Below are 57,671 nucleotides of genomic sequence, written 5' to 3' on the forward strand. Positions count from 1 at the left end.
GCTCAGCAATCTCAAATGACTATGTGATTTCTCGCATGGTCACTTGTGATGCTGATAATCTTTTTGACTATCAGTCCGTACTCACAAGCACCCACACGAATTGCTTGATTCAATTTGTTAAAGAGCGTTTGGTTAAGAGCTTTTCGTCTCAACCGAGGCGCGCATTCTACGCTTTCCTCAGAGCCTGTCAAGCGTTTATTTTGAAGTTTTTTGCGAGAAACTCGTTTAGCTTCAAACACTTGGCTCGCTGCGATCTCTCGTAGCGGGAGGCGAATCATACAGCACTTGGAAGCGCTGTCAACCACCATTTTCAACCGCTTTCGATCATTCGATCGTAGCCCTTTCAGCTTTTGCCTTCACTACTTAACTCATTGAATCTCAAGGAGTTTTTCGTTCCGATGTCGCTGGAAGTGGGGCGCATTATAAGGGGATTCGAGAGGGCGTCAACCTTTAATTTCAAGAAAGTGAAATATAAGGGGAAAAGACCGTATCGGGGCTGCCAAGTGTTCGCCACGACAGTTTCAGCGCCTGTGAGATCGAGCGCCGCCCGCGCGGCGCTTCGCGGGTAAACCCGCTCCTACGTTTGTTTCGGGCCAATTATGCCTGTGGGATTCGCGCGCGAACGCTTTGGTGCCTGTCTCAATATCGCGTCGAACAAACAAGGCGGTCGCGCGCGCCAGGCACAGGAGAGACTGGCCCGAAACAAACGTAGGAGCGGGTTTACCCGCGAAGCGCCGCGCGGGCGGCGCTCGGTCTCATAGGCGGTGAATGTCTCAAGCCGGACGCGGGCGGCGCTCGATCTCACAGGCGCTGCAGGGGTTATGGCAGACACATCTCACCGCCAAAACCACCTCAAGACATACCCACCACACCTCCCCCTACAACAGCAAAAACCAACCCCCAAAAACAAAGCGGGGAGGCCTGACGGCCTCCCCGCTTTGTTTACCCTCCCTTAAAGGCTAGGGAATGCAAACTGCGACGCTTCATGACTGGCCCGCTGAGGCCAACGCTGGGTAATTGCCTTGCGACGGGTATAGAAGCGCACACCATCCGGGCCATAGGCATGCAGATCACCAAACAGCGAACGCTTCCAGCCACCAAAGCTGTGGTAGGCCACCGGCACCGGCAGCGGTACGTTCACACCCACCATACCCACTTCGATCTCGTCGCAGAACAGACGGGCCGCTTCACCGTCACGCGTAAAGATGCAGGTGCCGTTGCCATACTCGTGATCGTTGATCAGCTGCATGGCCTGCTCCAGGCTATTCACACGGACCACGCACAGCACCGGGCCAAAGATCTCCTCTTTATAGATGCGCATCTCCGGGGTCACCTTGTCGAACAGGGTGCCACCCACAAAGTAGCCATCTTCATTACCCGCCACTCGGAAACCACGGCCATCCACCACCAGCTTGGCGCCAGCAGCAACACCGTCATCGATGTAACCCACGACCTTGTCACGCGCTGCCGCAGTCACCAGCGGGCCCATGTCCAGGCCGCACGAGGTGCCGGCACCAATCTTCAGCGCCTTGATCTGTGGCTCCAGCTTGGCAATCAGGGCATCGGCCACTTGGTCGCCTACGCACACGGCGACCGAAATGGCCATGCAACGCTCGCCACACGAACCGTAAGCCGCGCCCATCAGTGCACTGACGGCGTTGTCCAGGTCGGCATCCGGCATCAGCACCGCGTGGTTCTTCGCGCCCCCCAGGGCTTGTACACGCTTGCCACGCTTGGTGCCTTCGGCATAGATGTACTCGGCGATCGGGGTCGAGCCCACGAAGCTCAGTGCTTTGACTTCCGGCGCTTCGATCAGCGCATCCACCGCTTCCTTGTCACCGTGCACGACGTTCAGGATGCCCTTCGGCAGGCCGGCTTCCAGCAGCAACTGGGCAATGTACAGGGTCGAGCTCGGGTCACGCTCGGAAGGCTTGAGGATGAATGCGTTGCCGCAGGCGATGGCCAGCGGGTACATCCACAGCGGCACCATGGCCGGGAAGTTGAATGGGGTGATACCGGCAACCACGCCCAGCGGCTGGAAGTCGGACCAGGCGTCGATGTTCGGACCGACGTTGCGGCTGTACTCACCCTTCAGCACTTCAGGGGCTGCACACGCGAACTCGACGTTCTCGATACCACGCTTCAGTTCACCGGCGGCGTCTTCCAGGGTCTTGCCGTGCTCTTCGCTGATCATCTGCGAAATCTTGGCTTCGTTCTGCTCCAGCAGTTGCTTGAAGCGGAACATCACCTGGGCGCGCTTGGCCGGAGGGGTGTTGCGCCAGGCCGGGAAGGCTGCCTTGGCCGAGTCGATCGCTTCCTGCACGGTTGCGCGGCTGGCCAGTTCGACCTTGCGAACGGCCTGGCCAGTGGACGGGTTGAAGACATCGGCGGTGCGCTCACCCTTGGTAACCAGTTCGCCGTGAATCAGGTGCTGAACAATGCTCATGCAAAACTCCAGATAAACAAAGGAGAGCCAGGCGCGCGCTGCGGGCATGCGCCTGGCATCAAAATCGGAAAGATCAGTCGATCAGGTTCAGGGTTTCGCCTACAGCATCGAACAGGCGGTCCAGTTCCTGCGGCTTGGTATTGAAGGTTGGGCCGAACTGCAGGGTGTCGCCACCAAAGCGTACATAGAAGCCGGCTTTCCACAGCTTCATGGCCGCTTCGTATGGGCGAACAATGGCATCACCGTCACGGGCGGCGATCTGGATGGCGCCGGCCAGGCCGTAGTTACGGATATCGACGATATTCTTGGTGCCCTTCACGCCGTGCAACAGCTTCTCGAAATGCGGCGCCAGTTCAGCCGCGGACTGCACCAGGTTTTCCTTCTGCAGCAGGTCCAGCGCGGCGAGACCGGCGGCACAGGCTACCGGGTGCGCCGAATAGGTGTAGCCGTGTGGGAATTCCACGGCGTATTCCGGGGTCGGCTGATTCATGAAGGTCTGGTAGATCTCGCTGCTGGCAATCACTGCGCCCATCGGGATGGCGCCGTTGGTCACCTGCTTGGCGATGCACATCAGGTCCGGGGTAACGCCGAAGGCTTCCGAGCCGGTCATCGCGCCCATGCGGCCGAAGCCTGTGATCACTTCGTCGAAGATCAGCAGAATGTTGTGCTGGGTGCAGATTTCACGCAGACGCTTCAGGTAACCCTTCGGCGGCGGCAGCACACCGGCCGAACCGGCCAGCGGCTCGACGATGACTGCTGCGATGTTGGAGGCATCGTGCAGCTCGATCAGCTTGAGCATTTCGTCAGCTAGCGCGATACCGCCCTCTTCCGGCATGCCTTTGGAGAAGGCGTTCACTGGCAACACGGTGTGAGGCAGGTGGTCGACGTCCAGCAGCTGACCAAACATCTTGCGGTTACCGTTGACGCCACCCAGGCTGGTACCGGCGATGTTCACACCATGGTAACCACGGGCACGGCCGATGATCTTGGTCTTGGTTGCCTGGCCTTTCAGGCGCCAGTAGGCACGCACCATCTTCAGCGCGGTATCGGCGCACTCGGAACCGGAGTTGGTATAGAAGACGTGATTCAGATTGCCCGGCACCAGCTCGGCGATCTTTTCCGCCAGCTGGAACGACAGCGGGTGGCCGAACTGGAACGCTGGGGAGTAGTCCAGCGTGCTCAGTTGGCGGGTCACCGCGTCAGCGATTTCCTTGCGAGTGTGCCCTGCGCCGCAGGTCCACAGGCCAGACAGGGCGTCGAAGATCTTGCGCCCGTGGTCATCGACCAGGTAGTTGCCTTCGGCCGCCACGATCAGGCGTGGGTCGCGCTGGAAGTTGCGGTTGGCGGTATAGGGCATCCAGTGGGCGTCCAGCTTGAGCTGGCTGGCGATACCCGCGGGGGCGGTTTCGGGCATGTTCATCGGCGGTTCCTCGGAAGACGATTAGGCAACGATGGATGTTGTTGCAGCTAAGTTGGCACGGCGATAGAGTCTGAAAAAGCCTACATTTCTAACCTTCAGGCAGGCCGAGACTAAACTGATGAGCCGAAGACCCGATCCACTCGCCCAAGTCAGCGATTTCGACATCCGCCTGCTGAAGATCTATCGCAGCGTCGTCGAGTGCGGAGGCTTCTCGGCTGCCGAAAACGTACTGGGCATTGGTCGCTCGGCCATCAGCCAGCAGATGAACGACCTCGAACAACGCCTCGGCCTGCGCCTGTGTCAGCGCGGCCGCGCCGGTTTCTCGCTGACGGAGGAAGGCCGCGAGGTCTACCATTCAGCCCTGCAACTGCTCAGCGCGCTGGAAAGCTTCCGCACCGAGGTCAATGGCCTGCACCAGCATTTGCGCGGCGAGCTGAACATCGGCCTGACCGACAACCTGGTGACCCTGCCGCACATGCGTATCACCCATGCCCTGGCGGAACTCAAGGACCGCGGCCCTGATGTACGCATCCAGATCCGTATGATCGCCCCCAGCCAGGTCGAGCACGGCGTGCTCGACGGCAGCCTGCACGTTGGCGTCGTCCCACAGACCAGCCCGCTATCGGGGCTTGAGTACCAACCGTTGTATAGCGAACGCTCGCTGCTGTACTGCGCAGTCGGCCACCCGCTGTTCTACGCCGACGACCAGCAGATAGACGACGAACGCCTCAACAGCCAGGAAGCCATCACCCCCACCTTCCGCCTGCCGGCCGACATCCAGGCGCACTACCAGGCGCTGAATTGCACAGCCAGTGCTTCTGACCGCGAGGGCATGGCGTTTCTCATCCTCACCGGGCGTTATATTGGCTATCTGCCCGACCACTACGCCATGTTCTGGGTACAGCAAGGCCGTTTGCGTGCGCTCAAGCCCAAGGAGCGCTTTTATGACCTGAGCCTGAGCTGGGTTACCCGCAAAGGCCGGCGCCCCAACCTGGTGTTGGAAAGCTTCCTCGAAAGCCTGGCTGCGACACGTTGATGCCAGTCTGTGCCGCAAACGCTTGTCACTTCGGCACAGGCAGGTAATCTTGTCCCACAGCCGCAGCCACTGCCCCGTACGGAATCGTCCATGACCCTAGAAGTCCCTGCGCATCGCCTCTCCGCCTCGGGCAAGCCCGCGGGCCGTATCCGCCAGAAGAACGAACAGGCCATTATCCAGGCCGCCGAAGATGAGTTCGCCCGCCATGGTTTCAAGGGCACCAGCATGAACACCATCGCCCTCAAGGCGGGGTTGCCCAAGGCTAACCTGCATTACTACTTCACCAACAAGCTGGGCCTGTACATCGCCGTGCTCAGCAACATCATCGAGTTGTGGGACAGCACCTTCAACGCCTTGAGCGTCGATGACGACCCCGGTGAAGCCCTGAGCCAGTACATCCGCACCAAAATGGAGTTCTCCCGGCGCAACCCGCAAGCTTCGCGCATTTTCGCCATGGAAGTGATCAGCGGTGGCACCTGCCTGACCGAATACTTCAGTGCCGATTACCGCGAATGGTTCCGCGGCCGTGCTGCGGTATTCCAGGCTTGGATCGAAGCAGGCAAAATGGACCCGGTCGACCCGGTACACCTGATCTTCCTGCTCTGGGGCAGCACCCAGCACTATGCCGACTTCGCCACCCAGATTTGCCAGGTGACTGGCCGCAGCCGCCTGACCAAGCAGGACATGGAAGACGCGAGCAACAACCTTATCCACATCATTTTGAAGGGCTGCGGCATCACGCCGGCTGCCTGACCGTCTTTTATGCCTTCTACCCTGCTCGACCTCTGCGAATACCGCGAGGAAATCCGCAAAAGCCGCTTCATCACCCTCGCCGGGCCGATCAGCAGCGCCGCCGAAGCGATGAGTTTCATCGAACGCCACAGCGACCTGGCCGCTACCCACAACTGCTGGGCCTGGAAACTCGGCGCGCAGTACCGCAGCAGTGACGACGGCGAACCCGGCGGCACTGCAGGGCGGCCGATACTGGCGGCCATTGAAGCGCAGGACTGCGACCAAGTGGTGGTGCTGGTGATCCGTTGGTACGGCGGCATCCAGCTGGGTACCGGCGGCCTGGCCAGGGCCTATGGCGGCGGCGCCAACAAGTGCCTGCAACAGGCGCCCAAGCGCCTACTGGTGCAGCGCAGCCACTTCAGCTGCAGTTGCAGTTTCAGCGAACTGGCGCTGGTGAAGTTGCGCCTGGCCGAGGTTGACGGCCTGGTCCTGGATGAACAGTTCACCGCCAATGGTGTGGACCTGGTGGTTGCCCTCGGTGACGCCCACCTGGCGCCATTGCAACAGCAACTGGCGGACCTGAGCCGCGGGCGTATTTTGCTCGAAGCACGCTGAACATTGCCCACAACAACTGTGGGCCTGCCTGTGGATAAGCTTGGGGCACTCTCTTGCAGGCTAGTGATTTCGAGGCCCCCAGAGCTTTGATCATATTTTGATCACTATTTGATGACAGTCGTAAACTGCTGAATGTGCGCGACTTATCCCCAGCGAACCGCCCATCCAAGCCGCACCCCGCTTGCTCACCTTGCACACAATAACTGTGGACCAGCTTGTGGATAACCCGTGCGCCAACAGGCGAAGCGCCCGGCCCCGCAAGGCCCAGACAAAACTGACCATTTTTTAACCAGACGCAAACCAGGCACGCGTATTCGCCGTGACGTATGCTCAATTCCTTTCTCCTACACCGATAAAGGAATGTTCCTATGGCCAATTCAAGAACTGCCCTCATCATCGGCGCCTCGCGCGGGCTTGGCCTGGGCTTGGTACAACGCCTGCACGAAGACGGTTGGCACATCACTGCCACCGTCCGTAACCCGCAGCAGCCCGGCGCCCTGGCGAACGTGCCCGGCGTGCATATCGAGCAGCTGGAAATGAACGACACCGTTCAGCTCGACAGCCTGAAGCAACGCCTGCAAGGCCAGGTGTTCGACCTGATATTCGTCAACGCCGGAGTCATGGGCCCCCTGCCGCAAGACCTGGAGGGAGTCCACAACAGCGACATTGGCGATCTGTTCATGACCAACGCTGTGGCGCCGATACGCGTGGCTCGCCGCCTGGTGGGTCAAATACGCGAAGGCAGTGGTGTGCTGGCTTTCATGAGCTCGATCCTGGGAAGCGTCACCATCCCAGACGGTGGCGAAATCTGCCTGTACAAGGCCAGCAAGGCGGCACTGAACTCGATGATCAACAGCTTCTTCGTTGAGCAGCAGCGCCCGGACCTGTGCGTGCTGGCCATGCACCCGGGCTGGGTGAAAACTGACATGGGTGGCGAAAACGCCGAAATCGATGTGCTCACCAGCACCCGCGGCATGATCGAACAGATCAAGGCCCAAAGCGGCAAGGGCGGCCTGCGTTTCATCAACTACAAGGGCGAACCCTTGGTCTGGTGATTCACCAGGTCGCAGCCCGGCTGGGCGCATTGCCCAGCCAGCCCCTGTAGAATGGCCGCAACCGTACCTGATTGAGATGACCACTATGTATGACTGGTTGAACGCCCTGCCCAAGGCCGAACTGCACCTGCACCTGGAAGGCTCACTGGAGCCAGAGTTGCTGTTCGCCCTGGCCGAGCGCAACAAGATCGCCTTGCCCTGGGCCGATGTGGAGACCTTGCGCGGTGCCTATGCCTTCAACAACCTGCAGGAGTTCCTCGACCTGTATTACCAGGGCGCGGATGTGCTGCGCACCGAGCAGGACTTCTACGACCTGACCTGGGCCTACCTGCAACGCTGCAAGGCCCAGAACGTGATCCACACCGAACCCTTCTTCGACCCGCAGACCCACACCGACCGCGGCATTGCTTTCGAAGTGGTGCTCAATGGCATCAGCCAGGCGCTCAAGGATGGCCGCGAACAACTGGGCATCAGCAGCGGCCTGATCCTCAGCTTCCTGCGCCACCTCAGCGAGGATGAAGCGCACAAGACCCTCGATCAGGCCTTGCCGTTCCGCGATGCGTTCATTGCCGTAGGCCTGGACAGCTCGGAGATGGGCCACCCGCCCAGCAAGTTCCAGCGGGTGTTCGACCGCGCCCGTAGCGAAGGCTTCGTCGCCGTTGCCCATGCTGGCGAAGAAGGCCCGCCCGAGTACATCTGGGAAGCCCTCGACCTGCTGAAGATCAAACGTATCGACCATGGCGTGCGCGCCATCGAGGACGAGCGCCTGATGCAGCGCATCATCGACGAGCAGATCCCGCTCACGGTGTGCCCGCTCTCCAACACCAAGCTCTGCGTGTTCGACCACATGAGCCAGCACAACATCCTCGACATGCTCGAGCGTGGTGTGAAAGTCACGGTCAACTCGGACGACCCGGCCTACTTCGGTGGCTACGTCACGGAGAACTTCCACGCTCTGCATACCCACTTGGGCATGACCGAAGACCAGGCTCGTCGCCTGGCGCAGAACAGCCTGGACGCACGGTTGGTTTGAGTAGCATGACGACGTTGCGCTCAACCGACCTGCAACGTCGCCACGCGGGCTATGCGATTGATCTGCTGGATACCCAGCGCCGAAATATGCAGTGCCCGCGAGTCCTCTATCTCGCGCATCCAGCCAGATTGCAGGAACAACCTGAACAAGGCCTGACCCAGTACGCCCCCCAGATGCGGGCCTTGGTCATTCCATTCGGTGCAGCGGCAGATCACGCAACCTCGTTGCTGGTGGGGCGCCAGGGCATCGATGTACACCCCGACCAAGGCCAACTGCGCCCGCCCCTCGTCACTGACCCTCAAGTGCCGTCCGCTGCCTTCCAACCAGCCAGCCACCACCATGCGATGGTACAGCTCACTGGCCAACTCCCCACCCAGGTGATCGCCACAACGGCGCGCCCGGCGCATCGACAGCGGCAGCGACGATACCGGCGCTTCGGCACGCTCTCCCCTGGCGCTTTCCAGCTGTACGCTGGCCAAGGCCTCTACCGCCGCTCCGACCTGCGGGGTAGCCAGGCAGAAGTAACGTTTGCGGCCCCTGGCTTCATGCCTGAGCAAACCGGCCGACGACAGCAGCGAAAGGTGCGCGCAGGCTGACGATGAAGTCAGGCCAGTCATTATCGCGAGCTCATTGGCCAACCGCGGTGTGCCATCGATCAATGCCCACAACATGGCACTGCGCTTGGGGTCGGCCATCAGGCTGGCGATCTGGCTGATACTGCTGGCTGCGTTCATGTCCTTGTAACTCCCTGCAAGTTCACTGTGGGGATGCGATGGCCAACCCTGCCAGGGAAGCGCCTCTCGCTGGCACTGGCCTGGCTCGCCAGTATAAGCCGCAGAAAACGCCGGTTCAGACGGCCAGGTGCCATCGTACTCATGACGAAAAACCACTGGGTATGCCTACCCATGGCAAGCAGCGAGGCGGCTTCGAAAACGCCCCGGCACCCAGTCAATCAAGGCACCGGTACGCCCACACAAACGCGCTGAAACATCTTGATGAAAACAAACTTGCAGCCATATCAGATGTGGCCCACAGCAACCTTCCACAAATAGTGCGAAACAAAGCGAAGGTTCTGCGGGTTTGCAGGCATTGCGCCCAAAGTAGGAGACACCGCCAGGAAAATGCACACACTTACCGTCAGTCAGGACGCTGAAGCCGTGTCATGGCAGGCTGGCGGGCCAGCGCTACACTTGAGCGGCTCCCCTTCCTGGAGGTATGCAGCGATGAAAATTATCGTAAGTGCGTCGAGCCGAAACCCCGCCTGCCCTTGGCAAGTCCAGCTCGATCAGCATGTGGTCAGTTTCCGCAGCGAGGCTGAGGCGCGTGCCTTCGTCGCCACGCTGGAAACCCGGCTGCAGGCACCTCACCCGCTCATGCGGGAGCCTTGGCCTGCAAACGCCGGGTCAACAGCGCAACACTGACCACCAGCGCCCCGCACAGGCTGATCACGATTGCCATGGGCACCGCACTGCCATCATGCAGCAGCCCGACCAGCGCCGCAGCACCCGCAGCTACGCTGAACTGCACACAGCCCATCAGTGCCGAGGCGCTGCCGGCACGCGCGCCCTGTCCACTCATGGCGCAGGCCGAAGCATTGGGAATGATGCAACCAAGGCTGGCGATACAGATGAACAGCGGCACCAGTAGCGGCCACAGTTGCGCAGGGCGCAACGCCGCCACGCCCAGCAGCACCAGGCCCGCAACCAGATACAGCCACACCGCACGGCCCAGCAGGAAGGCCGGCCCGCGTTTGGCCAGCAGGCGGGCGTTCACCTGCGCCACCAGAATAAAACCTGCGGCGTTGGTGCCGAACAGCCAGCCGTAGTGCTCAGCGGGCACGCCATACAGTTTGATGAACACGAAAGGTGAACCGGCGATATAGGCAAACATGCCGGCAATGGCGATACCGCCGGTCAGGGCATGGCCAAGGAAAACCCGGTCAGCCAGCAGCCGCAGGTACTGGCGCAAGGCGCCAGACAGCGGTTGCCGGGGTATATGCTCGGGCAGGCTTTCCGGCAGGCCCAGGCTTACCGCCAGCAGGCAGCCGGCACTGAACAGGCTCAGCGCAAGGAAGATCGACTGCCAACCGGCCAGGTTCACCAGCACCCCACCCAGCATCGGTGCCAGGATCGGCGCCAAGCCCATGACCAGCATCAGTTGCGAAAACACTTTGGCTGAAGCTACCGGGTCGCACTTGTCGCTGACGATGGCCCGCGAAAGCACCATGCCGGCACAACCACCCAGTGCCTGGATGAAACGCGCCACCACCAAGGTATCGAGGTTGGGGGCGTAGGCACAGGCCAGTGATGCCAAGGTGAACAGCGTAACGCCGAACATCAGCGGTTTGCGTCGGCCAAAGCGGTCGGCAACCGGCCCATAGGCCAACTGCCCGATAGACAGGCCCAGGAAGTAGGCGGCCAACGTGGCCTGGACGTGTTTTTCATCGGTGGCGAACGCTTGCGCCATGGCCGGGAAGGCTGGCAGGTAAAAGTCGATCGCCAAGGGCCCGAACGCACTGAGTGCGCCCAGGATGAGCACCATTCGCAGGTTCATCAGGAATCCATAGCAGGCTAAGCAAGTGACTGATTCTACCTGCTGTGGACCCTGTCAATGTGAAAACATTTGCAACACTGTTACCCCCGGTGGGAGCAATCAGGTCTTCAGGCGATTTCGGCCTGATACCCCTCATCGCGAATCGCAGTGAGAATCTGCTCCTGCGCCAACTCGCTCTGCACACGCACCTGTTTGCCTGCCAGATCAACTTCCACCCTGGCTGCCGCATCCTGCTCCTGCACCGCGCGGGTCACGGCTTTCACGCAATGGCCGCAGGTCATGCCTTGTACATTGAACACTTGCATGGGGGTTACCTCCTTCAGGTTTTTCACAAGTTTCAAGCTTGCCATCAGGGCAAGGTCAAGCCCTGCCTGCAACGCCCGGGGTGGAAATCCGCGTCCGCGTCGGCCAAGCTGCGCCTTTGACGATCAGGCAAGCAGGAGATTTTTCATGTTCAGGGCAGCATTGGGCGTCGTCGGGCTCTTGGGCGCGCTGGCTGTGGTGCCACCGGCATTCGCCGAGGGCAACTCGGCCTACAGCGTACTGATCATTTCCCGGGAGCGCCTGGAAGTGGCCACCAGTTGCGAAATCGGCGTGTACCTAAACGACCAGCTTTCCGGGCGCGTTTTCCAGGAGCAGTCCACCTCGTTCAACCTGCCGCCTGGCCCGGTGGATGTGCGCCTGCGCCTGCTGCCTGGGCAAATGCCGGGTTGCGCCGCAGGTATAGAGGACCAGCGCAGCGCGCGTTTGAATCTGCAGGCGGGCCAGATCAACAAATACCGCATCGCCATGGGGCAATATGGGCTGGAGTTGAAACGAGCCGACCTGGGCTATTGACCTTGCCTGCGTGGCAAGGTTGATGCTGGAGGCCTGTCCAAGGAGGAGAGCCATGCCCGCATCCACCACATACGACCTGCCGATCTCCGGCATGACCTGCGCCAGCTGTGCTGGCCGGGTCGAGCACGCCCTGCGCAAGGTCACCGGCGCTGAACAGGTCAGCGTAAACCTCACCACTGAAAAAGCCCGGGTTGTAGCCCCGCCTGCCAGCCTGCCAGCCTTGGTCGAAGCCGTGCGCGAGGCCGGTTACGGGGTACCAACCCGCACCCTCGAACTGCAGATAGGCGGCATGACCTGCGCCAGTTGTGTCGGCCGAGTAGAGCGCGCCCTGGGCAAATTGGCCGGGGTCGAGCGGGTCAGCGTCAACTTGGCCAGCGAACGCGCGCACCTCGAAGTGCTTGCGGCCCTTGATGACAACCTGCTGATCGACGCTGTGCAAAAGGCAGGCTACAGCGCCAGCCTGCCGCAATCGACCAAGGACGACCAAAGCGCTGTCCAGCGCCGCCTGCGCAACGAGCGCCTGGCAGTCGGTGCAGCCTTGCTGTTGGCCCTGCCGCTGGTATTACCCATGCTGGTACAACCGTTCGGCTTGCACTGGATGCTACCCGCCTGGGCGCAGTTCCTGCTGGCCACACCCGTGCAGTTCATTCTCGGTGCCCGCTTCTACATTGCAGCCTGGAAGGCCGTGCGCGCCGGCGCCGGCAACATGGACCTGCTGGTGGCCCTGGGCACCAGCGCTGGCTATGGTCTGAGCCTGTACCAATGGGCCCAGGCTCCCGCCGGTATGGCCCCGCACCTGTACTTCGAAGCCTCAGCCGTGGTGATTGCCCTGGTATTGCTGGGCAAGTACCTGGAAAGCCGCGCCAAACGCCAGACCGCCAGTGCCATACGAGCCCTCGAAGCCCTGCGCCCGGAACGCGCCCTGCGCGTGGTCGACGGTGTGGAAGAGGACGTGGCCATTGCCCACTTGCGCTTGGGCGACCTGGTACTGGTCAAGCCCGGCGAACGCTTCCCAGTCGACGGCGTGGTCGAAGACGGCAGCAGCCATGCCGATGAGGCCCTGATCAGCGGCGAGAGCTTGCCAGTGCCCAAGCAGCCCGGCGACAGCGTCACCGGTGGCGCCATCAATGGTGAAGGCCGGCTGCTGGTGCGTACCCAGGCGCTGGGCACCGAGACCGTGCTGGCGCGCATCATCCGCCTGGTGGAAGACGCCCAGGCCGCCAAAGCACCGATCCAGAAGCTGGTCGACCGTGTCAGCCAGGTGTTCGTCCCGGCCGTGCTGGTACTGGCCCTGATCACCTTGATCGGCTGGTGGCTGGCAGGGGTACCGCTGGAAACCGCGCTGATCAACGCCGTCGCCGTGCTGGTCATCGCCTGCCCCTGCGCCCTCGGCCTGGCCACACCCGCCGCGATCATGGCCGGCACCGGGGTCGCCGCCCGCCACGGTATTCTGATCAAGGATGCCGAAGCTCTGGAGCGTGCCCATGCGGTCAACCGCGTAGTGTTCGACAAAACCGGTACCCTCACCTCCGGCAGCCCGCGGGTGGTTCACAGTCAGGCGCTGGACGGCAACAGTGCCGACCTTCACCGCCTGGCCGGCGCCCTGCAGCGCGGGAGTGAACACCCGCTGGCCAAGGCGGTACTGGTGGCCTGTGCAGAGCAAGGGCTGGACGTGCCAACCGTTGCCGACAGCCAGTCACTGACCGGGCGCGGCATTGCCGGGCGCGTTGAAGGCCGTGAACTGGCGCTGGGCAACCGCCGACTGCTTGACGAAAGCGGTCTGCAGCCCGGCGATTTGGCTGCCCAGGCCCAGGCCTGGGAAGCGGAAGGGCGCACACTGTCGTGGCTGATCGAGCGCGGCGCGCAACCGAGAGTGGTGGGCCTGTTCGCCTTTGGTGACAGCCTCAAGCCTGGCGCCGCGCAGGCCATCGAAACCCTGCACGCCCAACACATCAGCAGCCACCTGCTGACCGGTGACAACCGTGGCAGCGCCAAAGTGGTTGCCGAGGCACTGGGCATCGACGATGTGCACGCCGAAGTGCTACCGGCCGACAAGGCCGCGACCGTGGCCGCGCTCAAGCAGGATGGGGTGGTCGCCATGGTTGGCGATGGCATCAACGATGCACCGGCGTTGGCCGCGGCCGACATCGGCATTGCCATGGGTGGCGGTACCGACGTGGCCATGCAGGCCGCCGGCATCACCCTGATGCGTGGCGACCCGCGCCTGGTGCCCGCCGCGCTGGAAATCAGCCGCAAGACCTACGCGAAGATCCGCCAGAACCTGTTCTGGGCCTTCATCTACAACCTGATCGGCATTCCGCTCGCCGCGCTGGGTTACCTCAACCCGGTACTGGCAGGTGCCGCCATGGCCCTGTCCAGTGTCAGCGTCGTCAGCAATGCCCTGTGGCTTAAAACGTGGAAACCCACCAGCAGCACCCAGGAGGTACCATGAATATCGGCCAGGCCGCCCGCCGCAGCGGGCTCAGCACCAAGATGATCCGTTACTACGAGTCCATCGGCCTGCTCAAACCCGCCACTCGCAGCGACAGCGGCTACCGCCTGTACCAGGCGCAAGACTTGCACAACCTGGCCTTCATCAAACGCTCCCGCGACCTGGGCTTTTCCCTCGAAGAGGTCGGCAAGTTGCTGACCTTGTGGCAGGACCGCCAACGTGCCAGCGCCGATGTGAAGGCGCTGGCCATGCACCACATCGATGAACTGAACCGGCGCATCGAGGAGCTGGTGAGCTTGCGCGACACCCTCGGCGAGCTGGTTTCGCACTGCCAGGGTGACGACCGCCCGGACTGCCCGATCCTCAAAGACCTGGCCAATGGCGCTGCGGGCAGCTGCTGTCACTGAGCTGCCACGCGCCTTTGGCATGCCATAAATGTCCAAACACGACCGAATAGTCACCAACCACGACTTTATCCAATAAATACGGGCGTTTTGGCTTCATAAAACCCGGATGCTGCCGATGCAGTTGCTACCTGCCTCGTGTGTCGAAAACAAAAATTCCGGGAGCGTCGATGAGCATCAAACAGAAACTGACCTGGGCATTCGCGGTCATCGCCGGCTTGCCCATCGTTCTCGTGGCCACCCTGGTGGTCATCAACCTGCGCGGCGAAGCCCGCGACGGATTCCTCGACAGCAGCAGCCGGGAAATCCGCCAGGTCAGCAACGCGATGAACATCTTCTTCCAGGGGATCAACCAAAACGTCGAGTACATGGCTTCCCAGCCAATGGTTGCCGCCACGGGCAGCGAGCTGAACAAGTACATGAGCGCAACCCCGTCCTACGAACTGGGCGAGCAGGCCAGCAAAATTCTCGACTTCATGACTCGCCTGGCCAACTCACACCCCGCCTACGCCTACCTGTCCTACGGGGTGAATGACGGCGGCTACACTGGCTGGCCGGCCGGCCAGAAGTTTGTCAATTATGACCCTCGCACGCGCCCCTGGTACCAACTTGCCATGGCCAACCCTGGCAAGACGATGCGTACCGGCGCCTACTACTGGGCCGCCGACGATGCGGTGCTGGTCAGCACCGTGCGCACCGTGGCCAACCAGCTGGGCAACCCCGGCGGCGTGGTCAACATCGACGTGTCGCTCAAGGGCCTGACCGAAATCGTCAAGCAGATCAAACTGGGCGAAAGCGGCTACCTGATGCTGGTGGAAAGCAACGGCAACGTGATGGTCGACCCGCGCGACGCCGCCCACAACTTCAAGCAGCTGGGAAGCTTTGGCGACGGTTACGCCAAGCTGGCCAAAGCCGGCAAAGGCCTGGTCGAGGTCGAGCTCAATGGCGTGCACTACATGGCCAACGTCTACCCCGACCAGCAGCTGGGCTGGACCTTCATCGGCCTGATCGAACAAAGCGAAGTGATGCAGACCACCACCCGGCTCACCTGGCTGATCGGTGTCATCGCTGTGGTGTTGGCCTCGCTGTTCGCGGTGGTCGGTGCGGCCTTCGCCAAACTGATCGTGCGCCCGATCAACAGCGTCACCAACGGCCTGGAGGACATTGCCCAAGGTGAGGGTGACCTGACCCGCAACCTGGAAATCCGCGGCCGCGACGAAACCGCGCAACTGGCCAGCTGGTTCAACCAGTTCCTCGGTGCCATTCGCAGCCTGATCCAGCACATCGGTGCTGCCGCCAGCAAGATCCTCAGCACCTCCAGCAGCTCGACCCGCGTCTCCAGCGACATGGCCGAGGCGGCCGGCCGCCAGCGCGAAGCCGTGGATATGGTTTCCACTGCATTCCACGAAATGGTCGCCACCGCCAATGAAGTGGCACGGTCCTGCAGCCAGGCGGCGCAGTCGGCCGACAACGGCCAGCAGCAGGCCCGCGAAGGGCAGCAACAGATCGATGCAGCGGTACACAGCGTTGATCGCCTGAGCCAGGAGATCGAGCAATCGGCCCAGTCGATCCAGCAACTGGAGCGTGACAGCAACGCCATTCAGTCGATCCTCGGCACGATCCGTTCGATTGCCGAACAAACCAACCTGCTGGCCCTGAACGCCGCCATCGAAGCGGCCCGTGCCGGTGAACAGGGCCGCGGCTTTGCCGTGGTGGCCGACGAAGTACGGGCGCTGGCCAAGCGTACTGCCGACTCCACCGCTGAAATCGACGGTTTGCTGGGCAACCTGGCCAGCCGTACCGCCGAAGTGGCCGAGCAGATGCACGCCAGCCTGGAAGTGTCGCAGCAGTCGGTGAGCCGCATTGGTCTGGCCCGCGACAGCTTCGGGCAGATCCGTGAGTCGGTGGATGTGATCCGCGACATGAACACCCAGATCGCCACGGCAGCCGAAGAACAGCATCAGGTGGCTGAGGACATCAACCGGCACATCAGCCAGATTCACGGGGATGCGCAGTTGGTGGCCGAGCTGGCCCAGGCGGCGCGCCAGGACTCCGAGAGCCTGGCCGGGCTGTCCAATGAGCTGGATACGCTGGTGCGCAGGTTCCGCACCTGACGTATGGCCTGTGCCGGCCCTTTCGCGGATAACCCCGCGAAAGGGCCGGCTCAGGCAACCGAAAATCAGAGCTTCAATTCCCCCGGTGTCGCGCCAAACAGCTGCTTGAACGCCGCAATGTAGGCCGACGTGGAGTCATACCCACACCCCAGCGCCGCCTCAGTCACATTCTCCCCCGCCTCCAACAACGCCAGCGAAGACAACAGCCGCATGCGCTGGCGCCAATTACGAAAGCTCAAGCCGGTCTCCCGTTGAAACAGCCGCATCAGTGTCTTCTCCGAACACCCCAGCTCCCGCGCCCATTGCTGCAAGGTCTGCGGCTGGTCTGGTGCAGCGATCAAGCCATTGCACAGCGCCAGCAAACCAGGGTGGCGGGGCAACGGCAGCGAAAAACCGACTTCCGGCAAGGTGCGCAACTGATCGAGCAGCACTGCCACCAGACGCGATTCGGCGCTGTCGTCCTCTGGGTAATCTGCCGGGAACAGGCAGAACTGCTTGATCAGCTCGCGCGCCAGCGGCGTGACTTCCAGCACTCGGCATTGTTCCGGCGCCCATGGGCAGGCATCACGGCGCACATACAGGCTGCGCATCTCGGCTTGCATCGAGGTGACCACTTCATGCTCGGCATCGGCAGGGATCCACACCCCCCACTGCGGTGGGGCGAAGTAACTGCCGTCGCGTGTGTACACGCCGAGTACACCGCTGATGGCGTAGGAGAACTGCACCCAGTCGTGCTGGTGGCGGGTAGTCCACGAACCGGCGCCAAGGCTTTCGGCACGGGCGTAGAGCGGTCTGGGCAGGTGTTCCAGCGCGGGGATAGCGCGGGGGTGTCCGATGATCGGCATGGTATTTTCTTGTAGTTCTGACCAGACAAGCCTAACAGCTGGATCATGATCGAGGCACTCACCGCCTCTGCAGTTACCCTGGAGGTGCTTCAGCGCTCGACGATAACGGTCACCCCCTGCCCGCCTGCCGCACAGATCGAAATCAGCCCGCGCCCCTTACCCGCCGTCGCCAGCAGCTTGGCCAGGTGGGCCAATATCCGCCCACCGGTTGCCGCAAACGGGTGCCCGGCCGCCAGCGAACTGCCCTTGACATTGAGTTTGCTGCGGTCGATCGCGCCCAGCGGCGCCTCCAGGCCCAACTGCTCACGGCAGTAATCGGCATCTTCCCAGGCCTTGAGCGTGCACAGCACCTGGGCAGCAAAGGCTTCGTGGATTTCGTAGTAGTCAAAGTCCTGCAGCGTCAGGCCATTGCGTGCCAGCAAGCGTGGCACGGCATACACCGGCGCCATCAACAACCCTTCGCGCCCCGTGACAAAATCCACCGCAGCAGTTTCGCCATCGACCAGATAGGCAAGCACCTGCAACCCCTGCTGCTGCGCCCACGCTTCGCTGCCCAACAGCACCAGCGAAGCACCATCGGTCAACGGCGTGGAATTACCCGCCGTCAACGTGCCCTGCCCGCTGCGGTCAAAGGCTGGTTTGAGCCTGGCCAACTGCTCAAGGCTCAGGTCGGGGCGCAGGTTGTTGTCCCGCGCCAGCGAAAGAAACGGCGTCAACAGGTCGTCCTGCCAACCCTCGGCATAGGCAGCGGCCAGCTTCTGGTGGCTAAGCAGCGCCAATTCGTCCTGCTCGGCGCGGCCAACGCGCCAGGTGTGGGCCATGCGCTCGCAATGCTCGCCCATCGACAACCCCGTACGCGGCTCGCTATTGCGTGGCAGCTCGGGTTTCAGGTGATGAGGCCGCAGCTTGAGGAAGGGCTTTAACCGTTCGCCAAGGCTTTTGCCACGGTTGGCCTGCAGCAATATATGGCGCAAGCCTTCGTTGACGGCGATCGGCGCATCGGAGGTGCTATCGACACCGCCTGCAATACCGCAGTCGATCTGCCCCAGGGCAATCTTGTTAGCCACCAGCAGCGCAGCCTCCAGCCCGGTACCGCAGGCCTGCTGGATGTCATAGGCCGGGGTCTGCGGTGACAGGCGCGAACCCAACACGCACTCGCGGGTCAGGTTCATGTCGCGCGAGTGCTTGAGCACGGCACCGGCCACCACCTCGCCCAACCGCAGCCCGTGCAGGCGATAGCGTTCGATCAAGCCTTCAAGCGCGGCCGTGAGCATCGCCTGGTTGCTGGCCGTGGCGTAGGCGCCATTGGAGCGGGCGAAAGGGATCCGGTTGCCGCCCAGGATCGCGACCCGGCGAGTTGAACGCATGCGCGTGTTCCTCCTGAAACAATTTGTTCGGTACAGCCTAGGTGTTTTTACCGCATTCGAACGACCCTGCCGCAAAGTTGGTCCACACTTTCAAGCTTGCCTTTCGGGAGACCCCTCATGAGCGATCGCTACCTCGGTTTTGCCAACTCCAATCTCGGCCGCCGCCTCGTGGATGCCCTTGGCCTGCCACGCCCGGCGCCACTGGAGCGCTGGCAGGCTGGCCGCCTGCGGCCGGTGGAAGGTGCCCTGGTACTGGGTGGCGGGCCACTGGCGAAGCAGGTCGAAGCCATCGCCCCGCGCCTCACTGACGAGGTATACAGCTTCAATGCCGACAACCTGCAGGCTGAAGCCTGGGTGGCCGGACTGGGGCCGAAAATCAAGGCCGTGGTATTCGATGCCAGTCACTTGTCCGACAGCGATGCACTGAAGCAGTTGCGTGAATTTTTCCAGCCGCTGCTACGCAGTCTGGCCCCATGCGCCCATGTCCTGGTGCTGGGCCGTGCACCGGAAGGCCTCGACGACCCACTGGCCAGCGTTGCACAGCGTGCCCTTGAGGGCTTCAGCCGCTCACTGGCCAAGGAACTGCGCAACGGCGCCACTGCCCAGCTGTTGTATGTCACCCCCGGTGCCGAAGATCAGCTGGAAGGCGCCCTGCGCTTCTTCCTCTCGCCGAAGAGTGCCTTCATCTCTGGCCAGGTACTGCGCCTGCAAGCCTGCACCAGCCAGGTGGAGGACTGGACCCGCCCACTCGGCGGCCGCCGTGCGCTGGTCACGGGGGCTGCGCGCGGTATCGGCGCCGCCATTGCGGAAACCTTGGCACGGGACGGCGCCGATGTACTGCTGCTGGATGTACCGCAGGCCAGTCAGGACCTCGACGCCCTCGCTGCACGCCTCGGCGGCAAGGCACTGCCACTGGATATATGCGCTAGCGATGCGGCAACGCAACTGCTCGCGGCCCTGCCCGACGGCATCGATATCGTGGTGCACAACGCCGGTATCACCCGCGACAAGACACTGGCCAACATGACGCCGGAATACTGGGACGCCGTGCTGGCCGTGAACCTCAAGGCACCGCAAGTGCTCACCCAGGCGTTGTATGACAACGGCGCGCTGGGGGAAAACGCGCGCATCACCCTGCTGGCCTCGGTCAGCGGCATTGCCGGCAACCGCGGGCAGGCCAACTATGCCGCGAGCAAGGCCGGGCTGATCGGCCTGGCCCAGGCCTGGGCGCCACGGCTCGCCGAGCGCGGTGGCAGCATCAACGCCATCGCCCCCGGTTTCATCGAAACCCACATGACTGCAGCCATGCCCATGGGCCTGCGCGAGGCGGGCCGGCGCTTGAGTTCGCTGGGCCAGGGTGGGCGCCCGCAGGATGTCGCCGAAGCCATTGCGTGGCTCAGCCAGCCAGGCTCCGGGTCGGTCAACGGCCAGGTACTGCGGGTGTGCGGCCAGGCACTGATGGGGGCTTGAACATGAGCCGACAATGGCACGACCTGCACAACCCGGCCGCCCGCGCCAGCCTGTACCTGCGCGCAGCCAGCAAACGCTCCATCAGCGGCGACCGGCTGCCGGACGATGGCCTGCGCTGTTTCATTCGGGTTCAGCCGGGCAACCTGGGGGCGTATCGAAGGCTTTGCCACTTTCCCGATGATGGCCGCCTGCCGGGGACTTATCCACATGTGATGGCGTTTGCCCTGCAATTGCAGTTGATGACTGCCGATGATTTCCCCTTCCCGCTGCTTGGCCTGGTACACCTGCACAACCGCATCGAAGTGCTGCGCCCCCTGGGTGCTGTCGAAGGGCTGCGTTTTGCGGTGTACGCGCACAACCTGCAGCGCCATGCCAAAGGTGGCACCTTCGACCTGGTCACCGAGGCTGAAGATGGCATCGGCGTGCTCTGGCGCGAGACCAGCCGCATGTTGGTGCGTGGCTTGGCCCTGGAAGGCGAGGCAAGTGAGCCCGCCGACACGGCGCCTGATTCATTGCCCGAGGCCACCCGCTGGTATGCCGACAGTGATATCGGCCGGCGTTATGCCAAGGTGTGCGGGGATTACAACCCTATCCACCTCAGTGCTGTCAGTGCGCGGTTGTTCGGCTTTCCAACGGCCATTGCCCATGGCATGTGGACCAAGGCCATGGCCTTGGCCGCGCTGCGCGGGCACTTGCCGCACAGTGGCTTTGCCTTTGAGGTGGACTTCCGCAAGCCGGTCAGGTTGCCTTCAGAGGTGGTGCTCAGTGCCAGTGAAGCGGGCCCTTCGGGCCAACTGCGCCTGGACGGGCACGGGGACGTGCTGCATATGGTCGGCCGTTGGGAGTGCCTTTAGGGCCGGGCCTTTCCTGGCGGTATACGCTTGCTTTGCATCGGGCCTGGGCAGAAGCTATGCAGCAATAGGAGACCCCCGATGAACCTGCAAGAACTCACCCAACGCCTGCATCAGATCCGCGACACCAACGACTGGCGCGGCTTCCACAGCCCGAAGAACCTGGCCATGGCCGCCAGCGTCGAAATGGCCGAACTGGTAGAAATCTTCCAGTGGCTGAGCGAGGACGAATCGCGCCAGCTGCCTGCCGACAAACTGGCCCACGCCGGCCAGGAAATCGGTGACGTGGTGCTCTACCTGTTGCTGCTGTGCAGCGAACTGGGTCTGGACATGGACCAAGTGGTGCGTGCCAAGCTGGCCGACAGCGAGAGGCGCTTCGCCCGATGAACGACCGTCATTTCGATGAGCTGGCCACCCGCTTTGCCGAAAAGATCTATGGCGGCGCCAAGGGTGCGATCCGCCTGGCCGTGCTGCAGGCCGACCTGGCCGAAGCGCTACCCGACCGCCCGCTACGCATCCTCGACATCGGCGCCGGGTTGGGCCACATGGCCTTGTGGCTGGCCGAGCGCGGCCACCAGCTGACCCTGGCCGAACCTGCGGCGCCCATGCTCGACGGCGCCAGGGCGCGCTTTGCCGAGGCCGGCCAGACCGCGACCTTCATCCAGGCGCCCTGGCAAGACCTGCTCGGCCAGCTGACCGAGCGCTACGACCTGGTGCTCTGCCACGCCGTGCTCGAATGGCTGGCCGAACCCGAGAGCATCCTGCCGGTGCTGCACCAGCTCACGGCCCCCGGCGGTTGGTTATCGCTGGCCTTCTACAATCGCGACGCACTGGTCTATCGCAACCTGCTCAAGGGCCATTTCCGCAAGTTGCGCAGCAACCGGCTGGAGGGTGAAAAGCAGAGCCTGACCCCACAGAAACCGCTTGATCCACGCGAACTCAAGGCGCAACTTGAGCCTATGTGGCAGGTTGAAAGCGAAAGCGGCGTGCGGGTGTTTCACGACTATATGCCCAAGGAATTCCAGGGCAAGGCCGAGCTGCTCGACCTGTTGGAAATGGAACTGGCCCACCGTCGCCACCCCACCTTCGCCGGGCTTGGCCGCTACCTGCACTGGGTTTGCCGCCCCCGCTAATCCGCCGCGCCAGGAGGAACACATGCCGTACCGTCTGTTGTGCCTGGCCCTGCTGCCCATTGCCCTGGCTGGCTGCCAGGGCAGCAACCCTTATGTGGCCAGCAGCCGCCCGTTACCACCAGCCCCTGCCCAGGCGGCCACCACCTTCGACGCCAGTGCATACCCTGCGCCCGCTCGTGATTATGGGCACTACCGCAGCTGGAGCTGGCGCAACGGCCAGTTGCCCAGCGGCGCTGTCGATGCCGACCCGGCGCAACTGGCCGATGCCGTCAGCGGTGCGCTCGACCAGCATGGCCTGCGCCCCGCTCGCACAGGCCCTGGCGACTTGCTGGTGAGCGCCGATATGCGCCTGGAAAAACGCTTGCGCCAAGTGCGTGACTACGACACCTACGACCCCTACTACGGGCCGTATCCCTATGGGGGGGTCGGCTATGGCGGCTACCGCCACGGTTATGGAGGCTATGCCAGCGTACCCATCGTGCGCACCTACGAGGTCGAAGTCCTGGTGGTGCGCATCGACCTGTACGACGCCCGCAGCGGCCAGCCGGTCTGGAGCGCCAGCGCCGAAAGCAGCAACAAGGACTCGCCCCGCGAACGCGAAAGTGCCTTGCGCGATTCTGTGCACAAGGCACTCAGCGGCTATCCTCCCAGTTAATAGCTAACGGAGAACCATCATGTTGCGCCGTCTCGTTCTACTGTCATTCGCGTTAGTGCTCGCTGCCTGCTCGAGCAATAACGTCCAGCAGGATTTCGATGCCAGCCGCGATTTTGCCGCCTACCGCAGCTGGGCATGGCAGGAGCCAGGCCTGCAGTACCGCCCGGATGACCCGCGGATCAAGAGCGACCTCACCGAGCAGCGCATTCGCCAGGCGGTGGCAGACCAACTCGACCAGCGCGGCCTGCGTCCGGTACAAGGCGGAGCGCGGCCCGACCTGGCAGTACGCACATACCTGATCGTGGAGCAGCGCCAACAACAGATCACCACCAACTACGGCGGTGGCTGGGGTGGCTACTGGGGCGGCTACTGGGGTGGCCCGATGTACAACGAAACCCGCAGTGTCGACTACAAGGTCGCCACCATCCAGGTCGACATGTTCGATGGGCGTGACGGCAAGCTGGTATGGCGCGGCAGTGCCGAGCAGATCATGAACAACTACCCGCCAAGCCCGGAAGAACGTAACAGCGCAATCCGCAACACCGTGGCCAAGGTGCTGGGCAACTACCCACCGGGCAGCAAAAAATAGCGTTGGACCGCGGCTTTGCATGCACCGTGGCCCTGCGGGAGCGGGTTTACCCGCGAAGCAATTGACCCGGTGCATGGCACCGGCTTTGCGGATGTTCGCGGGTGAACGCACGCCTACATAGATGGCGATTCCGAGTACGACTGCGTCACCGACCTGGCCTGTGTCAACTACGACAAAATCCATTCCACGCACGCCTTTTTTCCGATGCCAACCGCACTCCCCCGCACGTTCCCGTCTATCTTCATTTAAGGAAACCTGACTGACCGGGTAGAAGTGTTCAACATTTGGGAAAGGCGACCTGCCAATGCAAAGCATTGTTCTCCTGCTGTGGCTTGCCTTGTGCTCCGAACAGGATGTGCGTCAACGCCAGATCTCCAACGTGTTGACCCTGGGGGCGGCTGGCTGCGCCCTGGCCTGGCTGTTCAGCACCGGTCACAGCTGGATAGGCGCCGAAGCCAGCGAGGCCGGTTGGGCGCTGGCCATCGTCATGCTGCTGACCCTGCCAGGCTACATGCTCGGCCGCTTCGGCGCCGACGACGTCAAGCTCATGGGCGCCCTGGCCTTGGCCACCAGCCCGCAATATGTGCTCGGCACCTTCATTGGCGCGGGTGTCACTGTACTGGTCTGGCTACTGACCCGCCGCCGCCTGTGGACGCTGCTCAACCCCAAGGTCAAGAAGCGTTTGCAGGCCCTGACCGAAGAAATGGGCGACAAGCAGGCGTTCGTCCCCTATGTGTTATCAGGTTTTCTTCTAACGGCCGTATGGATCCAATAACCCTTCCAGTGGTCCGATGACTTGTACAGACCTTGTACATATTCGCTGAGTGCGACTACTTTTAAGCTGCCAGAGCGTCTGGCACGGGAGCAGGGCCGTATAAGAACAGGGAGTTGATCGTGTCCAGATCAGTGAGTGAAGTAAAGGTGTTGGTGGTTGATGACCAACCGGTCATTGTCGAACAGCTGAGTGAATTCCTTCAAACCAAGGGCTATGCCTGCGTTACAGCCCTCTCAACCGACGAAGCCATCGAGCACTATGTGGCGGACCCGACCATCGGCTTGCTCATCTGTGACCTGCACATGCCCGATCGGGATGGCATCGAGTTGGTGCGCGCCTTGAAGGAAATCAACGGCAGCCAGCGCACGTTCGAAGCCATCATGTTGACAGGGCGTGCCGAGAAACAGGACTTGATCCGGGCGATACGCGAAGGTTTTGCCGATTACTACCAGAAGCCGATGGACCTTGATGAACTGCTGGCAGGCGTCCGTCGGCAAGAAGCGGCTTTGCTGGAGCGCCAGCGCAACCTCCGTGATCTGGGTGGGCTGAACCAGCGCTTGCAGGAACTGGCCGAGTCGGTGGACGAACTGTATCAGGACCTGGAAAAAGCCCGTGGCCAAGGCACCCACCGGCGTGCCAGTGATGCAGAAGAAAGCGAAAGCGAGCTGCCAGCAGCGTTCGAGAAACTGTCACCACGCCAACTGGAAGTGGCGCGCCTGGTTAGCAAGGGCAAGACCAATTACCAGATCGCCTGTGAACTGGGCATTACCGAAAACACCGTGAAGCTCTATGTGTCTCAGGTTTTGCGTTTGACGCATATGCACAACCGCACCCAACTGGCTCTGGCGCTGACCCCCAGCTCGTCGCCCGTGCACCAGCGGTTCACGACCCATTGAGTGAAGGCTCGGCACACCATTCTGGAGCGGCCTTGCGCTGCGAAAGGCTGCTCCTGCAAGCCCATAGTTGCCTGCTACAACTGGATCGCCAGGTTCAACGACAGCCGAGGCCGACGGTCCAGGCTATCCAGCGCCACATCCGCCAACGGCTTGGCCACTTCCAGCGCCACATTGAACATATGCCCACCCCCTAACCGCACGCCCAGCGCCACCGAAGCCAGATGGGCGTCCTCCACCGGTCCCCGGTTATGCCAGGCCTGAGCGGTATCCACCACCGCATAGGGCTGAACCCGCGCAAGCCAGCTACTGCGCACGCTGTAGTTGACCTCGTAAGCCACACCCCAGCCCTTGTCACCGTCCGCCTGATCGCGCGGGTAACCGCGCCCGAAATGCTGCCCGCCAAACCCCGCACGCTCGCTGTCGGGCAATCGATCATCACTCCAGTACAACGCCCCGGACACCACCCCCTGCCCGTTTTCCAACAGGGTGTCGCTCTGCAAACCGGAAAGCCGCAAGCGCAGGAAGTCGAGATCATAGTCAGCATCGCTGCGTGCCCCCAGGTAGTCCAGCCCCTGATGGACCCCGGCACTGACGATACGCAAACGCCCCCGCTCCACCTTGCGCCAGTCACCTTCGAATGACAGCGCCCGCACATAAGTGTCGTACTTGCGAGACGGTGGCTGTTCGGCCATCCGGTCTTCATCATGCTCACTGACCGAGTACACGTGGCCCTGCACCGCCAGCCACTCATTCGGCCTGACAAGCACCGGCTGACGCAGGCCGATCGCATAGCGCTCACTGTCGTGCTCGCGGGTGATATCGCGGCCATCGTCCAAACGTATGCGCGTGGCGGGCTCGCTGCGGTAGCGCGACGCCGACAGCAGCAGTTGGCTACCGGCGGCGTCCAGGTACTGGCTGTAATCGAGACGCTGGTAGTAGACCCGGTCATTGCCAGGGGGCAACAGCCAGCTGGCCGTGACGCGTTCGCCATGGCGGGTCTGGGCATTGCTGGCTACGGTGATCAGGGCCTGTGCAGCATCACGGCTGGAGTCGGCCACGCTCACAGCGGCGCTGAGCGGCTTGCGCCGTGCATGCACGGTCAACTGGGCGACACCATCGGCAGCCCGCGCCATTGCCAGTTCGGCCTCTACCACAACCCCTGGCATGCGCGTAGCCAGGCCCAGATAGCGCTCCAGCGTTTCGCGGGTCAGTGGGCGCTCGGCCTCAATGCGCGCCAGCAGCTGCTGCAAATACTCGCTGGCCGGCCCAATATCGCCGTCCACGCGGTAATCACGGACGTAACCTTCGACCAGCACCACGTTGACCCTGCCATCGGCCACATCCTGAGGAGGCAGGTAGGCATACGACAGCAAGTAGCCCTCCTGCCGGTAGCGTTGGGTCAGGCGCTGGGTGTATTGCTGCAATTCACCCAACGTGGTTTCGCGCCCGATCAGCGGCTGATAGTGTTCGCGCAGGTCGCCCAGGGGGAACACCGTGCCGCCCTCGAAGCGCACTTTATGCAGTACCAGCCGGGTGTTGGCCGGGGCCCAGTCGGGGTTGTCTATAGCCGCCCCGGCCAGCCGTATGCGGGGGTTCACAGGGGAGTAGTCCGTCATCGGCAGGTTGGCGCTGGGCAGACGCCGCTCGTACTCATGGCTGTCGAGAAACCCCGGCAACGGGTCGGCGTGGGCAGCAAGTGCCCAAAGCAGCAACATCAGGGGCACGACCAGAGGACGCATAGGGCACTCCATGTTCCCATGGGTTGCGGGGCACCAGCCGGTCACACCCGTCACTTGCAAGCGTAGGTGCTGGCCCGGCTGTCGTCGAACACCTACTCACTGACCTGGAACGCCACCCGCGCCGTCTGACCGCTTTCGTCCAGCGCGCTGAGTTCGGCCTGCCCCACCTGTGGCAAACGCAGCAACAGGCTGTCCTGCCCCTGGGTTTCACCCAACGGCTGGCCGTTGAGGAACCACCAGCGCCGTCCACCACCCCCCAAGGCAGAGACCTGCAATTGCAACGGCTCAGTGCTGGTGGCCGGGCGGCGCAGATTGTCGCCTGGGCGCACGCCGACAATCGACAGCGGTGGTGCACTGGCCGGCGCCTGCGGCGGGCAGGCCGGGTCGATGGCCGGCAAACGTGCCATGCGCCGCTCGACACGGGGGAGCCAAGGCTCCAGCGGTGCCGGCCACAGGGCGATGTCACGCGCCTTGGCGCCCGGGCAGCTACCATCGACCCGCAAGCCCTGCTCGTTGACCCACACTTTTTCGCGCAAGCCCAGGCCCAGCGGCTGGTCGGCTGCCTGCAAGGTGGGTGGCGTGGTGCCGTCCAGGGTCCATGCAAAGCGCTGACGCCGACAGTTGGTGTCCTGCTTGCTCATCGGCTGGCCCAGCGGCCAACAGATCGCCGCAACGCCGATATTCGCAGGTACCGGCGCTACCGGGACGCTGATGCCGCGTTGGCTGTCGCGATTGCTCAACAGATCGTGCACCTGCAACATCAGCGGCGCCGCCGACGCCAGGCCGAACTGCCCAGGCACCGGTGTACCGTCGGGGCGGCCAATCCATACGCCGATCAGGTAACGCGGCCCCACGCCAATCGACCAGGCATCGCGAAAGCCGTAGCTGGTGCCGGTTTTCCATGCCAGTAGCGGGCGCTGCACCAGTTCGGCGTGCGGGTCGCGGTCCGGGCGCGCCTGGCCACTGAGGATACGCCGGATGATCCACGCCGCCCCCGGTGACAGCAACCGGTGCTCCACCAAGGGGGCCTGTGGCTGCAAGCGCACCTGCGCACTGTTGCCACCCCGCGCCAGCGCCGCGTAGCCGCCGACCAGGTCCTCCAGCCGGCTGCCGGCACCGCCCAGGATCAACGACAGGTTGGGCTCGGCAAGGGGTGGCAGTATCAACGGCATGCCCGCCATGCGCAGTTGTGCGGCAAAGCGTTTCGGGCCGTAGGCCTCCAGCAATTGCACGGCGGGCAGGTTGAGCGACAGGGCCAGCGCCGAGCTGGCCGACACCGGCCCGCTGAAACCCATGGAGAAGTTGCCAGGGCGATAGTCGCCATAGCGTCGTGGAACATCCTGCAACAGCGATTCGGAATGGATCAGGCCATCGTCCAGTGCCATGCCGTAAAGAAACGGCTTGAGGGTGGAGCCGGGCGAACGTAACGAGCGCACCATGTCGACATGGCCAAAGCGGCGCTCATCAGACAAATCTATCGAGCCCAGGTACGCGCGCACCGCCATGCTCTGCGCTTCGACCACCAGAATGGCGGCCGAGGTACGCTCCGGCAGCCGTGCGCGCCAGCCCAGCAGCAAGTCTTCGAGGCGCCGCTGAAGCGCAGCGTCAAGCGTGGTACGGATCAGCGGCGGGCTGTCAGCGCTGTTCAGGCGCCGGGCCAACAATGGCGCCAGGGCCGGCTCCTGGCGTGGCGCCAACACCAGCGGCTCCTCGGCCGCCTCGCGAATTTGCCGGGCCGGCCATACCTGGTACTCAGCCAGGCGCTGCAGCACCTTGTCCCGGGCACGCTGGGCACGCTCGGGGTGGCGGTCCGGGCGCAGCCGGCTGGGTGCCTGGGGCAACACGGCCAGCAGTGCCGCTTCGGCAGGTGTCAGGTGCAGGGGCGACTTGCCCAGGTACGCCCAGCTGGCTGCCGCCACGCCCTGAAGCGTGCCGCCGAAAGGTGCGCGGTTCAGGTAGATCTGCAGGATGTCGCGCTTGGACAAGTGCCATTCCAGCTGCAAGGTGCGCCATAGCTGGCGCAGTTTGCCGACCAGGGTACGGTCGTGCGGGTCGAGCAGGCGTGCCACCTGCATCGACAATGTGCTGCCGCCCGACACAACACGCCCGCCGCGCAGGTTCAGCCAGGCCGCGCGGACCAATGCCAGGGGGTTGACCCCTGGGTGGTTGTAGAACCAACGGTCCTCATAAGTCAGCAAAGCCTGCAGGTAAAGCGGCGAAACCTCTTCAGGGCTGACGGGGTAGCGCCACACGCCATCAGCATCGGCAAAGCGCCACAAGGGCGTGCCGTCTTCGGCCAGCACTACCCGGGCCAGGTCATCACCCGGCAGCGGCAGCGGCCAGATACGATCAGCCAGCCAGAACAGGCTGCCGAGCACCAGCAGACTGATCAGCGTGGCACGCAACAACCTGCCCGCACGGCACCGTGGTCGCGCTAAGCTTGGCATCGGGAACCGACCTGGCCAGGTAATGGCCAAAGGCTTTGGGACGACAACCTCGCCGATTTTTTCATCAGGAAGCAACTATGCATGTAGAAGGTTTTTTCGAGTGGCTGGGCCAGGCACTGGGGTCGTTGATCCGCTTCATCGTCGACGCATTGAGCGGGTTGTTCAACCTGCTGGCCAATGCCGGTGGCAACTTCATCGATGGCCTGTCGCGCACCTTGGGCATGGACACGTCGCTGCTGAGCATCCTGGCCCTGATCATCGGCCTGATGCTGCTGTACTCGGCAATCCGCGCATTCATGCGCGCCTCGATTATCCTCGGAATCATCTGGCTGGTGCTGGGGCTGTGGGTGATGAGCTGGGTGATCCACTGATCTGCGCGGTCTTTGTGGGAGCGGCCTTGCGTCGCGACAGGGCTGCACAGCAGCCCCAGGCTTTCAGCTTCGCCGCTTGAATTGTCGGGGCCGCTTTGCGGCCCTATCGCGACGCAAGGCCGCTCCCACATTGTCCGCGTAGAGCGGGCCTCTAGCGGGCCTTCACCGTCATCTCCCCTTGCCCATCGCCCACGGCCTGCAGGTTCGGCCGATACATCGACTCGACCTGCGGCGGCGGCACGCGGTAGGTGCCCGGGGTCACTGCTCGCGCCAGGTACAGCAGGTGGGTGGTGCCATAGCCGTCAAGCTTGAGCGCGGCAACATAACGGTCATCACGGTACTCCTGATGCACCACGCTGGCATTCTGCATCGACTCGCGCCACGCCTTCACTGCACTGCTGGCGTTGTCCAGGCTGGCGGCGCTTTGAGCCAGGTTCTGGTTTTCCAGCTCCAGGCCGGCCGGCAGCAGGTCCACCACCAACGCATCCGGCACGCGGTCCTCAGCTTTGAGCGCCAGGTGCACCAGCACAAGGTCGCCACTGCGCAGGTTGTGCAGGTCCAGCGGCTGGCCATTCATGCCCAGGTACTCTCTGTGAATCTGCAGGCCGTTGCCGCCAGCAGCAGGTGCCTGTCGTGGGTAGCCGGACAAGGTCAGTTGCTGGTACAGCGTCTCGTTGCCTTCATTCTGCACGCTCAGAGGCGAGGCCAGTAACGGGCCTTCCAGCTTCATACCGGCCTCGGCATTGTTCAACTCGCGCACTTCACCCGCGCTGTCCAGGCGTGCCTGCCACTGGCCTTCCGGCTTGCCCAGCAGGCCACGGCCAGCGAGGAACAGTGCATTGCGCTCTTGGGTCGACAGCCAACGGTTGGCCGCCAGTTCATCGGACAAGGCGAACAGGCGCTGATCGACCTGGCTGCTGGCCAGGTTGCTTTCCTGCAGCAGCGCCAGGATCAGTGCCTGGTCACGCAGGGCGCTGCCATAATCGGCCAGCCAGCCTTTGCCACGGCTGATGCCCAGGCCCGCCTGCAAGGCTTGCTCGGCACGCGGTTTGTCGCCCATTTTGTCCAGCGCCACTGCCAGTTGTACCAGCGGCAGACCGGAGCGGGCATCGGCGCGACGTTCGAACAGCCCGCGCAGGGCACCCAACGGCGCCTGCTGGCTGCGCGACAGCACCAGCGCCGCGTAGGCCTGCACCGCAAAGCGCGTGTGGTCGGCATTCTCGCTGTAGTCGACTTCGATCAGGTTGCGTTCCTGCAGGTAACGCAGCAGGCGCTCACTGGCCTTCTTCAATGCCTCGGCGGGTACGCCATACCCTTGGTCACGGGCACGCAGCAGGAAGTCAGTCACATAGGCGGTCAGCCAGTACTCTTCCTCGCTGTCCGAACTCCACAGGCCAAAGCTGCCGTTGTAGCGCTGCATCCCCAGCAGGTGCTCGACGCCCATTTCGATCTTGCGTTTGCGCACATCCGCCGGCTCGCCCTTGATGCCAAGGCGCTTGAGGCTGTCGGCATCGGCGTACAGCGAAGGGTACAGGCCGCTGGTGGTCTGTTCGAGGCAGCCGTAGGGGTAGGCTTGCAGCGCGCGGATCTGCTCGGCAAGGTTCAGCGGCGGCCGGCTCGACAAGGCCAGGCTGGCTTCCAGGCCAGCGGGTTCGAAGGCGGCCAGGTCTGCTTCGGGCAGAGTCCACGGCTGGTCCTTCAAGGCCACACGGTAGTGCTTGAGCATTGCCGGGTAGGCCGGGCGCACGCCCAGCGTCCACTCACGTTCGAACGCATTGACCGGCTCGTTCGGCAGTTGCAGGCCCGTCACCCGGACATGCACCTTGCCCTGCCCCAGCCCCCCCTGGGCCTGCACCGGAATCATCAGCGTCGAGCGCTGCCCTTCGGCCAGGTTAACGCTCTGCACGGCATTGGCCGCCAGGCTCAGTTGCCCATCCGTGGTGATTTCAACGCTCAGTTGTTGGGCGCGGCCGGACAGGTTGGCCAGGTCCAGTGCCAGGCTAGTACGGTCGCCACCGGCCAGGAAGCGCGGGGCCGAAAGCTCGGCAATCAACGGCGCGGCGACCACGGTCTTGCCTTCGGCCATGCCGAAGTGCTCTTCGGTCCAGGCCTGCGCCATCAGCCGCAATTCGCCGTTGAAGTCGGGGATGTCGACCGTGGCCTGGCCCTCACCCTTGTCGTCCAGCGTCACCGGCAGGCTCTGCTGGGCGACGATGGTTACCGTAGTGTTGGGTCGCTTGCCCCCCTTGGCCATCGCTGCGTCACCACCGAACGCCAGGCTGGCCAGGCGGCCTTGGCCGGCCTCTATCAACTGGCCGTAGATGTCCAGTTGATCGGCACCATAGGCCTTGCGCCCGAACAGGCTGGCGAACGGGTCGGGGGTTTTGAAATCGGTGATGTTGAGGATGCCCACGTCCACCGCCGACAACAACACATGCACCTGCTTGGGCACACTGCCATCGGCGTTGGCGGCCTTTACCTTCACTGTCAAAGGCTGTTTCGGGCGCATTTTTTCCGGCGCCTGCAGGCTCAGCGCAAGCTTGCGCTCGGCGCGGTCCAGCGGCAGGTGCAGCACGCCCACGGCGCGCTTGGGCGTGGCATTGGCCTTGCGCTCACCAGGGCGGATAACCAGCGCGCTGATGTACAGGTCGTGACGGGCCCAGGCCTTGTCCAGTTGCACGTCAAAGGTCTTGCCCTCGGCGGGCACATCGATCTCCTGCCACCACAGCGGGCCATCGCTGGACTCGATCATCAGGTAGCCGCTGCCCGCAGCGGGCGGGGTGACGGTGACCTTGGCGGTAGCGCCATCGGTGTAGGAGGGTTTGTCCAGCGCCAGCTTGACCTGGTCCGGCCGCACCGCGCCGCCCTCAGCGTTGTCCTGGGCACGGTAGCCGGCCCAGAAGCGCTCACTGGACACCAGACCGGTCTGCGGGTCTTCGACCTCGACGCGGTACGGGCCCCACTCAACCTGGAAGCTGAGTTTGGCGGTGGAACCTGCCTTGACGCTGATCGTCTCTTCGTTTTGGGTCAGGAACTTCTCGTTGTAGGCGTAGCTCCAGCCGTCGCTTTGCGAGTAATTCCAGTAGTAATCGCGGCGTTCGCGAACAAGGCGCACCTTAAGCGCGTCGGCCGCCAGTTTGTTACCGTCGCGGTCGGCCACCAGGAATTCGAATTCCACGGGCCCGTCGCTATCGGTCTCCTCACCTTCGAACAGGCCTCGCAGGCCCGGCAGGCGCTCAGCCGGCCAGATAGGCTGCTCCAGGCGCCGGGTGATCGGCCGGCCACCCGACTCCTGCAGGCTGGCCTGCACGGTCAGTTGCAGCGGAGAGCGGGCTTCGGCCCAACGGCTTTCGATATCGACCACCGCCTTGCCGGCCTGGTCAAGGGTGACTTCGTCCAGTTCCAGGTCCTGGTTCAGATCGGTTTCGGTGACCGAGCCGAACTGGTAGCCAGGCAACGCCGGTACTGCCTCGCGCAGCGGGCGTACATAGGCCTGACCGCTCAGGCGGTTGCCGGCGGCCGGCGCACCATAGAGGTAACGGCCATTGACCTGGATACGCGCATCTTCATCCGGCGAAAGCGGTGTGCTGCTGCCCTTGAGCTCCAGCGCCAGGCGCTCGGGCAGGAAGTCTTCAACGAGGAATTCATAGACCTGCTTGCGCCCGCCACCCAGGTCGAGCAGCAGTTGCCAACGGCCGGTCGGGGCCTCGGTGGCCAGTTGCAACTGGTATTGGTACAAGCCATTGCTGTCGGCTTCCCAGACGAACTTGCGGCTCACCTGTTCATCCGGGCGACGCACTTCCACGCTCACCGGCTGGGCTTTGACCGGCTTGCCGTCCTGGTCGCGCAGCAGGCCGTTGAGCAGCACCGTCTCACCCGGGCGGTACAGGTCACGCGGGCCGAAGATGAAGAACTGCAGCGGGTTGGCCTGAGGCCCGGTGATGTCGAATTCGGCCAGGTCCAGGGCTGCGGTGTTCAGGCGCAGCAGCGTGGTATGCACGCCCTGGGTGGCAATGAGGGTATCGGCCTTTGGCGTGATTGGCAGTTGGGCATGCCCCTTGCCATCGGTGGTGGCCTGGGCCAGCAGCTTGCCCTTTTCGTCATGGATTTCCAGGTTGACGCCGCTCAGCGCCTTGCCGCCTTCCAGGGCTTGCGCAAACACGTCGATACGGTCGCGGTAGCGGTGGGCCGACACGCCGATGTCGCTGAGGGTGAACAGGGTTGCCGGCTGAGAATAATCGTAGGTACCCGAGGCGCGCATCACTGCCAGGTACACCCCTGGCGCCTGCAACGGCTTGATGCCGGCAATCGGCAGCAACACGGTCTCGCGCGTGTTGCGCGCCGGGTTTAGATCGAAGCGGCCGCTGTAGACCAGCTCGGCCATGTCCAGGGTTTCCTTGGACTGGTAGTAGTACAGGCTGCTGTTGCGTCCCCAGTTGGCCAGGAAGGTCGAGAGCATGTCTGGCTTGACGCGGAAGAACTCGACATCCACTTTGTCGACGTTCAGGGCAATCACCGGCAGGCCTTCGGCCAGGCGGGTAGGCAGCAGCGAGCCGCGGCTGGCAAAGCCGATGGTCGGCTGCATGTCGCGGGTTTCCAGGCGGGTGATCGACTCGCTGTCCAGCTGCTTGCCGTTGACTGCCAGCAGCCCCTTGTCGACGGTCAGCACCAGCTTGCGCTGCGGCTCCAGGTGGCGCAGGCGCAGCTCCATCTGGTTGTCGGAGAGTTCCCAGGCGCCATCTAGCTTACCCTTGACGGTGTCGACCAGGTGCACCTTGGTAGCGAAGTCCTGCTTGGCATCCAGCGGTGCTGAGAAGCTGATCGACAGCGTTGCCGCGCCATCGAGCTGCACTTCCGATACGTCCAGCACCGTGAGTTCGCGGCCCTCGTAGCGCTTGGCGAGCACGGCCGGGTCCTCACGCTTGGGGGCGGGGGTTTCGGCGGGCGCGGGCGCCACGGTTTTCTCGACCGGCGCCGGTTTGCCCGGCGTGGAAGAGTCACAGGCACTGAGCAACGCCAGCGCGCAGGCCAGCAACAATCCTTTGTTGAACATGAGATAGGAACTCTTGGGCAGCGTGTACGTGAGGGCAGCAACTATAGCGCAACGTCAGGTGCAGCACCCGGCGTTGCGCGCCAGGTCAGACAATGGTCGCGCTAAATGGTTGCCTGGTCGTTACACTGTGGCCATTCGTTAAAGGGGCCGCATGGCGTCCCTTCGCGGGCTTGCCCGCTCCCACAGGTTTGGCGCCGGCCGCAAGAGCAACACTTTCCTGTGGGAGCGAGCAAGCTCGCGAAGGGGCACACAGCGGCCCCAAAATCTCATGGAATGCACATGCCCCAACTCGCTGCCGACTGGCGCCACCGCCCCACCCACCGCAAGGTCTGGGCGCTGGCCGCGCCGATGATCCTGTCCAACATCTCGGTACCGCTGGTGGCGCTGGTCGACAGCACGGTCATCGGTCATCTCCCGCACGCCCACCAACTGGGCGCCGTGGCCGTGGGCGCCACCTTGTTCACCTTCATGGTCGGCCTGATGGGCTTCCTGCGCATGGGTTCCACCGGCTTCGCTGCTCAGGCCGCCGGCCGTGGCGACGGTGCAGCGCTACGCCAGGTACTGGTGCAAGGGCTGCTGCTGGCGGTCGGCTTCGCCCTGTTGATCGGCCTGCTGGCCCTGCCCTTCAGCCAGCTGGCACTCCATGCGATGCAACCCAGCGCAGCCCTGCAGCAATCCACCGAAGACTTCTTCCATACCCGCCTGCTTGGCCTGCCTGCGGCGCTGGCCAGTTACGCGCTGGTCGGCTGGTTCCTCGGCACCCAGAACGCCAGGGCGCCACTGGCCATCCTGCTGACCACCAACCTGCTGAACATCGCCTTGAACCTGTGGTTCGTGCTGGGCCTGGACTGGGGTGTACTGGGCTCGGCGCGGGCGTCGGTAATTGCCGAATGGACTGCCGCCCTGCTCGGTTTGGCCCTGACCCGCCCGGCCCTGCGGGCTTACCCGGGGCAGATCGTGTGGGCAGCGCTCAAGCGCTGGCAGGCCTGGAGGCCACTGCTGGCGGTGAACCGCGACATCTTCCTGCGTAGCCTGGCGCTGCAACTGGTGTTCCTGCTGATTACCGTGCAAGGCGCACGCCTGGGCGAAGCGACCGTGGCGGCCAACGCCCTGTTGCTCAATGGCCTGCTACTGACGGCCTATGCGCTGGATGGGCTGGCCCATGCGGTGGAGGCCTTGTGCGGCCATGCCATTGGTGCCCGTGACCGCGACACTTTGCGCCGCTCGCTGGTGGTCGCTTGTGGTTGGTCACTGATCACCAGCGTGGGGTTTGCCGGGCTATTCCTGCTGGGTGGGCACCTGTTCATCGACTTGCAGACCGACATCGACAGTGTGCGGGCGGCGGCTTATCCGTATTTGCCCTACCTGGCGTTGCTGCCGCTGATCGCGGTGTGGAGTTACTTGCTGGATGGGTTGTTCATCGGCGCGACCCGGGCGCGGGAAATGCGTAATGCAATGCTGGTTTCGGTGTTGATTGCGCTGCCGGTGGCACTGGCCATGAGCGGGTTGGGCAACCATGGGTTGTGGATGGCGTTTCTTGGGTTCATGGGGTTGCGGGCGGTGACGTTGGGGTGGGTTGGATGGAAACTGAAACTGGAGGGCAAGTGGGTCACAGGGCCCGGAAACACAATATGAAAAATATGCTCGATTGACTGCTTCCAAGCCTCAGGCCGATAAAGGCAGAACCCATGGAGGGGGCTCACACCAACGGCCTATGAGCAAGGAGCCATCATGTACCCTCCACCCGCGCCATCAGGTGTCTCAGTACTTAGCAACATGCACGCTGCAAGCAAAGAGCGTAACTACTTTAAAAATGGCGGCAGTGCTTTTCTAGTGTCGTGGTTCTATTCGAAGGTTCGTAATCGAGGCGAGTGGGATTACAAGCAACAGGGAAGGCAATATGAGGCTTTAGGTAATTTCAATTATGGTGCAACTGGAACTGCTGCTGGCCTTTCGGAGGAATTCCTGTTGAGGGGGGCGGGATGGGCACAGAGCCGCGCGGGGACCAGTAATTCAGCATTTGGATCATGGTGGGGCAGCTCCCCTTATGGCGACGACCCCGAGGATCAGGAATGGATCAAAAAAGGGATCGAATATGCCAAGTCATACGGGTATTAGATGGCTGATTGCTTGCCTGCTTCTGCTTATCCTCGGTCAAACCCTATGGATCTTCTCCAGAGATGCAAGGCCTGTGTTGACCAAGATTGTTTCTGAAACTCCAATTGGCAAGCAGAGTGCCATTTATGAGGTGCTCAGCGATGCTGGTGGGGCGACAGTGCCGCTGACCTACTTGTACTTTGTGGCTGAAAAACAACAGCACGATGATCGGGTCTTGAAGGGCCTTGAAAGGCTGACGCCTTTCCTGGTCACTCGCCAATCAGGCGCCGTGCTGCACGTGGAGGGCCTGAAAATAACGGCGCGGACTGAGGAGCAGGTCTACAGCTATTCGAGTACCACTCTTCTCGAAGAGGGTGGCGCAGTATTGCCCATTACAATCGAACTCACCGCGACGGCTCACCGAGAGTGATAGTCAAAGGGGCCGCGCAACGGCCCCTTTGCATTTCAGGAGGACAGGTACGAAGACCGGGTCAACCCCAGGCGCAAGGCATCCAGATACTGGGTCCGCTCACGCGCAGTGATCTTGGCGCTGGCGACCTTGTCGCGGTAATGCGTCATCAACTCTTCCGGCGACAGGTGCACGTAGCGCAGCATGTCTTCGATGGTGTCGTGGGTCTCGATACCCGCGTGGTACACGCTGCCGTCGGCATTCTGGTAGATGTTCACCGAGTCGGTGTCACCGAACAGGTTGTGCATGTCACCCAGGATTTCCTGGTAGGCGCCCACTAGGAACACGCCCAGCAGGTAATCCTCGCCCTCCTTCACCGCATGCACCGGCATGCTGGTTTCGATGCTCTGCTCGTCAACGTACTGGTTGATCTTGCCGTCGGAATCGCAAGTCAGGTCCTGCAATACCGCACGCCGCATCGGCTCTTCGTCCAGGCGGTGCAGCGGGATGATCGGCAGGACCTGGCCGATGGCCCAGGTGTCTGGCAGGCTCTGGAACACCGAGAAGTTGCAGATGTACTTGTCGGCCAGCTTGTCGTTCAGCTCGTCCAGCACCTGGCGGTGCGAGCGCTGGCGGGCTTTCAGCGAGTTGTGCAGACGGCGGCACACGGCGAAATAGCACTGCTCGGCCAAGGCTTTCTCGCCCAGGCTGATCTTGCCATCAGCGTACTGCGCGGCCACATCACCCATGTAGTGGGTGGCGCGCCAGTAGGTCTCGGTGACCATCTCGATGTCGGTCGGGCCAAGCAGGTCGACCAGCCACTGCACGGTCTCGGGCAGGGCTTCCTTGTTATCGATGGTCGGTACGTCGTCATTGTGTTTCTCGACGTCGGTCACCTGGATCACCAGCATGGCGTGGTGCGCGGTCAGCGAACGGCCACTCTCCGAGAAGATGTGCGGGTGCGGCAGGCCCTGTGCGTCGCAGAACTCCTTGAGCATGCCCACCACCACGCCGGCGTAGTCGTCCATGTCGTAGTTGATCGAGCTGGCATTGCGCGAGTGAGTGCCGTCGTAGTCCACACCCAGGCCGCCACCCACGTCGATGTGGTCGACCGGCAGGCCCAGCGCACGCAGTTCGCCGTAATAACGGATGGCTTCCTTGAAACCGTGCTGGTAGTCAGCCAGGTTGGCGATCTGCGAACCCATGTGGAAGTGCAGCAGGCGGATGCCCTGATCCAGGCCCGCATCGCGGAAGCGCTGCACCACCGAAAGCAACTGGGCGGCGGACAAACCAAACTTGGACTTCTCGCCACCGGTGTCGGCCCACTTGCTCGAGGCCAGCGACGACAGGCGAACGCGCAGGCCAACCTGTGGTTTCACCTTGAGCTCGGCGGCCTCTTCGATCACCAGGGCCACTTCCGACTCTTTCTCGATGACGATGAACACATTGTGGCCAAGCTTCTGCCCCATCAGCGCCAGGCGAATGAACTCACGGTCCTTGTAGCCGTTGCAGACGATGGTGCCGCCCTTCGGCGCCAGCGCCAGCACTGCCAGCAACTCAGGTTTGGAGCCGGCTTCCAGGCCGATGGAAACGTTTTGCGTGGCGATGATGTTTTCCACCACCGCTTCCTGCTGGTTGACCTTGATCGGGTACAGCGCGGTGTACTGGCTCTGGTATTCCAGGCGCGCGATGTTGGCGTCGAAGGCACCGGTCAGCTGGCGCACACGGTCCTGCAGAATGTCAGGGAAGCGCACCAGCAAGGGCAGCGACAAGCCGCTCTGGCGCAGTTCGTCGACCTGTTCGAACAGGTCGATCGGAGCACTTTGAGGGCCGTTGGGGCGTACTTCGACGCGCCCGGCTTCATTGATGGCGAAATAGCCAGCGCCCCAATGGCGGATGCCATAAACACTGCGGCTGTCAGCCACGGTCCATTGGCTACCATCGTCTTTGCGTGTGCGTCGTACGGACATTCAAGTCCCCTATAAATAAGTCGAAGACACTGCCCGCAGGCAGCGGGGCGAGTGTAAAAGCTGAAAATGACGATTCATCCGTGCTCAGGCATAGACTCTGACCACGGGAACGAGTTTAGAAAGCGCTGGGCAAAAAATCGTGCGATGGCCTCAGCCGCCGGACTTTTTCGCCTTGAAACCCTGTTTGGTCAGCTCGCCGATCAACAGCTCGACATGGTCGCCCTGGATCTCGATAACCCCGTCCTTCAGGGCGCCGCCGGTACCGCAGCGGCGCTTGAGCGTGGTCGCCAGCTCCTTGAGCTGGTCGGGCGGCAGCGGCACGCCGGTGACAGTGGTCACGGTCTTGCCGCCACGGCCTTTGCTTTCGCGGCGCACGCGGGCAATGCCGTCGCCTTCGGGGATGATTTGCTGCTTGCAGGTGCAGGCGTCCACCGGCTGGCCACAGTCGGGGCAGTGCCGACCGGCGTCGGTGGAGTACACGAGACCGCCAAGGGCGGAAAAAGAAGAAGCTTTCTTGGCCACTTTTGTTCCTCGGTGCTGAGGACAAAAACTGGTCGTGCCTTGGGGTTGAGGCCGACCGCGAAGCCCCACTCTGGCAGGGGCGGCGCTACTGCTGCAAGAATTGCGGCAGCCCGAAAAGGGCGCGCAGTGTAACGATAAATACGCCGGTTGTGTAGGAGCGGGTTTACCCGCGAACAAGGGCAAAGCCCTTGCCCTGCGAAACGGGTGTCTGGGCCGGTATTTCGCGGGCAAACCCGAGCCTACAAAGTGGCCTTATAGCGCTGCAACGCCGCCAACGAGTCCGGGCAATAAGGCTTGCTCAGGCTTTCCTGCTCAGCCTGTTCCAGACCGATGAAGCGCGCTTCAATAACCTCTTCCGGCTGCAACCGCAACGGCGCATCCGACACCGCCGAATACACCGCACACCACAAGCGGTTATCCGGCTGGTCGAAGTAGAACCGCTCGTGAAAGCGTAGCTCGGCGCCCTCGATGCCCAGCTCTTCGGCCAGCTCGCGCGCGGCCGACTCGGCATACGCTTCCCCGGCCGTGACCATGCCGCCCGCCGCCACATCCCAATACCCGGGGTACAGCGCCTTGCTCAGGGTACGCCGGTGTACACACAATTCACCGGCACTGTTGAACAGCAGAATGAACGTGCAGCGACCGATCAGGCCACGCTCGCGCAGCTCGGCACGGGGCAAGGCGCCCAGTACCTGGTCGGTTTCGTCCACCCAGGTGACCAGCTCGCGGTCGGAAGCCGCCCGATGGGCGGCCTCGGTTGGGCTGATAGCCATCATCAACCCTGCGACAGCAGCTGACGCAGATCGATAACCGCAGCGTTGGCCCGGGAAATGTAGTTGGCCATGACCAACGAGTGGTTGGCCCACATGCCGAAGCCACTGCCGTTGAGCACCATCGGGCTCCACAGCGGCTCTTGCGAGGCCTCCAGCTCACGGATGATCTGACGCACGCTGACGGTGGCATTCTTCTTCGCCAGCACGTCGGCGAAGTCCACCTCGATAGCACGCAGCAGATGCGACAGCGCCCAGGCTTGGCCACGGGCTTCATAGAACACGTTGTCGATCTGCAGCCATGGGGTTTCCACCAGCTCCTCATCCACCTGCGGCGCCTGGCCGGCAACGACCGACTCGGTCTTCAGCGTGGTGTTGAGCTTGACCCGGCCAACGCTGGCCGACAGGCGCTGCGACAGCGAGCCCAGACGGGTGGCCACGTCACCCAGCCAGTTGTTCAGGTTGTCGGCGCGGGTATAGAAGATAGCGCCCTTGTCGCCGGCAGCCAGACGGGTCTGGTAGCGGGTCAGCGACTTGATGCCCTCTTCGAACTCCGACTCGCTCGATGGCAGGATCCAGCTCTTGTTGTCGAAGTTGAAGCGCGGCTCGGCCTTGGCCAGGTCGGCGTCTTCGGTGGACTGCGACTGCGAACGGGCGAAGTCTTTACGCAGGGCACGGGACAGGTCGCGGACCTGGACCAGCACGCCATATTCCCAGCTTGGCATGTTGTCCATCCACAGCCCTGGCGGGAAGCGGTCGTTGGAAATGTAGCCGCCCGGCTTGTTCAGCAAGGTGCCGGCCACGGTCTTGAGGGTTTCGACGGTGGTATAGCCCACCACCATCTGCTGGCCAGTACGTTCGGCTGCGGCCTGGGCGTTTTGCTGCACCGGGAACAGAGCAGGCTCCTGGCTCCAGTACCAGCCCAGGCCGATACACACCAGCAGGTACAACCCGATCAGGGTCCCCAGGGCACGGCTCCAAAGGCCGCCAAGGTAGCTACGGGCGGCAGCGCCGCGCCCGTCGACACGCTCACGGGGCTCGGCTTTGGCCTCGCGGTTTTTCCAGTCCAGCATGGCTTTGTCCTTAATCAGTCACGACGGTTCAGGGGCTTTGACCACAGGCCTGCGCTAGCGTGCCACGGGAAGCCCGAATGGCTGCACTATAAAGCAGACACCACCGTACGCATAAGCGACCATTCAGTCAGCAACTGAATATTCGTTCTGCCCGCTTTGTTGACGCAGGGCACTCACGCACGTGAAAAGAGCTGCTAGCATAGAGCCATCATTGCCCCTGCACATCCCAACCTATAAGTAGCCAGGACATGAGCCAAGCAGTCGAGCCGAGCCCGCAGTGCCCCGTCCAACAGTTGACGCGTAACGGCCTGCGCAAGGACGACCCGCTCGACCCGCTGCTGCTGCCCGTGCGCAAACCGGTGTACATCCTGCTGCAGGACCACGAGCGCGCCCAGCGCCTGGCCCAGCAACTGGAATTCTTTGGTCTGGTGGTGCAAGCGTTGCCCAGCGCCGCAGCGTTTCTCGCCTCGATCAGCGAGTACCCGCCTTCGGCCATCATCATGGATGTCGACTTCACCGGCGCCGGCCTGGGCTTGCTGCTGGCTGCTCGGGTGCAGCAGGGCCTGGCACGCGCCATTCCGTTGCTGTTCTTCAGCCATCACGAAGCCGACACCCCGACCCGTCTGGCTGCGGTACGCGCCGGTGGCCAGGACTTTCTCACCGGCAGCCTGGAAGCTTCCAGCTTGCTGGAAAAGGTCGAACTGCTGACCAACGCCACCCCGCACGACCCGCTGCGCGTGCTGATCATCGACGATTCGCGCACCCAGGCCCTGTACACCGAGCGTGTACTGGCCGGCGCCGGCATGCTCACCCGCAGCCTGACCGACCCGATCCGCACCATGGCCGAGCTTGCCGACTTCCAGCCCGACCTGATCATCCTCGACCTGTACATGCCGGCCTGCACCGGCCCGGAGCTGGCCAAGGTAATCCGCCACAGTGACCGTTATGTGAGCGTGCCGATCATCTACCTGTCTGCCGAGGACGACCTGGACAAGCAACTGGATGCCATGAGCGAAGGCGGTGATGACTTTTTGACCAAGCCGTTTCGCTCACGCCACCTGATCACTACCGTGCGCAACCGCGCCGCCCGCGCCCGCCATTTGAAGGCACGCATGGTCCGCGACAGCCTGACCGGGCTGTACAACCACACCCATATCCTGCAGCTGCTGGAAGACTGCAGCTTCCGCGCCCGCCGTGAGCAGCAGCCGTTGAGCTTTGCCATGCTCGACATCGACCACTTCAAGAAGATCAACGATCGCCACGGCCACCCCATGGGCGACCGCGTGATCAAGAGCCTTGCCCTATTCCTCAAGCAGCGCTTGCGCAAGACCGACTTTATTGGCCGCTACGGTGGCGAAGAGTTTGCCATCGTCATGCCCAATACCGCGCTGGACGCCGCACACAAGGTGCTGGACGAAATTCGCCGGCGCTTTGCCGACATTCTCTACCCGGCGCAGCCGCGGGATTTGCAGTGCACCTTCAGTGCAGGGGTGGTGCAACTGGATGAGGGGCTGGATGCACTGACCATGGCCAGTGCAGCGGACGAGGCGCTGTACCGGGCCAAGCATGCGGGGCGTAATTGCGTCGTTCGTGTAGAGCCCTGAGATTCGCACTCACTGTGCCGGCTTCTTAACAGGCTCGCCCGCTTCCCCAGGCATTTCACATACCTCAAGTCTGGAGGTAAACCTGTGGGAGCGGGCAAGCCCGCGAAGAGGCCAGTGCCAGCCACACCAATAGAGGCACTGTGCCACTTTTTTCTGACACCAAGCCCCTGGCGTCATCACCCCGTCACAAAATCGCAATAACTTCAGGCGCCTACCTCTCACCTGCGCAGGAAATTCGCGGCTATGCGCCTGAAGTGGCTGACCAATTTCAACACCCTATTGCTGGTGACCGTGTGTATCGCCTTGGGCGCCACCCTGTGGTGGTCGCAGCGCGCCCTCGAGCGCCCCTACCAGCTGATGGAGCGCTATCTGGGCCTGTCTCAGCAGTTCCAGAACCAGACGGCGCGCAATATCCAGGCCTACCTGGGCAGCGGCGATGCCCTGCGTCAGGCCGCAGCCATGGAGGCGACCCAGCAGTTGCAGGCCGCACTGACGGATTGGCCCGTAGAGCTGGCCGAGAAGTTGCGCCCCAGCCTGGATAGCCTGCAGGCCTTCACCGCCAACGAACTGCTGGCCGCCGGTAAGCTGGCCGGCGACCCACAAGCCCTGCTGCTGCAAGCCGAGCGGGAGCTGGGGGCGAACTTCGAGCAGATGGCCAGCTATGCCCGCGACAGTGGCAACGCCGAGGCCAATCGCTACTTGCTGCCCTTGCTCGACGCCACCCTGCACCTGGGGCGGCTGTCATTGGCTCGCGACAAGCTGGTCAGCAGCGGCCGCCCGGAGCTGGCCGATGAGGTGGAGCGCGAGCTGCAACTGATCCGCGCCCAGGCCCAAACGGTCGACGGCCTGCCACTGCTCGGCGTAACCCGCACGGCCGAATCCGGTGCCGACGACTTCGCTGCAATGATGGGCCTGGAATCCCGGGCCAGTGCCCAGCAGGAAGACATTGCCGTAGGCCTGAAGCGTGAATTGCAAAGCCTGCTCAACCGCTACCCGGCCGAACTGCAACGCACCCGCGAACAGATCGAGCGCCGCGTCGCGCTGGCCGCCACCACCGGCCAGCGCCTGGAAGCCGTACAACAGGCCATCGCCGCGCTGGAACCCGAAGTGCGCGGCCAGCATGCGAAAATCGCTGCCGAGGTGCGCATCATCCAAGGCCTGATGATCGGCCTGATCCTGCTGATCGCCCTACTGATCGACACGCTGCAACGGCGCTTGGCAGGTACCCTGACCGGACTGGCCCCGGCCCTGTCATGCTGGGCTGAGGGCGACTTCGCCCAAGCCATCGCCCTGGGCAAGACCAACCGCGAACTGCACGACATCCAGGAGTCGCTCAACCGCCTGCGTCAGTACCTGGTGGAGCTGGTCGGCACCATCCGCCATAACGCCGAGCAGGTGGCCGGCAGCAGCCACGCCCTGGCCGGCATGAGCGCTGCGCTGCACGGCGGCGCCGAGCGCCAGGCCGGCGATACCGGGCAGATCCGCGATGCCTTGGGCGAGCTGGAAGCGACCATTCAACAAGTGGCTGGTGATGCCAGCGCAGCCGCCGAGGCCAGCCGCGATGCCGGGCGTGCGGTGGAACAAGGCCAGGCGGTAATCGGCCAAAGCCTGTCGGGCTTGCGTGAGCTGGTCGATGAAGTGCAAGGCAACGCCCGCATGATCGAACAATTGGCGGAAGAGTCGGCCACCATTGGCGGGGTACTGACGGTGATCCGCGCGATTGCCGAGCAGACCAACCTGCTGGCACTGAATGCCGCGATCGAAGCGGCCCGTGCCGGCGAGATGGGCCGTGGCTTTGCCGTGGTCGCCGATGAGGTGCGCTCACTGGCTCAGCGCACCACGGGGGCTACCGGCGAGATCCAGGCGTTGATCGACCGCCTGCAGCAGGCCGCCAGAAGTTCGGTGGCGGGGATGCGCGCGCAACTGGAACATGCCGAGGCCACGGCCAACCAAGCCCAGGCGGCGGATGGGGCACTGGATGAGATTGTCTGTGCCATTCGCACCATTGCCGATACGGCGGTGCGGATTGCCGATGTCACGGCGCAGCAGAGTGGCGCGGTGAGCGAGATTCGTGACCACAGCGAGCGGATTCACGCGTTGGGTGAAGACAACCTGCAGCGCATTGGCGAGGGGCGTGAACAGGGCGAACAGCTGCTGAGCCTGGGCGGTGAGCTGAACCGGGCCGTGCGAGCATTCAGGGTCTGAGTCAGCGCGGTGGTCGCCAGGACAGGTGTAGCAGTTGGGTGGTGTTTGACGGGACATGTGCTGCGCCTGGGAGATCGAGCGCCGCCCGCGCGGCGCTTCGCGGGTAAACCCGCTCCTGCGTTTGTTTCGGGCCAATTATTCCTGCGCATCCGTTATCATGCCGAGCACGTTCCACCTCGCGAGTCCGCCATGCGTCGCCTGTTTTTCATGCTGTTCCTGCTGCTGGCCAGCCCTGCCTTCGCCGCAGGCCTGCTCGACAACCGCCCAAGCGCCACCCTTGGCGCCGCTTCGCTGGCCAACAACGCCGACTTTCTGCCGGTACACGAGGCCTTCAAGCTCAACCTGGTCCAGGCCGATGCGCAAACCATCAAGCTGCGCTTCGTCGCCACCGATGGCTACTACCTCTACCGCCACCGCTTCCAGTTCCACACGGAACCGGCCGACATCACCCTGGGCACGCCGAACATCCCCAAGGGTGAGGCCAAGCACGATGAATTCTTCGGCGACGTCGAGGTGTACCACGGCGTGCTCGATATCGAGTTGCCACGCAAAGACCCACGCGCCTTCACCCTGCTGGTGGGCTACCAGGGTTGCGCCGACAAGGGCCTGTGCTACCCGCCGGAAACCGCACGCCTGAGTATCGATGGCGAGGGCGTTGCAAACACGCCAGCCACCCGCGAACACGGCTGGAACTGGAAGTCGCTGCTGCTGTTCTTCCTCGCTGGGGTCGGCCTGACCTTCACCCCCTGCGTCCTGCCAATGTTACCGATCCTTTCCGGTGTGGTGCTGCGCGGCCAGGTTGGTGGCGTGCGCGGCCTGGCGCTGTCGCTGGCCTACGTGCTGCCAATGGCCGCCAGCTTCGCGGTGCTCGGCGCACTGATGGGCCTGTTCGGCGCAAGCCTGAACCTGCAGGCGCGCCTGCAGTCGGCCTGGGTGCTGGTACCTTTCGCGCTGTTTTTCGTGGTGTTCGCCCTGGCCATGTTCGGCCTCTTCGAACTGAGGCTGCCCCAGGCCCTGAGCAACCGCCTGAACAACGTCGCCAACCACACCCGCGGCGGCTCGCTGCTGGGTGCAGCAGTGCTCGGTGTACTCTCCAGCTTGCTGGTTTCTCCATGTGTATCGGCCCCCCTGGCCGGTGCCTTGCTCTATATCAGCGCCAGCGGCGATGCCCTGGGTGGCGCGCTCAAGCTGTTCACCCTGGGCTTGGGCATGGGTGCGCCACTGCTGCTGGTGGCCACCGGTGGCGCGGCCTGGCTGCCCAAAAGCGGCCCATGGATGAACACGGTGAAAAACGCCATTGGCGTACTGCTGCTGGGGCTGGCCATCGGTTTGCTCAGCCGTGTACTGCCAGGCCCTGTGACCTTGCTGCTGGTCGGTTTCCTCGCCGCGGGTGTGGCACTGTTCCTCGGCGCGCTGGAATTCGTCGTCAAGACGGCGGCCCAGCGCCTGGCGCAACTGCTCGGCCTGGCCTTGCTGGTGTACGCGCTGGCTTGCTGGTACGGCGCACTCACTGGCCAGGGCGACCCACTGCGCCCACTGCCGGGGGCGTCACTGGCCGCCAGCGGCAGCCTCCCGACGGCAAAAGCCGATGCCTGGCAGACCATCACCACACCTGATGCTCTGGACGCAGCCCTGGCGCAAGCCCAGGCCGCCGGCCAGCCAGTGCTGCTGGACTGGTACGCCGACTGGTGCATCAGCTGCAAGGTGATCGAGCATGAGGTGCTCAATGCACCGCAAGTGCAAACACAGCTGGCCGGCTTCAAACTGCTACGTTTCGACATCACCGACAGTAATGCCGAGCAACGCACGCTGCTCGACCGCTACCAGCTGTTCGGCCCCCCCGCCCTGCTGTTTTTTGCTGCGAACGGCGGCGAAATTACCGCTGATCGGGTGATTGGCGAGATAAATGCCGGTGAATTTGCGCAGATTCTGACGCGCGTGCGCGGCAAAGTCGGTCTATAACTTCCCGCGAGCCGGGAAAAATCCTGAAATGAGTGACCGGATTTAATTATTCGGTCACATACTTCGCGCGAACCTCGGACATCGTGCTGGCTATTGCCGGGAACTGGACACTTGCCGTTGCTTTACGGCACACTCGCCGCGCTGTGTCGAATTGCCCTACAAATCCAAGGAATCCGCAGATGGCAACGCTACTGGTGCTCCACGGCCCCAACCTCAACCTGCTCGGTACTCGCGAGCCAGGCCACTACGGCGCCGTGACCCTGGCTCAGATCAACCAGGACCTGGAGCAACGCGCCCGCGCCGCAGGCCACCATCTGCAGTACCTGCAGAGCAATGCCGAATACGAACTGATCGACCGCATTCACGCCGCACGCAACGAGGGTGTGGACTTCATCCTGATCAATCCGGCTGCTTTCACCCACACAAGCGTCGCATTACGTGACGCATTGCTTGCGGTGAGCATCCCATTCATCGAAGTGCACCTGTCCAACGTGCACAAACGCGAACCGTTCCGTCACCACTCCTACTTTTCCGATGTTGCCGTAGGGGTGATCTGCGGTCTGGGCGCCAGCGGTTATCGCCTGGCCCTGGAGTCCGCGCTGGAACAACTGGCTGCCAACGCACAGCCCAAATGATGAAAACCCTGGCCTAAGTGGGCCGGGGTTCGAGAGAAACGTTTCAGATACGTTTTTTTGTATTTCGCCCCCTGACCGAACCTTTGGGAGTTGATGATTAATGGATATCCGTAAAGTCAAGAAACTGATCGAGCTGCTGGAAGAGTCTGGCATCGACGAACTGGAGATCAAGGAAGGCGAAGAGTCGGTCCGTATCAGCCGTCACAGCAAGACCCCAGCTGCCCAGCAGTTCTACGCACCGGCGCCTATGGCCGCCGCCCCTGCCGCTGCGCCGGTTGCCGCTGCTGCGCCAGCCGCCGAAGCCACTGCTGCCGCCCCGGCCCTGAAAGGCACCGTGATCCGTTCGCCAATGGTAGGTACCTTCTACCGCAAGCCTTCGCCGACCTCGCCTAACTTCGCTGAAGTTGGCCAGTCCGTGAAGAAAGGCGACACCCTGTGCATCGTCGAAGCCATGAAGATGATGAACCACATCGAAGCCGATGTTGGCGGTGTCATCGACGCCATCCTGGTAGAAGACGGCCAGCCGGTTGAGTTCGACCAGCCGCTGTTCACCATCGTTTGAATCGCGGAGAGCCAACGATGTCTGGGAAGCTCGAAAAAGTCCTGATCGCCAACCGCGGGGAAATTGCCCTGCGGATCCTGCGTGCCTGCAAAGAGCTGGGTATCAAGACCGTCGCCGTGCACTCCACTGCCGACCGTGAACTGATGCACCTGGGCCTGGCAGACGAGTCGGTCTGCATCGGCCCTGCATCGTCGAAGGATTCCTACCTGCACATCCCGGCGATCATCGCTGCCGCCGAAGTGACTGGCGCCACCGCGATTCACCCGGGTTACGGCTTCTTGGCTGAAAACGCCGATTTCGCCGAGCAGGTGGAAAAATCCGGTTTCGCCTTCATCGGCCCGAAAGCCGACACCATTCGCCTGATGGGCGACAAGGTTTCGGCCAAGGACGCGATGATCAAGTCGGGCGTACCGACCGTACCGGGCTCCGATGGCCCACTGCCGGAAGATGAAGAAGTCGCCCTGGCGATTGCCCGTGACGTCGGCTATCCGGTGATCATCAAGGCCGCCGGTGGCGGTGGTGGTCGCGGCATGCGCGTGGTGCACAAGGAAGAGGACCTGATTTCCTCGGCCAAGCTCACCCGTACCGAAGCCGGTGCTGCCTTCGGCAACCCGATGGTTTACCTGGAGAAGTTCCTGACCAACCCACGTCACGTGGAAGTGCAGGTACTGTCCGACGGCCAGGGCAACGCCATTCACCTGGGCGACCGTGACTGCTCGCTGCAGCGCCGTCACCAGAAGGTCCTGGAAGAAGCACCAGCCCCGGGCATCGATGAGAAAGCCCGCCAGGAAGTGTTCAAACGCTGCGTCGATGCGTGCATCGAGATCGGCTACCGTGGTGCTGGTACTTTCGAGTTCCTGTACGAAAACGGCCGCTTCTACTTCATCGAGATGAACACCCGCGTGCAGGTTGAGCACCCGGTGTCGGAGATGGTCACTGGTATCGACATCGTCAAGGAGATGCTGAGCATCGCCGCTGGCAACAAGCTGTCGTTCCGCCAGGAAGACGTAGTGATCCGCGGCCACTCGCTGGAGTGCCGGATCAACGCCGAAGACCCGAAGAAGTTCATCCCGAGCCCAGGCAAGGTGAAGCACTTCCACGCCCCGGGCGGCAACGGCGTACGCGTCGATTCGCACCTGTACAGCGGTTATTCGGTTCCGCCGAACTACGACTCGCTGATCGGCAAGCTGATCACCTACGGCAAGGACCGCGACGAAGCCATGGCGCGCATGCGCAATGCCCTGGACGAGATCGTCGTCGACGGCATCAAGACCAACATCCCGCTGCACCGCGACCTGGTGCGTGATGAAGGCTTCTGCAAAGGCGGCGTCAACATTCACTACCTCGAGCACAAACTGGCCAACCAGGAGTGATCGTGTAGTGTGATGTACCAGAACCCCGGCCCTGTGCCGGGGTTTTTTATTGCCTGCCTGAAGCTGGGCCGCGTTGCGGCCCTATCGCGACACAAGGCCGCTCCCACAGGGATCGCGCCAGCTTTTAGAAATTGAGCAAGACAGCTGCTCCCACAGGTTGCGCGCATGCCTCAGGACTGACGCCGTCCTTGTGGGAGCGGCCTTGCGTCGCGAAAGGGGCGCAGCGCGCCCCCAGGGCTCTACCCCTTCATCCGCGGCATGTCGATGCGATGCTCATGCACTCGCCGATAAAGCGTCGCCCGCGAAATACCCAAAGCCCGCGCCGCATCAGCCGGCTTCCAGCGATGGCGAATCAGCGCGTCCAGCAACAGCTGCCGTGCCGGGCACGACACCCCGCTTTCAGCCGAGCCAACTGCTTCACCGCGCACCTCCTGCGGCAGATCCTGAAGCCGTACCTGCCCGCCTTCACTCACCGCACAGGCATACCGCAACACCTGCCGCAGTTGGCGCAAATTGCCCGGCCAGCGATAAACCAGCAGCGCCTGCAGCGCGTCATCCGCCAACACCACCTCCACCCCGCAGGCCGCAGCCTCTTCGGCCAGCAACTGGTGAATCAGCCCCAGCCGGTCATCACGCTCACGCAAGGGGGGTAGCTCAAAGCGGGCATTGGCCAGGCGGAAGTACAAGTCTTCACGAAATCGCCCGTCCTCCACCATCGCCGCCAGATCGCGATGGGTCGCACAGATCACCTGAATATCCACCCGCTCCCGCCGCGCCGCCCCCAGCGGCGCCACCTCGCCCTCCGCCAGCACCCGCAGCAGGCGGGTTTGCAGGTTCAGCGGCATGTCCCCGATCTCGTCGAGGAACAGCGTGCCGCCATCGGCCTGCTGCAACAGCCCTTGCATGCCTTTGCTGGAAGCCCCGGTGAAGGCCCCGGCCACATAGCCGAACAACTCGCTCTCGATCAAGGTTTCCGGAATGGCCGCGCAGTTCAGGGTAACGAACGGGCCATCACAGCGCTGGCTTTGCTGGTGCAGCTGGCGGGCGAATACCTCCTTGCCGGCCCCGGTCTCACCCAGTACCAGCACCGCCAGGTTGCAGTCCTTGACCCGCGTGGCCAACCGCAGGTGTTGCTCGATACGGGTGTCCTGGGCCTGGCGCAAAGGCTGCGCACGCTGGCGTTGCTGCGGTGCGCTGACCCGGCCATACAAACCGCCCAGACCAGGCAGGCGCTGGGCGGACGACGCGCTCACCCGGCGCAGTTGGTCGATGTCGAACAGTTCGCCAATATGCTCAGGCAAGCGCCCCAGGCGCTCCACCAGCCGTTGCCGCGCCAGGCTGTTGATTGCCTGCAAACGGCCATCGGCATCCCAGGCCAGCAGGTAATCGGGTTGGCTCTCCACATAGCCCGGCGTGCCATGCGCGCGCATCACCCAGTGGCCCTGGGCGCTGTGCATGAAGAAAGCGTTTTCGATCTCGCGGGCGGTCTGCTCGACCAGTTGGCGGATCAGGTGCTGGCTGCGCCGATCGTCCGGCGACTGCAAGGCCGACACATCGACCACGCCCAGCAGCTCGCCCAATGGGTCGAACACCGGCGCCGCTGTGCAGGTCAGGCCGATGAAGGCGGCGCGAAAGTGATCGCGCTTGTGCACCGTGACCGGGGCCTTGCTGGTCAGCACCGCCGCCACACCGCATGTGCCCTCCTCGCCCTCCGACCAGCAGGTCCCCAGATACAGCCCGGCCTTGCGACAGTCGTTGCGGATGGCCGACTCGACCCGGTAATCGATGGTGCGCCCCTGGGCATCGGTAAGCAGCACGCAGTAGTCAGCGCCGCGCACCCGTTCGTGCAAGCGCGCCACGGCATCGCTGGCGATGCGCAGGAACAGCTCGGCGCGTTCGCGGCATTCGTTGAGCAGGCTTTGGGAAAGGATACGCGGCCCCTGCTGGGAACCGGGGTCGAGGCGGTACACATCCATGGAGCGGCGCCATGAATCGAGGATCAGCGGTGGTACCGGCGCCTGCGGCAGGCGGTCGGCATTCTTCAACACCCTGCTGACGCAGTCCACATGGGCTCGGGAGTTCGCGGCAAGCATTCAGGCCCTCCGGTTCTCGTTACTGTTTTTATCGTTGTCCGGCCATTAAGCGCCTCTGGGCATGCCCCGACAAGCACTGTGTGATTACCGGCTGGCTTGAGACGCAGCGTCTCAGCGTCTCGGCAACACCGGCCCGGCGCTGGCACCCGGCGTCTCGCCGCCACACCCGTGAAGACCTGCCCGAACACGACCAGAACCCTCTAGCCCGGCCACTTCAGCCATCGCGAAGAAAGCTGGCACCCCGCTTGCTCCTCCCCTTGCAAACAAAAATATGAGGTGCGCCATGCCGCTACCCGCCCCGATTGTCGGGATCATTGCCAACCCTGCCTCTGGCCGCGACCTGCGCCGCCTGACCGCCAATGCCGGGCTCTATTCGAGCACCGACAAGGCCTCGGCTATCCAGCGCCTGCTGGCCGCTTTCGGCGCCACCGGCATTGGCCAGGTGTTGTTGCCCAGCGACATGACCGGCATCGCTGCTGCAGTGCTCAAGGCCAGCCAGGGCCCAGGGGCCCGTGACCAGCACTGGCCGGCCATCGAGATCCTCGACCTGCCACTGAGCCAGACCGTGGCCGATACCCGCCTGGCTACCCGGCGCATGGTCGAGCGCGGCGTGGCGATGATCGCCGTGCTGGGCGGTGATGGCACCCACAAGGCGGTCGCCGCCGAGGCCGGTGACGTGCCGCTGCTGACCCTGTCCACCGGCACCAACAACGCCTTCCCCGAACTTCGTGAAGCCACCAGCGCGGGCCTGGCCGGTGGCCTGCTTGCCAGTGGCCGGGTACCGGCCAGCATCGGCTTGCGCCGCAACAAACGCTTACTGGTGAACGTGCCTGAACAACAGCTGGCCGAATGGGCCTTGGTCGAGGTGGCCGTGTCGCCGCAGCGCTTCATCGGTGCCCGTGCGCTCAGCCGCAGCGAGGACCTCTGCGAAGTCTTCGCCTGCTTCGCCGAACCCCACGCCATCGGCCTGTCGGCCCTGTGCGGTCTGTGGTGCCCGGTGTCACGGCAAGACCCGCACGGCGCCTGGGTACGCCTGGCCCCCGACGCCGAACAGGCGCTGTTGGCGCCGTTGGCGCCCGGGCTGCTGCAAGCCTGCGGCATCACTGCCTGCGGTCCGCTGACACCCGGCGTCGCCCAGCGCCTGAGCCTGGCCAGCGGCACCCTGGCCCTGGACGGCGAACGCGAAATCGAATTTGCCGAGCATGACACCCCCACCATCACCCTCGACCACCAAGGCCCACTCAGTGTGGACGTCGAAGCCGTGCTGGCGCATGCCGCCCGCCACCACCTGCTGGCCGTCCCGCGCGGCCACCGGTTGCACCCTGCAAACCCGTGTTGAGACAACCCCGGAGAACAACAAGATGTCCAATCAACTCAGTACTGATCAACTGCTGCATGCCTATGAAGTCATGCGGACCATCCGCGCCTTCGAAGAACGCCTGCATGTGGAGTTCGCCACCGGCGAAATTCCCGGCTTCGTCCACCTGTATGCCGGCGAGGAAGCCTCTGCAGCCGGGGTCATGGCCCACCTGCGCGACAGCGACTGCATTGCCTCGACCCACCGCGGCCATGGCCACTGCATCGCCAAAGGCGTGGACGTGTACGGCATGATGGCCGAGATCTACGGCAAGAAAACCGGCGTGTGCGGCGGCAAGGGCGGCTCGATGCACATTGCCGACCTGGAAAAAGGCATGCTCGGTGCCAACGGTATCGTGGGCGCCGGCGCACCACTGGTGGCCGGGGCGGCGCTGGCGGCCAAGCTCAAGGGCCGCGATGACGTGTCGGTAGCCTTCTTCGGCGATGGGGCATCCAACGAGGGCGCCGTGTTCGAGGCCATGAACATGGCGTCGATCATGAACCTGCCCTGCATCTTCGTGGCCGAGAACAACGGCTACGCCGAGGCCACTGCCTCCAACTGGTCCGTAGCCTGCGACCACATTGCCGACCGCGCTGCCGGCTTCGGCATGCCAGGCGTCACCATCGACGGCTTTGACTTCTTTGCCGTCTACGAGGCCGCCGGCGCTGCCATCGAGCGCGCCCGCTCCGGGCAAGGGCCGTCGCTGATCGAGGTCAAGCTCAGCCGTTACTACGGCCATTTCGAAGGCGATGCGCAAACCTACCGCGCCCCTGATGAAGTGAAGAACCTGCGCGAATCCCGCGACTGCCTCATGCAATTTCGCAACAAGACCACCCGCGCCGGCCTGCTCACGGCCGAGCAACTGGACGCCATCGACGCCCGCGTCGAGGACCTGATCGAAGACGCCGTACGCCGCGCCAAATCCGATCCCAAGCCACAGCCCGCCGACCTGCTCACCGACGTCTACGTCGCCTACCCCTGAGCCGCGGATTACAAGAACAACAGGAGAACCACCATGGCAAGAAAGATCAGCTACCAGCAGGCCATCAACGAAGCCCTGGCCCAGGAAATGCGTCGCGACAGCACAGTGTTCATCATTGGCGAAGACGTCGCCGGTGGCGCCGGTGCGCCCGGCGAGGATGACGCCTGGGGTGGCGTGTTGGGCGTGACCAAAGGCCTGTATCACCAATTCCCCGGCCGCGTGCTTGACGCGCCGCTGTCGGAAATCGGCTACGTCGGCGCGGCCGTCGGTGCCGCCACCCAGGGCCTGCGCCCAGTGTGCGAACTGATGTTCGTCGACTTCGCCGGCTGCTGCCTGGACCAGATCCTCAACCAGGCCGCCAAGTTCCGCTACATGTTCGGCGGCAAGGCCGTGACCCCGCTGGTGATGCGCACCATGTATGGCGCCGGCCTGCGTGCGGCAGCCCAGCACTCGCAGATGCTCACTTCGCTATGGACGCACATCCCCGGTCTGAAGGTGGTGTGCCCATCCTCGCCTTACGATGCCAAGGGCCTGTTGATCCAGGCGATCCGCGACAACGACCCGGTGATCTTCTGCGAACACAAACTGCTGTACAGCATGCAGGGCGAGGTGCCGGAAGAGGTGTACACCGTACCGTTCGGCGAAGCCAACTTCTTGCGCGATGGCGACGACGTGACCCTCGTTACCTACGGGCGCATGGTGCATGTGGCGCTGGAGGCGGCCAACAACCTGGCCCGCCAGGGCATCGACTGCGAGGTACTGGACTTGCGCACTACCAGCCCGCTGGACGAGGACAGCATTCTGGAAAGTGTGGAGAAGACTGGCCGCCTGGTGGTGATCGATGAAGCCAACCCGCGCTGCTCGATGGCCACCGACATCAGCGCGCTGGTGGCACAGAAGGCTTTTGCCGCACTCAAGGGGCCGATCGAAATGGTCACCGCGCCACATACCCCGGTGCCGTTCTCCGACGCCCTGGAAGACCTGTACATCCCTGACGCGGCGAAGATCGAAGCCGCCGTGCGCAAGGTAATCGAAGCCGCAAGGAGTGCCGCATGAGCCAGATCCATACCCTGACCATGCCCAAGTGGGGCCTGTCGATGACCGAGGGCCGGGTGGACACCTGGCTCAAGCAGGAGGGTGACGAAATCAGCAAGGGCGACGAAGTGCTGGACGTCGAGACCGACAAGATCAGCAGCAGCGTCGAAGCGCCGTTCAGCGGCGTGCTGCGCCGCCAGGTGGCCAAGCCGGATGAAACCCTGCCCGTCGGCGCGCTGCTGGCGGTGGTGGTCGAAGGCGAAGCAGAAGAGGCCGAGATCGATGCCGTGGTACAGCGCTTCCAGGCCGAGTTCGTCGCCGAAGGCGGCGCCGACCAGAGCCAAGGGCCGGCCCCTCAGAAGGCGGAAGTCGGCGGGCGCCTGCTGCGCTGGTTCGAGCTGGGTGAAGGCGGCACACCGCTGGTGCTGGTGCACGGGTTTGGCGGTGACCTCAACAACTGGCTGTTCAACCACCCGGCGCTGGCTGCCGAGCGGCGGGTCATCGCCCTCGACCTGCCGGGCCACGGCGAGTCGGCCAAGGCCCTGCAGCGGGGCGACCTGGATGAGTTGAGCGAAACCGTGCTCACCCTGCTCGACCACCTGGACATCGCCAAGGCCCACCTGGCCGGCCATTCCATGGGCGGTGCCGTCAGCCTCAACGTGGCGCGCCTGGCCCCGCAGCGGGTGGCCAGCCTGAGCCTGGTGGCCAGCGCCGGTCTGGGCGAAGCGATCAACGGGCAGTACTTGCAAGGTTTCGTCACCGCGGCCAACCGCAATGCACTCAAACCGCAGATGGTGCAATTGTTTGCCGACCCGGCGCTGGTCACCCGGCAAATGCTGGAGGACATGCTCAAGTTCAAGCGCCTGGAAGGTGTGGACCAGGCCCTGCAGCAGCTGGCAAGGGCGCTCGCCGACGGCGACCGGCAGCGCCACGACTTGCGCGGGGTACTGGGCAATCACCCGGCACTGGTGGTGTGGGGTGGCAAGGATGCGATCATCCCGGCCAGCCATGCCGAGGGCCTGGAGGCCGAAGTACTGGTGCTGCCAGAGGCCGGCCACATGGTGCAGATGGAGGCGGCCGAACAGGTCAACCAGCAACTGCTCGCATTCCTGCGCAAGCACTAAGCCCTTTTCGTGAGCCTGGAGAACAACAATGAATGACCTGAGCCACACCCACATGCGCGCGGCCGTCTGGCATGGCCGCAACGATATTCGTGTCGAACAGGTACCTTTGCCGGCCGACCCAGCGCCGGGCTGGGTGCAGATCAAGGTGGACTGGTGCGGCATCTGCGGCTCCGACCTGCACGAATATGTTGCCGGCCCGGTGTTCATCCCGGTAGAGGCCCCGCACCCGCTGACCGGCATTCAGGGCCAGTGCATCCTCGGCCACGAATTCTGCGGCCACATCGCCAAGCTTGGCGAAGGCGTGGAAGGCTATGCCGTAGGCGACCCGGTGGCGGCAGACGCCTGCCAGCATTGTGGTACCTGCTATTACTGCACCCATGGCCTGTACAACATCTGCGAACGCCTGGCGTTCACCGGCCTGATGAACAACGGTGCCTTCGCCGAGCTGGTCAACGTGCCCGCCAACCTGCTCTACCGGCTGCCGCAGGGCTTCCCTGCCGAAGCCGGGGCACTGATCGAACCGCTGGCGGTGGGTATGCACGCGGTGAAAAAGGCCGGCAGCCTGCTTGGGCAAACCGTTGTAGTAGTGGGGGCCGGCACCATCGGCCTTTGCACCATCATGTGTGCCAAAGCCGCGGGCGCAGCGCAGGTTATCGCCCTGGAAATGTCCTCAGCACGCAAAGCCAAGGCCAAAGAGGTAGGCGCCAACGTGGTGCTGGACCCCAGCCAGTGCGATGCCCTGGCGGAAATCCGCGCACTGACTGCAGGGCTGGGCGCCGATGTGAGCTTTGAGTGCATTGGCAACAAACATACGGCCAAGCTGGCCATCGACACCATCCGCAAGGCGGGCAAATGCGTGCTGGTGGGTATTTTCGAAGAGCCCAGCGAGTTCAACTTCTTCGAACTGGTGTCCACCGAGAAGCAGGTGCTGGGGGCGTTGGCGTACAACGGCGAGTTTGCTGACGTGATTGCCTTCATTGCTGATGGTCGGCTGGATATTCGCCCGCTGG

The 57,671-nt window shown here is 63.3% G+C and carries 48 protein-coding genes and 1 pseudogene (1 of these 49 running past the window's edge); 34 read left to right on the forward strand and 15 right to left on the reverse strand.

The genetic code is table 11. The annotated features are described in order from the left end of the window. Positions 1-952: 952 nt before the first annotated feature. Positions 953-2,446: a CoA-acylating methylmalonate-semialdehyde dehydrogenase gene (locus I8746_RS16010; RefSeq protein ID WP_003255276.1), complete on the reverse strand. Its 1,494-nt coding sequence runs from the start codon at positions 2,444-2,446 to the stop codon at positions 953-955. Between the two features lie 73 nt (positions 2,447-2,519). Next, a complete protein-coding gene (locus I8746_RS16015; RefSeq protein WP_014589574.1) occupies positions 2,520-3,866 on the reverse strand; it encodes an aspartate aminotransferase family protein in 1,347 nt (448 codons plus the stop codon). Between the two features lie 115 nt (positions 3,867-3,981). On the opposite strand from I8746_RS16015, the gene I8746_RS16020 reads away from it, so the two are divergent. From I8746_RS16020 to I8746_RS16040, 5 genes are all read left to right on the forward strand, one after another. Next, positions 3,982-4,902 carry a LysR family transcriptional regulator gene (locus tag I8746_RS16020; protein WP_029611808.1) on the forward strand — a complete coding sequence of 307 codons (921 nt, stop codon included), beginning with the start codon at positions 3,982-3,984 and terminating at the stop codon, positions 4,900-4,902. Between the two features lie 90 nt (positions 4,903-4,992). Continuing rightward, the gene (locus I8746_RS16025) at positions 4,993-5,655 is read left to right on the forward strand and encodes a TetR/AcrR family transcriptional regulator (protein ID WP_012051106.1); all 663 of its coding nucleotides are present in this window, start codon (positions 4,993-4,995) and stop codon (positions 5,653-5,655) included. Between the two features lie 9 nt (positions 5,656-5,664). Beyond that, positions 5,665-6,249 (forward strand): YigZ family protein, encoded by a 585-nt coding sequence (locus I8746_RS16030; protein ID WP_221100824.1) that lies wholly within the window; start codon positions 5,665-5,667, stop codon positions 6,247-6,249. Between the two features lie 368 nt (positions 6,250-6,617). Next, a complete protein-coding gene (locus tag I8746_RS16035) occupies positions 6,618-7,304 on the forward strand; it encodes an SDR family oxidoreductase (RefSeq protein ID WP_221100825.1) in 687 nt (228 codons plus the stop codon). An 85-nt stretch (positions 7,305-7,389) separates the two neighbouring features. Further along, positions 7,390-8,337, forward strand: a complete 948-nt coding sequence (locus I8746_RS16040; RefSeq protein WP_003255282.1) for an adenosine deaminase — start codon at positions 7,390-7,392, stop codon at positions 8,335-8,337. A gap of 20 nt (positions 8,338-8,357) precedes the next feature. On the opposite strand, the gene I8746_RS16045 is transcribed toward I8746_RS16040, so the two are convergent. Then, positions 8,358-9,071 carry a helix-turn-helix transcriptional regulator gene (locus I8746_RS16045; protein ID WP_004576993.1) on the reverse strand — a complete coding sequence of 238 codons (714 nt, stop codon included), beginning with the start codon at positions 9,069-9,071 and terminating at the stop codon, positions 8,358-8,360. Positions 9,072-9,560: 489 nt separating this feature from the next. On the opposite strand from I8746_RS16045, the gene I8746_RS27220 reads away from it, so the two are divergent. Beyond that, on the forward strand, positions 9,561-9,758 hold the full coding sequence (locus I8746_RS27220; protein ID WP_003255284.1) for a hypothetical protein: 198 nt from the start codon (positions 9,561-9,563) through the stop codon (positions 9,756-9,758). Here I8746_RS27220 and I8746_RS16050 read toward each other — a convergent pair. Both I8746_RS16050 and I8746_RS16055 read right to left on the reverse strand, forming a co-directional pair. Further along, on the reverse strand, positions 9,709-10,890 hold the full coding sequence (locus tag I8746_RS16050; protein ID WP_003255285.1) for a multidrug effflux MFS transporter: 1,182 nt from the start codon (positions 10,888-10,890) through the stop codon (positions 9,709-9,711). The genes I8746_RS27220 and I8746_RS16050 overlap by 50 nt on opposite strands. Positions 10,891-10,997: 107 nt before the next feature. Continuing rightward, positions 10,998-11,195: a heavy-metal-associated domain-containing protein gene (locus I8746_RS16055; protein WP_003255286.1), complete on the reverse strand. Its 198-nt coding sequence runs from the start codon at positions 11,193-11,195 to the stop codon at positions 10,998-11,000. Positions 11,196-11,340: 145 nt separating this feature from the next. Here I8746_RS16055 and I8746_RS16060 point away from each other — a divergent pair, with 145 nt between their 5' ends. The 5 genes and pseudogenes from I8746_RS16060 (at position 11,341) to I8746_RS27615 (ending at position 16,697) form a co-directional block, all read left to right on the forward strand. Beyond that, positions 11,341-11,727 carry a hypothetical protein gene (locus I8746_RS16060; RefSeq protein ID WP_014755216.1) on the forward strand — a complete coding sequence of 129 codons (387 nt, stop codon included), beginning with the start codon at positions 11,341-11,343 and terminating at the stop codon, positions 11,725-11,727. 52 nt (positions 11,728-11,779) lie between these two features. Then, positions 11,780-14,179 (forward strand): heavy metal translocating P-type ATPase, encoded by a 2,400-nt coding sequence (locus I8746_RS16065; protein ID WP_221100826.1) that lies wholly within the window; start codon positions 11,780-11,782, stop codon positions 14,177-14,179. Further along, positions 14,176-14,586, forward strand: a complete 411-nt coding sequence (gene cueR, locus I8746_RS16070) for a Cu(I)-responsive transcriptional regulator (protein WP_004576995.1) — start codon at positions 14,176-14,178, stop codon at positions 14,584-14,586. Before I8746_RS16065 ends, cueR begins: the two co-directional genes overlap by 4 nt. A 365-nt stretch (positions 14,587-14,951) precedes the next feature. Continuing rightward, positions 14,952-15,839: pseudogene (locus I8746_RS27610) on the forward strand (cache domain-containing protein); the annotation flags it as partial. A gap of 129 nt (positions 15,840-15,968) precedes the next feature. Further along, positions 15,969-16,697 carry a methyl-accepting chemotaxis protein gene (locus tag I8746_RS27615; RefSeq protein ID WP_392509328.1) on the forward strand — a complete coding sequence of 243 codons (729 nt, stop codon included), beginning with the start codon at positions 15,969-15,971 and terminating at the stop codon, positions 16,695-16,697. Between the two features lie 65 nt (positions 16,698-16,762). Here I8746_RS27615 and I8746_RS16080 read toward each other — a convergent pair whose 3' ends face one another. Beyond that, on the reverse strand, positions 16,763-17,542 hold the full coding sequence (locus tag I8746_RS16080; protein WP_003255291.1) for a helix-turn-helix transcriptional regulator: 780 nt from the start codon (positions 17,540-17,542) through the stop codon (positions 16,763-16,765). 89 nt (positions 17,543-17,631) lie between these two features. Beyond that, the gene (locus tag I8746_RS16085; RefSeq protein WP_143495052.1) at positions 17,632-18,909 is read right to left on the reverse strand and encodes an acetyl-CoA C-acetyltransferase; all 1,278 of its coding nucleotides are present in this window, start codon (positions 18,907-18,909) and stop codon (positions 17,632-17,634) included. Between the two features lie 117 nt (positions 18,910-19,026). Here I8746_RS16085 and I8746_RS16090 point away from each other — a divergent pair, with 117 nt between their 5' ends. From I8746_RS16090 to I8746_RS16125, 8 genes are all read left to right on the forward strand, one after another. Next, entirely contained in the window at positions 19,027-20,379 is a 1,353-nt protein-coding gene (locus tag I8746_RS16090; RefSeq protein ID WP_012051098.1) for a 3-oxoacyl-ACP reductase, read from the forward strand. Between the two features lie 2 nt (positions 20,380-20,381). Then, a complete protein-coding gene (locus I8746_RS16095; protein ID WP_088513633.1) occupies positions 20,382-21,233 on the forward strand; it encodes a MaoC/PaaZ C-terminal domain-containing protein in 852 nt (283 codons plus the stop codon). 78 nt (positions 21,234-21,311) lie between these two features. Continuing rightward, the gene (locus I8746_RS16100) at positions 21,312-21,617 is read left to right on the forward strand and encodes a MazG-like family protein (protein ID WP_003255298.1); all 306 of its coding nucleotides are present in this window, start codon (positions 21,312-21,314) and stop codon (positions 21,615-21,617) included. Continuing rightward, on the forward strand, positions 21,614-22,363 hold the full coding sequence (locus I8746_RS16105) for a methyltransferase domain-containing protein (protein ID WP_012051096.1): 750 nt from the start codon (positions 21,614-21,616) through the stop codon (positions 22,361-22,363). Before I8746_RS16100 ends, I8746_RS16105 begins: the two co-directional genes overlap by 4 nt. 22 nt (positions 22,364-22,385) lie before the next feature. Further along, a complete protein-coding gene (locus I8746_RS16110; RefSeq protein ID WP_221100828.1) occupies positions 22,386-23,018 on the forward strand; it encodes a DUF4136 domain-containing protein in 633 nt (210 codons plus the stop codon). A 19-nt stretch (positions 23,019-23,037) separates the two neighbouring features. Further along, positions 23,038-23,607, forward strand: a complete 570-nt coding sequence (locus tag I8746_RS16115) for a DUF4136 domain-containing protein (RefSeq protein ID WP_012051095.1) — start codon at positions 23,038-23,040, stop codon at positions 23,605-23,607. Between the two features lie 304 nt (positions 23,608-23,911). Further along, a complete protein-coding gene (locus I8746_RS16120; protein ID WP_010951848.1) occupies positions 23,912-24,382 on the forward strand; it encodes a prepilin peptidase in 471 nt (156 codons plus the stop codon). 119 nt (positions 24,383-24,501) lie between these two features. Further along, a complete protein-coding gene (locus I8746_RS16125) occupies positions 24,502-25,278 on the forward strand; it encodes a response regulator transcription factor (RefSeq protein WP_012051094.1) in 777 nt (258 codons plus the stop codon). Positions 25,279-25,352: 74 nt separating this feature from the next. Here I8746_RS16125 and I8746_RS16130 read toward each other — a convergent pair whose 3' ends face one another. Continuing rightward, positions 25,353-27,017, reverse strand: a complete 1,665-nt coding sequence (locus I8746_RS16130) for a ShlB/FhaC/HecB family hemolysin secretion/activation protein (RefSeq protein ID WP_221100829.1) — start codon at positions 27,015-27,017, stop codon at positions 25,353-25,355. 92 nt (positions 27,018-27,109) lie between these two features. Continuing rightward, complete coding sequence (gene pbpC, locus I8746_RS16135) at positions 27,110-29,464, reverse strand: peptidoglycan glycosyltransferase PbpC (protein WP_017148078.1); 2,355 nt, start codon at positions 29,462-29,464, stop codon at positions 27,110-27,112. A gap of 77 nt (positions 29,465-29,541) precedes the next feature. Here pbpC and I8746_RS16140 point away from each other — a divergent pair, with 77 nt between their 5' ends. Further along, positions 29,542-29,835, forward strand: coding sequence for a hypothetical protein (locus I8746_RS16140; RefSeq protein ID WP_004577004.1), 294 nt, complete (start codon positions 29,542-29,544; stop codon positions 29,833-29,835). A 151-nt stretch (positions 29,836-29,986) separates the two neighbouring features. Here I8746_RS16140 and I8746_RS16145 read toward each other — a convergent pair whose 3' ends face one another. Continuing rightward, the gene (locus tag I8746_RS16145) at positions 29,987-34,888 is read right to left on the reverse strand and encodes an alpha-2-macroglobulin (RefSeq protein ID WP_221100830.1); all 4,902 of its coding nucleotides are present in this window, start codon (positions 34,886-34,888) and stop codon (positions 29,987-29,989) included. 279 nt (positions 34,889-35,167) lie between these two features. Here I8746_RS16145 and I8746_RS16150 point away from each other — a divergent pair, with 279 nt between their 5' ends. The 3 genes from I8746_RS16150 to I8746_RS16160 all read left to right on the forward strand — a co-directional run bounded on the left by I8746_RS16150 (position 35,168) and on the right by I8746_RS16160 (position 37,415). Further along, complete coding sequence (locus tag I8746_RS16150; protein WP_221100831.1) at positions 35,168-36,523, forward strand: MATE family efflux transporter; 1,356 nt, start codon at positions 35,168-35,170, stop codon at positions 36,521-36,523. 96 nt (positions 36,524-36,619) lie between these two features. After that, positions 36,620-37,006: a polymorphic toxin type 44 domain-containing protein gene (locus I8746_RS16155; RefSeq protein ID WP_172402827.1), complete on the forward strand. Its 387-nt coding sequence runs from the start codon at positions 36,620-36,622 to the stop codon at positions 37,004-37,006. Further along, positions 36,984-37,415: a hypothetical protein gene (locus I8746_RS16160; protein WP_121782809.1), complete on the forward strand. Its 432-nt coding sequence runs from the start codon at positions 36,984-36,986 to the stop codon at positions 37,413-37,415. The genes I8746_RS16155 and I8746_RS16160 overlap by 23 nt, the downstream gene beginning before the upstream one ends. Before the next feature lie 35 nt (positions 37,416-37,450). Here the strand turns inward: I8746_RS16160 and speA are convergent, their stop codons facing one another. The 4 genes from speA to I8746_RS16180 all read right to left on the reverse strand — a co-directional run bounded on the left by speA (position 37,451) and on the right by I8746_RS16180 (position 41,729). Continuing rightward, positions 37,451-39,364, reverse strand: a complete 1,914-nt coding sequence (gene speA, locus I8746_RS16165) for an arginine decarboxylase (protein WP_012051088.1) — start codon at positions 39,362-39,364, stop codon at positions 37,451-37,453. Between the two features lie 150 nt (positions 39,365-39,514). Further along, positions 39,515-39,886 carry a translation initiation factor Sui1 gene (locus I8746_RS16170; RefSeq protein ID WP_003255318.1) on the reverse strand — a complete coding sequence of 124 codons (372 nt, stop codon included), beginning with the start codon at positions 39,884-39,886 and terminating at the stop codon, positions 39,515-39,517. A 239-nt stretch (positions 39,887-40,125) separates the two neighbouring features. Next, positions 40,126-40,659, reverse strand: a complete 534-nt coding sequence (locus I8746_RS16175; RefSeq protein ID WP_003255319.1) for an NUDIX hydrolase — start codon at positions 40,657-40,659, stop codon at positions 40,126-40,128. Between the two features lie 2 nt (positions 40,660-40,661). Continuing rightward, positions 40,662-41,729, reverse strand: coding sequence for a DUF2333 family protein (locus I8746_RS16180; protein WP_003255321.1), 1,068 nt, complete (start codon positions 41,727-41,729; stop codon positions 40,662-40,664). A gap of 248 nt (positions 41,730-41,977) precedes the next feature. Between I8746_RS16180 and I8746_RS16185 the strand changes: the two genes are divergently transcribed. From I8746_RS16185 to accC, 6 genes are all read left to right on the forward strand, one after another. Then, on the forward strand, positions 41,978-43,333 hold the full coding sequence (locus I8746_RS16185) for a diguanylate cyclase (protein WP_014755203.1): 1,356 nt from the start codon (positions 41,978-41,980) through the stop codon (positions 43,331-43,333). 243 nt (positions 43,334-43,576) lie between these two features. Beyond that, positions 43,577-45,538, forward strand: coding sequence for a methyl-accepting chemotaxis protein (locus tag I8746_RS16190; RefSeq protein WP_012051085.1), 1,962 nt, complete (start codon positions 43,577-43,579; stop codon positions 45,536-45,538). A gap of 189 nt (positions 45,539-45,727) precedes the next feature. Beyond that, entirely contained in the window at positions 45,728-47,500 is a 1,773-nt protein-coding gene (locus I8746_RS16195; RefSeq protein WP_221100832.1) for a protein-disulfide reductase DsbD, read from the forward strand. A gap of 179 nt (positions 47,501-47,679) precedes the next feature. After that, positions 47,680-48,135, forward strand: coding sequence for a type II 3-dehydroquinate dehydratase (gene aroQ / locus I8746_RS16200; RefSeq protein ID WP_003255330.1), 456 nt, complete (start codon positions 47,680-47,682; stop codon positions 48,133-48,135). 100 nt (positions 48,136-48,235) lie between these two features. Then, complete coding sequence (gene accB, locus I8746_RS16205) at positions 48,236-48,697, forward strand: acetyl-CoA carboxylase biotin carboxyl carrier protein (RefSeq protein ID WP_003255332.1); 462 nt, start codon at positions 48,236-48,238, stop codon at positions 48,695-48,697. A gap of 17 nt (positions 48,698-48,714) precedes the next feature. Further along, entirely contained in the window at positions 48,715-50,070 is a 1,356-nt protein-coding gene (accC, locus tag I8746_RS16210; RefSeq protein WP_003255333.1) for an acetyl-CoA carboxylase biotin carboxylase subunit, read from the forward strand. A 239-nt stretch (positions 50,071-50,309) separates the two neighbouring features. On the opposite strand, the gene I8746_RS16215 is transcribed toward accC, so the two are convergent. Then, positions 50,310-52,163, reverse strand: coding sequence for a sigma-54-dependent Fis family transcriptional regulator (locus tag I8746_RS16215; RefSeq protein ID WP_003255335.1), 1,854 nt, complete (start codon positions 52,161-52,163; stop codon positions 50,310-50,312). A 283-nt stretch (positions 52,164-52,446) separates the two neighbouring features. Between I8746_RS16215 and I8746_RS16220 the strand changes: the two genes are divergently transcribed. The 5 genes in view from I8746_RS16220 to I8746_RS16240 are tightly spaced (at most 52 nt apart) and all read left to right on the forward strand, a layout consistent with a single transcriptional unit that may run on beyond the window. Beyond that, positions 52,447-53,502, forward strand: coding sequence for an ATP-NAD kinase family protein (locus tag I8746_RS16220; RefSeq protein WP_108191695.1), 1,056 nt, complete (start codon positions 52,447-52,449; stop codon positions 53,500-53,502). Positions 53,503-53,524: 22 nt separating this feature from the next. Further along, positions 53,525-54,502 (forward strand): thiamine pyrophosphate-dependent dehydrogenase E1 component subunit alpha, encoded by a 978-nt coding sequence (locus I8746_RS16225; RefSeq protein ID WP_003255338.1) that lies wholly within the window; start codon positions 53,525-53,527, stop codon positions 54,500-54,502. Positions 54,503-54,535: 33 nt separating this feature from the next. After that, entirely contained in the window at positions 54,536-55,558 is a 1,023-nt protein-coding gene (locus tag I8746_RS16230) for an alpha-ketoacid dehydrogenase subunit beta (protein WP_003255340.1), read from the forward strand. After that, on the forward strand, positions 55,555-56,661 hold the full coding sequence (locus I8746_RS16235) for an acetoin dehydrogenase dihydrolipoyllysine-residue acetyltransferase subunit (RefSeq protein ID WP_221100833.1): 1,107 nt from the start codon (positions 55,555-55,557) through the stop codon (positions 56,659-56,661). The genes I8746_RS16230 and I8746_RS16235 overlap by 4 nt, the downstream gene beginning before the upstream one ends. Positions 56,662-56,713: 52 nt before the next feature. After that, a protein-coding gene (locus I8746_RS16240; protein ID WP_223279163.1) for a 2,3-butanediol dehydrogenase crosses the window boundary here: on the forward strand, positions 56,714-57,671 show its 5' portion. It continues 107 nt past the right edge of the window; only the first 958 of its 1,065 coding nucleotides appear in the window; it begins with the start codon at positions 56,714-56,716; its stop codon lies beyond the right edge, outside the window.

It is taken from the genome of Pseudomonas sp. USTB-Z (assembly GCF_019691255.1).
Classification (GTDB): domain Bacteria; phylum Pseudomonadota; class Gammaproteobacteria; order Pseudomonadales; family Pseudomonadaceae; genus Aquipseudomonas; species Aquipseudomonas alloputida.

What these genes read in the sequence shown, in the direction of transcription:
- I8746_RS16085 (WP_143495052.1), bottom strand. Translation starts at nt 18,909, where the DNA reads ATGCGTTCAACTCGCCGGGTCGCGATCCTGGGCGGCAACCGGATCCCT.
- I8746_RS16185 (WP_014755203.1), top strand. Translation starts at nt 41,978, where the DNA reads ATGAGCCAAGCAGTCGAGCCGAGCCCGCAGTGCCCCGTCCAACAGTTG.
- I8746_RS16130 (WP_221100829.1), bottom strand. Translation starts at nt 27,017, where the DNA reads ATGCGTCCTCTGGTCGTGCCCCTGATGTTGCTGCTTTGGGCACTTGCT.
- I8746_RS16010 (WP_003255276.1), bottom strand. Translation starts at nt 2,446, where the DNA reads ATGAGCATTGTTCAGCACCTGATTCACGGCGAACTGGTTACCAAGGGT.
- I8746_RS16065 (WP_221100826.1), top strand. Translation starts at nt 11,780, where the DNA reads ATGCCCGCATCCACCACATACGACCTGCCGATCTCCGGCATGACCTGC.
- I8746_RS16175 (WP_003255319.1), bottom strand. Translation starts at nt 40,659, where the DNA reads ATGGCTATCAGCCCAACCGAGGCCGCCCATCGGGCGGCTTCCGACCGC.
- I8746_RS16035 (WP_221100825.1), top strand. Translation starts at nt 6,618, where the DNA reads ATGGCCAATTCAAGAACTGCCCTCATCATCGGCGCCTCGCGCGGGCTT.
- I8746_RS16140 (WP_004577004.1), top strand. Translation starts at nt 29,542, where the DNA reads ATGCATGTAGAAGGTTTTTTCGAGTGGCTGGGCCAGGCACTGGGGTCG.
- speA (WP_012051088.1), bottom strand. Translation starts at nt 39,364, where the DNA reads ATGTCCGTACGACGCACACGCAAAGACGATGGTAGCCAATGGACCGTG.
- accB (WP_003255332.1), top strand. Translation starts at nt 48,236, where the DNA reads ATGGATATCCGTAAAGTCAAGAAACTGATCGAGCTGCTGGAAGAGTCT.
- I8746_RS16235 (WP_221100833.1), top strand. Translation starts at nt 55,555, where the DNA reads ATGAGCCAGATCCATACCCTGACCATGCCCAAGTGGGGCCTGTCGATG.
- I8746_RS16060 (WP_014755216.1), top strand. Translation starts at nt 11,341, where the DNA reads ATGTTCAGGGCAGCATTGGGCGTCGTCGGGCTCTTGGGCGCGCTGGCT.
- I8746_RS16095 (WP_088513633.1), top strand. Translation starts at nt 20,382, where the DNA reads ATGAGCCGACAATGGCACGACCTGCACAACCCGGCCGCCCGCGCCAGC.
- I8746_RS16090 (WP_012051098.1), top strand. Translation starts at nt 19,027, where the DNA reads ATGAGCGATCGCTACCTCGGTTTTGCCAACTCCAATCTCGGCCGCCGC.
- accC (WP_003255333.1), top strand. Translation starts at nt 48,715, where the DNA reads ATGTCTGGGAAGCTCGAAAAAGTCCTGATCGCCAACCGCGGGGAAATT.
- I8746_RS16225 (WP_003255338.1), top strand. Translation starts at nt 53,525, where the DNA reads ATGTCCAATCAACTCAGTACTGATCAACTGCTGCATGCCTATGAAGTC.
- I8746_RS27220 (WP_003255284.1), top strand. Translation starts at nt 9,561, where the DNA reads ATGAAAATTATCGTAAGTGCGTCGAGCCGAAACCCCGCCTGCCCTTGG.
- I8746_RS16110 (WP_221100828.1), top strand. Translation starts at nt 22,386, where the DNA reads ATGCCGTACCGTCTGTTGTGCCTGGCCCTGCTGCCCATTGCCCTGGCT.
- I8746_RS16195 (WP_221100832.1), top strand. Translation starts at nt 45,728, where the DNA reads ATGCGTCGCCTGTTTTTCATGCTGTTCCTGCTGCTGGCCAGCCCTGCC.
- I8746_RS16115 (WP_012051095.1), top strand. Translation starts at nt 23,038, where the DNA reads ATGTTGCGCCGTCTCGTTCTACTGTCATTCGCGTTAGTGCTCGCTGCC.
- I8746_RS16145 (WP_221100830.1), bottom strand. Translation starts at nt 34,888, where the DNA reads ATGTTCAACAAAGGATTGTTGCTGGCCTGCGCGCTGGCGTTGCTCAGT.
- I8746_RS16230 (WP_003255340.1), top strand. Translation starts at nt 54,536, where the DNA reads ATGGCAAGAAAGATCAGCTACCAGCAGGCCATCAACGAAGCCCTGGCC.
- I8746_RS16100 (WP_003255298.1), top strand. Translation starts at nt 21,312, where the DNA reads ATGAACCTGCAAGAACTCACCCAACGCCTGCATCAGATCCGCGACACC.
- I8746_RS16055 (WP_003255286.1), bottom strand. Translation starts at nt 11,195, where the DNA reads ATGCAAGTGTTCAATGTACAAGGCATGACCTGCGGCCATTGCGTGAAA.
- I8746_RS16120 (WP_010951848.1), top strand. Translation starts at nt 23,912, where the DNA reads ATGCAAAGCATTGTTCTCCTGCTGTGGCTTGCCTTGTGCTCCGAACAG.
- I8746_RS16155 (WP_172402827.1), top strand. Translation starts at nt 36,620, where the DNA reads ATGTACCCTCCACCCGCGCCATCAGGTGTCTCAGTACTTAGCAACATG.
- I8746_RS16045 (WP_004576993.1), bottom strand. Translation starts at nt 9,071, where the DNA reads ATGAACGCAGCCAGCAGTATCAGCCAGATCGCCAGCCTGATGGCCGAC.
- I8746_RS27615 (WP_392509328.1), top strand. Translation starts at nt 15,969, where the DNA reads ATGGTTTCCACTGCATTCCACGAAATGGTCGCCACCGCCAATGAAGTG.
- I8746_RS16190 (WP_012051085.1), top strand. Translation starts at nt 43,577, where the DNA reads ATGCGCCTGAAGTGGCTGACCAATTTCAACACCCTATTGCTGGTGACC.
- I8746_RS16080 (WP_003255291.1), bottom strand. Translation starts at nt 17,542, where the DNA reads ATGCCGATCATCGGACACCCCCGCGCTATCCCCGCGCTGGAACACCTG.
- I8746_RS16180 (WP_003255321.1), bottom strand. Translation starts at nt 41,729, where the DNA reads ATGCTGGACTGGAAAAACCGCGAGGCCAAAGCCGAGCCCCGTGAGCGT.
- I8746_RS16030 (WP_221100824.1), top strand. Translation starts at nt 5,665, where the DNA reads ATGCCTTCTACCCTGCTCGACCTCTGCGAATACCGCGAGGAAATCCGC.
- I8746_RS16040 (WP_003255282.1), top strand. Translation starts at nt 7,390, where the DNA reads ATGTATGACTGGTTGAACGCCCTGCCCAAGGCCGAACTGCACCTGCAC.
- I8746_RS16220 (WP_108191695.1), top strand. Translation starts at nt 52,447, where the DNA reads ATGCCGCTACCCGCCCCGATTGTCGGGATCATTGCCAACCCTGCCTCT.
- I8746_RS16105 (WP_012051096.1), top strand. Translation starts at nt 21,614, where the DNA reads ATGAACGACCGTCATTTCGATGAGCTGGCCACCCGCTTTGCCGAAAAG.
- I8746_RS16150 (WP_221100831.1), top strand. Translation starts at nt 35,168, where the DNA reads ATGCCCCAACTCGCTGCCGACTGGCGCCACCGCCCCACCCACCGCAAG.
- I8746_RS16160 (WP_121782809.1), top strand. Translation starts at nt 36,984, where the DNA reads ATGCCAAGTCATACGGGTATTAGATGGCTGATTGCTTGCCTGCTTCTG.
- pbpC (WP_017148078.1), bottom strand. Translation starts at nt 29,464, where the DNA reads ATGCCAAGCTTAGCGCGACCACGGTGCCGTGCGGGCAGGTTGTTGCGT.
- I8746_RS16015 (WP_014589574.1), bottom strand. Translation starts at nt 3,866, where the DNA reads ATGAACATGCCCGAAACCGCCCCCGCGGGTATCGCCAGCCAGCTCAAG.
- I8746_RS16025 (WP_012051106.1), top strand. Translation starts at nt 4,993, where the DNA reads ATGACCCTAGAAGTCCCTGCGCATCGCCTCTCCGCCTCGGGCAAGCCC.
- aroQ (WP_003255330.1), top strand. Translation starts at nt 47,680, where the DNA reads ATGGCAACGCTACTGGTGCTCCACGGCCCCAACCTCAACCTGCTCGGT.
- I8746_RS16050 (WP_003255285.1), bottom strand. Translation starts at nt 10,890, where the DNA reads ATGAACCTGCGAATGGTGCTCATCCTGGGCGCACTCAGTGCGTTCGGG.
- I8746_RS16215 (WP_003255335.1), bottom strand. Translation starts at nt 52,163, where the DNA reads ATGCTTGCCGCGAACTCCCGAGCCCATGTGGACTGCGTCAGCAGGGTG.
- cueR (WP_004576995.1), top strand. Translation starts at nt 14,176, where the DNA reads ATGAATATCGGCCAGGCCGCCCGCCGCAGCGGGCTCAGCACCAAGATG.